The organism is Oceanihabitans sp. 2_MG-2023, from assembly GCF_030547245.1.
Classification (GTDB): Bacteria; Bacteroidota; Bacteroidia; order Flavobacteriales; family Flavobacteriaceae; genus Oceanihabitans.
Genome location: NZ_JAUOQT010000002.1, coordinates 576717 through 634387, shown reverse-complemented (window position 1 = coordinate 634387; position 57671 = coordinate 576717). Strand labels below are relative to the sequence as shown.

The 57671-nt window shown below is 32.0% G+C and carries 42 protein-coding genes (2 of these 42 cut by a window edge); 4 read left to right on the top strand and 38 right to left on the bottom strand.

Going from position 1 to position 57671, the window contains the following annotated elements; genetic code table 11:
• Positions 1–520 carry the start of a M28 family peptidase gene (locus tag Q4512_RS06620; RefSeq protein ID WP_303423183.1) on the bottom strand. It extends 1784 nt beyond the left edge of the window, so only the first 520 of its 2304 coding nucleotides appear in the window; its start codon is at positions 518–520; the stop codon falls past the left edge of the window.
• A gap of 110 nt (positions 521–630) precedes the next feature.
• Here Q4512_RS06620 and Q4512_RS06615 point away from each other — a divergent pair, with 110 nt between their 5' ends.
• A complete protein-coding gene (locus Q4512_RS06615; protein WP_303423181.1) occupies positions 631–1095 on the top strand; it encodes a CBS domain-containing protein in 465 nt (154 codons plus the stop codon).
• Between the two features lie 5 nt (positions 1096–1100).
• On the opposite strand, the gene Q4512_RS06610 is transcribed toward Q4512_RS06615, so the two are convergent.
• The 4 genes from Q4512_RS06610 to Q4512_RS06595 are packed head-to-tail and all read right to left on the bottom strand — an operon-like array spanning position 1101 to position 3052.
• Complete coding sequence (locus Q4512_RS06610) at positions 1101–1451, bottom strand: hypothetical protein (RefSeq protein ID WP_303423179.1); 351 nt, start codon at positions 1449–1451, stop codon at positions 1101–1103.
• Positions 1452–1453: 2 nt separating this feature from the next.
• On the bottom strand, positions 1454–1984 hold the full coding sequence (locus Q4512_RS06605) for a GNAT family N-acetyltransferase (RefSeq protein WP_303423177.1): 531 nt from the start codon (positions 1982–1984) through the stop codon (positions 1454–1456).
• Positions 1985–2479, bottom strand: a complete 495-nt coding sequence (locus Q4512_RS06600) for a DUF6265 family protein (RefSeq protein ID WP_303423175.1) — start codon at positions 2477–2479, stop codon at positions 1985–1987.
• Positions 2480–2491: 12 nt separating this feature from the next.
• Positions 2492–3052 carry an HNH endonuclease gene (locus Q4512_RS06595; protein ID WP_303423173.1) on the bottom strand — a complete coding sequence of 187 codons (561 nt, stop codon included), beginning with the start codon at positions 3050–3052 and terminating at the stop codon, positions 2492–2494.
• Between the two features lie 170 nt (positions 3053–3222).
• Here Q4512_RS06595 and Q4512_RS06590 point away from each other — a divergent pair, with 170 nt between their 5' ends.
• Both Q4512_RS06590 and Q4512_RS06585 read left to right on the top strand, forming a co-directional pair.
• On the top strand, positions 3223–3555 hold the full coding sequence (locus Q4512_RS06590) for a single-stranded DNA-binding protein (protein WP_303423171.1): 333 nt from the start codon (positions 3223–3225) through the stop codon (positions 3553–3555).
• A gap of 121 nt (positions 3556–3676) precedes the next feature.
• Positions 3677–6412, top strand: a complete 2736-nt coding sequence (locus tag Q4512_RS06585) for a T9SS type A sorting domain-containing protein (RefSeq protein WP_303423169.1) — start codon at positions 3677–3679, stop codon at positions 6410–6412.
• 66 nt (positions 6413–6478) lie between these two features.
• Here Q4512_RS06585 and Q4512_RS06580 read toward each other — a convergent pair whose 3' ends face one another.
• From Q4512_RS06580 to Q4512_RS06480, 21 genes are all read right to left on the bottom strand, one after another.
• A complete protein-coding gene (locus Q4512_RS06580) occupies positions 6479–7342 on the bottom strand; it encodes a DMT family transporter (protein ID WP_368389410.1) in 864 nt (287 codons plus the stop codon).
• A gap of 19 nt (positions 7343–7361) precedes the next feature.
• Entirely contained in the window at positions 7362–7889 is a 528-nt protein-coding gene (locus tag Q4512_RS06575; RefSeq protein ID WP_303423166.1) for a LacI family DNA-binding transcriptional regulator, read from the bottom strand.
• A 9-nt stretch (positions 7890–7898) separates the two neighbouring features.
• The gene (locus Q4512_RS06570) at positions 7899–8564 is read right to left on the bottom strand and encodes a bifunctional 4-hydroxy-2-oxoglutarate aldolase/2-dehydro-3-deoxy-phosphogluconate aldolase (protein WP_303423164.1); all 666 of its coding nucleotides are present in this window, start codon (positions 8562–8564) and stop codon (positions 7899–7901) included.
• A gap of 11 nt (positions 8565–8575) precedes the next feature.
• Positions 8576–9598, bottom strand: a complete 1023-nt coding sequence (locus Q4512_RS06565) for a sugar kinase (protein WP_303423162.1) — start codon at positions 9596–9598, stop codon at positions 8576–8578.
• Positions 9599–9914: 316 nt separating this feature from the next.
• Positions 9915–10679: an SDR family NAD(P)-dependent oxidoreductase gene (locus tag Q4512_RS06560; RefSeq protein ID WP_303423160.1), complete on the bottom strand. Its 765-nt coding sequence runs from the start codon at positions 10677–10679 to the stop codon at positions 9915–9917.
• A 37-nt stretch (positions 10680–10716) separates the two neighbouring features.
• Positions 10717–12000, bottom strand: coding sequence for an MFS transporter (locus Q4512_RS06555; protein WP_303423158.1), 1284 nt, complete (start codon positions 11998–12000; stop codon positions 10717–10719).
• A gap of 35 nt (positions 12001–12035) precedes the next feature.
• Positions 12036–12737 carry a FadR/GntR family transcriptional regulator gene (locus Q4512_RS06550; RefSeq protein ID WP_303423156.1) on the bottom strand — a complete coding sequence of 234 codons (702 nt, stop codon included), beginning with the start codon at positions 12735–12737 and terminating at the stop codon, positions 12036–12038.
• A 144-nt stretch (positions 12738–12881) separates the two neighbouring features.
• A complete protein-coding gene (locus tag Q4512_RS06545) occupies positions 12882–13778 on the bottom strand; it encodes a polysaccharide lyase family 7 protein (RefSeq protein ID WP_303423154.1) in 897 nt (298 codons plus the stop codon).
• 17 nt (positions 13779–13795) lie between these two features.
• Positions 13796–14668: a PKD domain-containing protein gene (locus tag Q4512_RS06540; RefSeq protein ID WP_303423152.1), complete on the bottom strand. Its 873-nt coding sequence runs from the start codon at positions 14666–14668 to the stop codon at positions 13796–13798.
• 18 nt (positions 14669–14686) lie between these two features.
• Positions 14687–16135, bottom strand: a complete 1449-nt coding sequence (locus Q4512_RS06535) for a RagB/SusD family nutrient uptake outer membrane protein (protein WP_303423150.1) — start codon at positions 16133–16135, stop codon at positions 14687–14689.
• A gap of 18 nt (positions 16136–16153) precedes the next feature.
• Positions 16154–19261, bottom strand: coding sequence for a TonB-dependent receptor (locus tag Q4512_RS06530; RefSeq protein WP_303423148.1), 3108 nt, complete (start codon positions 19259–19261; stop codon positions 16154–16156).
• Between the two features lie 372 nt (positions 19262–19633).
• Positions 19634–20005, bottom strand: coding sequence for a cupin domain-containing protein (locus tag Q4512_RS06525; RefSeq protein ID WP_303423146.1), 372 nt, complete (start codon positions 20003–20005; stop codon positions 19634–19636).
• A gap of 23 nt (positions 20006–20028) precedes the next feature.
• On the bottom strand, positions 20029–22308 hold the full coding sequence (locus tag Q4512_RS06520) for an alginate lyase family protein (RefSeq protein ID WP_303423144.1): 2280 nt from the start codon (positions 22306–22308) through the stop codon (positions 20029–20031).
• Between the two features lie 2 nt (positions 22309–22310).
• Positions 22311–24653 (bottom strand): polysaccharide lyase 6 family protein, encoded by a 2343-nt coding sequence (locus Q4512_RS06515; RefSeq protein WP_303423142.1) that lies wholly within the window; start codon positions 24651–24653, stop codon positions 22311–22313.
• Positions 24654–24818: 165 nt separating this feature from the next.
• Complete coding sequence (locus Q4512_RS06510; protein ID WP_303423140.1) at positions 24819–25586, bottom strand: SDR family NAD(P)-dependent oxidoreductase; 768 nt, start codon at positions 25584–25586, stop codon at positions 24819–24821.
• Positions 25587–25653: 67 nt separating this feature from the next.
• A complete protein-coding gene (locus Q4512_RS06505) occupies positions 25654–26928 on the bottom strand; it encodes an Nramp family divalent metal transporter (protein WP_303423138.1) in 1275 nt (424 codons plus the stop codon).
• Positions 26929–26960: 32 nt separating this feature from the next.
• The gene (gene gndA, locus Q4512_RS06500; RefSeq protein ID WP_303423136.1) at positions 26961–28844 is read right to left on the bottom strand and encodes an NADP-dependent phosphogluconate dehydrogenase; all 1884 of its coding nucleotides are present in this window, start codon (positions 28842–28844) and stop codon (positions 26961–26963) included.
• A gap of 11 nt (positions 28845–28855) precedes the next feature.
• A complete protein-coding gene (locus Q4512_RS06495; protein ID WP_303423134.1) occupies positions 28856–29881 on the bottom strand; it encodes a polysaccharide lyase family 7 protein in 1026 nt (341 codons plus the stop codon).
• A gap of 12 nt (positions 29882–29893) precedes the next feature.
• Positions 29894–32092, bottom strand: coding sequence for a heparinase II/III family protein (locus Q4512_RS06490; RefSeq protein ID WP_303423131.1), 2199 nt, complete (start codon positions 32090–32092; stop codon positions 29894–29896).
• A 25-nt stretch (positions 32093–32117) separates the two neighbouring features.
• Positions 32118–34424: a chondroitinase-B domain-containing protein gene (locus tag Q4512_RS06485; RefSeq protein WP_303423130.1), complete on the bottom strand. Its 2307-nt coding sequence runs from the start codon at positions 34422–34424 to the stop codon at positions 32118–32120.
• A 90-nt stretch (positions 34425–34514) separates the two neighbouring features.
• Positions 34515–35450, bottom strand: coding sequence for a polysaccharide lyase family 7 protein (locus tag Q4512_RS06480; RefSeq protein WP_303423128.1), 936 nt, complete (start codon positions 35448–35450; stop codon positions 34515–34517).
• Between the two features lie 197 nt (positions 35451–35647).
• Here Q4512_RS06480 and Q4512_RS06475 point away from each other — a divergent pair, with 197 nt between their 5' ends.
• On the top strand, positions 35648–36316 hold the full coding sequence (locus Q4512_RS06475; protein WP_303423126.1) for a TIGR02594 family protein: 669 nt from the start codon (positions 35648–35650) through the stop codon (positions 36314–36316).
• A gap of 3 nt (positions 36317–36319) precedes the next feature.
• Here Q4512_RS06475 and Q4512_RS06470 read toward each other — a convergent pair whose 3' ends face one another.
• From Q4512_RS06470 to Q4512_RS06415, 12 genes are all read right to left on the bottom strand, one after another.
• Complete coding sequence (locus Q4512_RS06470; RefSeq protein WP_303423124.1) at positions 36320–37309, bottom strand: LacI family DNA-binding transcriptional regulator; 990 nt, start codon at positions 37307–37309, stop codon at positions 36320–36322.
• Positions 37310–37385: 76 nt separating this feature from the next.
• Positions 37386–39149, bottom strand: a complete 1764-nt coding sequence (locus Q4512_RS06465) for a T9SS type A sorting domain-containing protein (protein ID WP_303423122.1) — start codon at positions 39147–39149, stop codon at positions 37386–37388.
• A gap of 517 nt (positions 39150–39666) precedes the next feature.
• A complete protein-coding gene (locus Q4512_RS06460) occupies positions 39667–41145 on the bottom strand; it encodes an MFS transporter (RefSeq protein ID WP_303423120.1) in 1479 nt (492 codons plus the stop codon).
• 21 nt (positions 41146–41166) lie between these two features.
• On the bottom strand, positions 41167–42672 hold the full coding sequence (locus Q4512_RS06455) for a glycoside hydrolase family 30 protein (protein ID WP_303423117.1): 1506 nt from the start codon (positions 42670–42672) through the stop codon (positions 41167–41169).
• 11 nt (positions 42673–42683) lie between these two features.
• Complete coding sequence (locus tag Q4512_RS06450; protein ID WP_303423114.1) at positions 42684–43703, bottom strand: glycoside hydrolase family 2 TIM barrel-domain containing protein; 1020 nt, start codon at positions 43701–43703, stop codon at positions 42684–42686.
• Positions 43704–43706: 3 nt separating this feature from the next.
• Positions 43707–44975 (bottom strand): glycosyl hydrolase family 17, encoded by a 1269-nt coding sequence (locus Q4512_RS06445; protein WP_407941803.1) that lies wholly within the window; start codon positions 44973–44975, stop codon positions 43707–43709.
• 12 nt (positions 44976–44987) lie between these two features.
• A complete protein-coding gene (locus tag Q4512_RS06440; RefSeq protein WP_303423110.1) occupies positions 44988–48446 on the bottom strand; it encodes a hypothetical protein in 3459 nt (1152 codons plus the stop codon).
• Positions 48447–48604: 158 nt separating this feature from the next.
• Positions 48605–50218, bottom strand: coding sequence for a glycoside hydrolase family 16 protein (locus Q4512_RS06435; RefSeq protein ID WP_303423106.1), 1614 nt, complete (start codon positions 50216–50218; stop codon positions 48605–48607).
• 10 nt (positions 50219–50228) lie between these two features.
• Positions 50229–52319, bottom strand: coding sequence for a PKD domain-containing protein (locus Q4512_RS06430; protein WP_303423103.1), 2091 nt, complete (start codon positions 52317–52319; stop codon positions 50229–50231).
• 11 nt (positions 52320–52330) lie between these two features.
• On the bottom strand, positions 52331–53776 hold the full coding sequence (locus Q4512_RS06425; RefSeq protein ID WP_303423100.1) for a RagB/SusD family nutrient uptake outer membrane protein: 1446 nt from the start codon (positions 53774–53776) through the stop codon (positions 52331–52333).
• A gap of 12 nt (positions 53777–53788) precedes the next feature.
• Positions 53789–56869 (bottom strand): TonB-dependent receptor, encoded by a 3081-nt coding sequence (locus Q4512_RS06420; RefSeq protein ID WP_303423097.1) that lies wholly within the window; start codon positions 56867–56869, stop codon positions 53789–53791.
• A gap of 242 nt (positions 56870–57111) precedes the next feature.
• A protein-coding gene (locus Q4512_RS06415; RefSeq protein WP_303423094.1) for a triple tyrosine motif-containing protein crosses the window boundary here: on the bottom strand, positions 57112–57671 show its 3' portion. Its footprint extends 2248 nt past the window's final position; only the last 560 of its 2808 coding nucleotides appear in the window; its start codon lies off the right edge, out of view; it ends in the stop codon at positions 57112–57114.

Genomic DNA, 57671 nt, shown 5'->3' with positions numbered 1-57671 from the left:
AAATATCAGCGCCATTTAAACCAAGTTCTTCACCATCAGAAATTAGAATAATAATATCATTTTTTGGTGTTTTATTTTCTGCTAAAAAAGCACGAATCCCTTCTAAAATTGTTACTACTCCAGATCCTGCATCACTAGCTCCAGGAGAGGAATGCGGATTGCTATCATAATGCGAAAGTAGGAGTAAAGCTTTACTATTATCATTTCCTTTTATTCTAGTTACTATATTTTTAGGTTTCGATAGGTTACCCCATTGACTCATAGAATAGTCTTCTTGAATTTGAGTTTCTAAACCTAGCTTTTCTAATTCGTTTACAATATAATTTCTAATTTTTTGATGGTTTTTATTCCCTAGAAAATGTGGTTCTTTAGATATTTCTTTTAGTGGTATTAAAGCACGTTGGGTAGAAAACGATGTCTCGGGAGCATCTATAGTAGAAATATTGTTTGGTAATAAAGCATCGAAACTAAAATATATAGCCAAACATATAATGAGTAAAGCAATAAGTTTTTTAAACATATCTAAAAGGTGTCTTATTTTGTATAAAAATAGGAAATAATAATTAGCCGTTTCTGTTTAGGATAAATCATTTATAATCAGTATATTTAAGTTTACTAAACGCTATTATTATGGGAATAAAAAGTTTTCAAGGAGCTAGGAAACAACAACAAGTTGTAGACCAAACGCAATTAAAGGTAAGTGATTATATGACTAGAAGTTTAATTACTTTTAGACCCGAACAGTCTGTAGAAGAAGTTATAGAAACGCTAATTACAAATAAAATTTCTGGTGGGCCAGTTGTTAATGAAAACAACGAATTGGTAGGTATAATTAGTGAAGGAGATTGTTTAAAGCAAGTAAGTGATAGCAGATATTATAACATGCCAATGGCACAAGATAATGTAGAAAAGCGAATGGCTAAAAATGTAGAAACCATTGATGGAAACATGAATGTGTTTGATGCAGCTAATAAATTTTTAGAGTCTAAAAGGCGTCGTTTCCCTATTGTAGAAGAAGGAAAATTGATTGGTCAAATTAGCCAAAAAGATATACTAAAAGCAGCATTACAATTAAAAGGACAGAGTTGGAAGTAATTATTTTAACTCTCTCGTTTCACTAACGCATAATAATCGCCCTCTAAAGGTAAATAACCTTGATCGTACACAAAGTAATATATGGTTCCTGCTTTTGTGGTGTATATACTTGTAAAGTAATTAAAATCGAAACCTTTTTCTATCAGTTTTGCTCTAGATGTTTTTGTTTTTTGTTCTGGATTGAGCACTTCTAAAATTCTATAATTTTTACGAAGTCTATTATTCGTATTGCGAATTAAATTTTTACTATCCTTATTTACCTTGTTGTTATAAGCATTTCTGCAAGCATCACTACAAAATTTCTTATCTATTCTGCCAACAATTTTATCGCCACATTCTGGGCATTTTTTTTGCATAGTTATTTGTTTTCCAGTTTATACCATCGTAAGTTCATTTGTTCTTGTTCAAAATAAAAATCTTCTATATAGTGTAATCCAATTTTTAAAAGCGCGTTGTGCGAAGCTTGGTTTCCTATTTCTGTAGTAGCATAAATTTCTGGAAGTTTTAAAACTTTAAAGGCATAATCTATAGCCGCTTTTCCAGATTCGGTTGCATAGCCTTTTCCCCAATATTGTTTAATAAGTCTGTAACCAACATCATAATATTTAGTAAAGCCATTCATGTTGTATTCTGTATTTAAACGCAAACCAGACCAGCCAACAAAATCTCCTGAAGCTTTTTCGATAACTGCAAACCTACCAATACCTCTTTCTTTATATTGAGAGAGTACACTTTCTAGTATTTTTTTAGACTCATCTATTGTTTTAACAGGTTTGTTCCCTAAGTATTTGTGTACATCTGGGTCCGAATCTAAAGCAAACATACCATCTAAATCTGTTAGCCTAAGTTCCCTTAAAAGAAGTCTTTTTGTTTCTATATGAAATTGCATTTAGTGTTTTTTGTACTTAAATTTCACTTCTTCGGTTTCGCCTTTTTCTTCAATAACCACATAAATATTTATTTCTTGATCATTTACTTTTTCGAAAGTGAATTGGTCAAAGTATGCGCGATTATTTTCTATTTTAATCAATTTAGCATCTACGGTTACGTCTTTTTCTTCCCAACCTTTAAAATCATTTCCAAAATGTTTGAATTGTAAAACTAGCGTGTTTTCAACTTGTCTTATTCCTCCAAATTCATAAAAAACAACACGATTATCTATAACTAGTTTAAAAGAAAACATCATCGAATCTCCAAGTGGAGGACTCCAAATTTCTTCAGTAATTCCCCCAAAAGCTTCCCCTTTCCAGTGTCCTTCCATCCAAAAAATTTGACTTAAATTTGCTTTTGGAGATTGCATTCCATCTTCAAATTTTAACGTGTTAACTTGCGCATTACAAGTAGTAAATATTAATATAAGTACTAATAGATATAGCTGTTTCATTGTTTTAAGAAGTTAAAATTCTGTCACGTGCCCCCAATTTTCTCCAGATTTAATTCTGTATAACTGCATTTCAGAAATACCAAATTGTTTTGCTATTAAACGCATTCTAGTTTTACGATTAGGGTCGAATAATTTTCGTTTAATCATTTTTACTTTACCTTCAGAAAGTTTAAAATGTTTATGGTTTTCTTTTCGTTTTATTTTGCTTTTAATAACTAATGGATTTTTTAAATTATGAGTTGTCACTTCTTGCCGAGTTGCCCAGGCCAAATTAGAAACCACATTGTTTTTCTTGTTAAAATCCTTATGAATTACAAAAGGTTTGTTTTCTGGGTTTTCAATAAATAATTCAGCCATAATACGATGTACGTATACTAAATTTGTTTTTTTATTCTTTTTAATTGCTGAAAATGCTTCGTAACCATTAATTTCAGAACATTTAAAGTTTAATTTTAATTGTTGGTGTTTTTCACTATAAATCCTTCCAAGTGAAGATATATGGTACTTCTCATTAGTACGCCAAGTATCTTTTGAAATCGTTTGCCAGTGTTCACCAGATAATTTGGTCAACATATTATTTGTTTTTAGGAGTTTTAAATATACGAAATTTTCCGTTTACAAACGACTACAAGCATTTACAAACGATTTTAAATGTGTAACAACCGAATAGCACTTGTATGTTGTTTCATCTTTGCAGTGTTGAATGGAACTAATGAAATTCAATATAATAAAAACCTTATCTTATGAATACGTTAAGAAACAAAGTACAGTTAATTGGAAACTTAGGAAACGATCCAGAAATCATTAATTTAGAATCTGGTAAAATGCTTGCCAAATTTTCAATAGCTACCAATGAAAGCTATAAAAACGCACAAGGCGAAAAAGTAACAGATACGCAATGGCACAATGTTGTGGCTTGGGGAAAAACAGCAGAAATAGTAGAAAAGTTTGTTACTAAAGGAAAAGAAGTGGCAATAGAAGGAAAGCTTACCACTAGATCATGGGAAGACAAAGAAGGAACCAAACGTCACACAACTGAAGTAGTCTGTAATGAGTTATTACTATTAGGGAAGTAATTTTATTAATTTATTTAAAGAAAAGCGACTTTTGTCGCTTTTTTTTATTGTTTAAAGTGAATAATTGTTAATTGATTAAAAAAAACGTAGTATTAAAAACTATTAATTAATCCATAACTTTATGAAAACAATTGCACACCCAAAGTCTTGCTATTTTTGGTTTTTAGCAGTTTTGTTGCTAACGACCAATGTGATGGCTCAAAAACCCACATTAAAGAAAAATTTTGAAATTGATTTGCCCAAACTGGAGCAAGATTATGAATTTAAAGACAATATAAGGGTAGATAAAAACACTGGTTTTCCCATTGCTATTTATGGAATTGCATACGCATTAGAATCTAATAGTCCAGAGAATATGGCGAAGGCCTACTTACTAAACTTTAAGGAAACCTTTGGTCTTAACAAAGAACAAATAGAACAACTAAAACTTCACGCAGTTCGAACTAGTGTTTCTGGAACAACAGTTAGACTTAGGCAATACGCTTATGGATTACCAGTTAATTCTTCTGAAATTACAATAAACATTAACTCTAAAAACGAGGTTACTTATGTAATGAATGCATTTAATTATAATGTGAAACTGAATAGGACTAATCCATCCCTTTCTTTAAGCCAGGCACAAAATATTGCATATAGATATTTGGGAGTTAATGGTGCTTTTCAATATACAAACAATGCACTGTTTATTTATCACGATACCTCTTCTAGGTTAGCGTATAGAATTAATTTTATCTCTAAAGATATAATTGGAGAATGGGATGTTTTTGTAGATGCAAATAGTGGAGAAATTTTTAAAGCACTTGATATTTCATTTTATTGTAATGATGGAAACGGGAATAAAAACTTAGAAAAAGATAATAATGAAACCTGTAAGGAGGAAAGTATAAGCTACCCATTTGCTACAGGTACAGGTAATGTATTTGATCCAGACCCATTATCTTCTGCAATGGTAGCCTATGGTAGTGGCGGAATTACAGATGGTAGCGATGCAAATTCTACTGCATTAACAGCACAAACATTTAATGTATCTCTTTTAGATATTGAATTTTCGGGTGGAAATTATCATTTAAAAGGGCCTTATGCAGAAGTTGTGGATAGCGAGTCACCTTATAATGGGCTATTCTCACAAGCTAGTTCTAGTTTTAATTATCAAAGAGCGGATGATGCGTTTGAAGCGGTAAATGTATATTATCATATAGATGCTTCTATGCGTTATATAAATACTGTATTAAATATTAATTTATTGCCATATCAATATACTACAGGAGTGCGTGTAGATCCACATGGTTTAAGTGGCAGTGATAATTCACACTATTCTAGTGGATCTGGAGAGCTTGCTTTTGGTGAAGGTGGTGTCGATGATGCTGAAGATTCTGATGTGGTACATCATGAGTTGGGTCATGGTCTTCATGACTGGGTAACTAACGGAGGTCTTTCGCAAGTTAATGGACTTAGTGAAGGTAGTGGTGATTATTGGGCGCAATCTTATAATAGAAGTTTAGGGAATTGGAGTGCATCAGATGCTGCATATAATTATGTTTTTAATTGGGATGGACATAATGAATATTGGAATGGAAGAACAACAGATTATGGTGCATCTTACCCAGGAGGGTTAACAGGAGGGATTCATGCCGATGGTCAAATATGGTCTACATGTTTAATGAAAATATATGATATAATTGGTCGTGCAAAAACAGACAAAATATTTTTAGAAGGTCTTGGGATGACTAATGGATCTTCTAGCCAAGATGATGCTGCAAACGCTGCATATCAAGCAGCTATTAATATGGGATATACTGCAAGTGAGTTAACTACAATACATACCGAATTTACAGACTGTGGTTATACTTTACCTGCTTTAGCTGCTCCACCAGTTGCAGACTTTACAGCAGATAATATTAGCATTTGTTTAGACACCAATAATACCGTTAATTTCACAGATACGTCTACAGGAGTACCAACGTCTTTAGCTTGGACTTTTGAAGGTGGAACTCCAGCAACATCGACAGCAGAAAATCCAACAGTGACTTATGCTGCCCCTGGAACATATAATGTGACATTAGTAGCTACAAATTCTTTTGGTTCAGATACGGAAATTAAAACAGGTTATATAACTACCTTATCAGGGTCTGCTTGCCCAATAATTACTTGTGCTACAAAAGCTAGTACAAATGTTCCATTAGACATTCCGATTACAGGAACAATGGGGACTACAACTTCTACAGTAGCTATTTCAGGAGCCGATGTAATAACAGATGTTAATGTTTTAAATTTAATTGGTACACATACATATTTAGGTGATTTAGAGGTAACTTTAACGAGTCCTAGTAATACGGTAGTTTCTTTATTTAGTAGTATTTGTGGTACAGATGAGGATTTTGATATTCATTTTGATGATGCTGCAAGTAGCGGAACACTACCTTGTCCATTAACAGGAGGTGGAACCTATCAGCCAACAGGAACTTTGGCAGATTTTAATGGTGAAGATCCTAATGGTACTTGGACTCTAACTATTGTTGATATTTATAATGGAGATAGTGGTCAATTAGCTTCATGGTCTTTAGAAGTTTGTTCAGAATCTACGTTGTCTGTAACAGATACATTAGATGTAGATAGTTTTGTTATCTATCCTAACCCAAATACTGGAACCTTTAATATTAAGATGAATACTATTTTAGACGAGGATATTAATCTTTCGGTATATGATGTTAGAGGAAGAGTAGTCTATGATAAAAAAATCATGAATACTTCTAGTTTTAATGAAACAATAACATTAGATCATGTACAATCGGGATTGTATTTAGTAAAAATTAAATCTGGAAATAAATCTATTATTAAGAAATTAATTATTGAATAATTTTAAAAAAGATTTTATAGGTTAAAAATAAAAGCGGCTTTGGTCGCTTTTATTTTTATAAATAACTTATTTGAGCTCTTTTTTAGTAGAAAAAACTTTTGACTGCTTTACTAATACATTTAATACCAAACCAGTAATAATTAAAAAGATACCAAAAATACTTAGAAGCGAGTAGGTTTCCTGTAACCAAATAGCTCCAATTAGCATCGTGAAAATAACTTCAATATATTTTAATGGAGCAACTAGATTAATTTCGCCAGTTTGTAATGCTTTGGTCATGTAAAGTTGTCCAAAATACCCATAGACGCCAAGACTTAATAGTAATAACCATTCTAATCCTTTTGGGCTCGTCCAATGATTAATACATAAAACGCCACCAATAATAGCAGAGATAATCATAAAATAATTTACAATTACAATAGGATGATCTTTGGCACCAATTTTTCTTATAAAAATATATACTAATCCTGTAAACACAGCAGAAATAATGGCGTAAACTAATCCGATATTATTGATTTGATTATCAAAGCCTTTTAAAATAACAACACCAATAAAAGCGACACCAAAACATAACCATTGTAAATGTTTTATTTTTTCTTTAAGTAAAAACAAAGCGAAGACAGCAGCAAAAATAGGAGAGATGTATCTAATAGAAACAGCTGTTCCCATAGATAGGTGTTTAATAGACATAAAAAACAATGTCATTGCAATACAGCCAACAATTCCTCTAGAGATAAGTAAAAGTTTTTTGTTTCCTAGAAACGAAATTTTATTTTTAATTAAAAAAGGAATTGTGAAAAACAAGGTTCCAATTGACCTAAAAAAAACAATTTGGTACACATTAAAATAACCGAGTTTTTTTACAAATACATTTAGTAGTGCGAAGGCTAATGCACTAATAGACATATAAAATATAGTTTTTTTGTGCATGAACTAAATTGAATTTACGCTAACTAATTAGATTTTTTAAAGATTTTTTAAAACTCAAAATTACTTCTTCTTTTAGTTTTTTTCTACTTTGAAGATTAGAAATTTCAATATATTCAATAGGTAATTGATTATTAATAAATATGGAAGAATTATTTTGTTTAAAATTAGAAAGCATGATTGCAGCATCTACACTACCATCATTGATGTTTTTTAAACATTCTTCTTCTTTTTCCTTAGATGAAAAAGATTGAAACAATAGCAATCGATAGCCATGTTTAAATGAAAATTTTTGTATTTCAGAGATAATACAACTATAACAAGAGTCTGTTATTTCTGGAACTATTATAGCCAAAGTTTTGGTTCTTTGTTTTCTTAAAGATAAAGCTGTAAAGTTAGGTACATAATTGTTTTCTAAAGCAATATTTTTTATTAACTCTTTAGTTTTAGAACTAATATCGCTTTTGCCATTTAAAGCTTTAGATACTGTAGAAACAGAAAATCCAGATAGATTAGATATACTTTTTAGTGTTATTGTAGATTGATACATTAACAGTCGTTATTTTAACTTTTGAATAATAGTTATTGCAGTTTTGGTAAGCTCTTCAATTTTACTATAATCGTAGTTGCCATCTTTATTTTTAGCAATAAGCTTAGATCCTATTCCTACACAAGTAACACCAGCATTAAACCAAGACTCTAAACTTTCTTGTGTTGGCTCAACACCTCCAGTAGGCATGATACTTGTCCATTTACAAGGGCCTTTTATTGCTTTTACATAGCTTGGGTTATATGCATTACCAGGAAATAATTTAACTATTTCGCAACCTAGTTCTTCAGCTTTAGATATTTCAGTTAACGTTGCACAACCAGGAGACCAAAGTACTTTTCTTCTATTACAAACAATTGCAATATCTTCTCGTAAAACAGGTGTTACAATAAAATTTGCACCTAATTGCATATAAAGAGATGCAGCAGCAGCATCTGTAATAGAACCAACTCCCATTATCATTCCAGGTAGCTCTGCTATTACATATTTATTAAGAGCTGCAAAAACTTCAAAAGCAAAATCACCTCTGCTCGTAAATTCTAGAAGCCTTGCACCACCATCATAGCACGCTTTTATTATTTTTTTGCTTACTTCTATATCTTCATTATAAAACAAAGGAACTAAGCCTGTTTTTTGCATTACTGTTGCAACTTCAATTCTTGAGTATTGTGACATTTTGTGTTTTTTTATCTGGAAACCTTTCCTGAGGCATCACCATTTAATAATTTTTCGATTTCATCTAGTGTAATTAAATTACAATCACCAGAAATAGTGTGTTTTAAGCAGCAAGCGGCAACCGCTATATTTAATGCTTTTTGTTTATTGGTAGCATTGTTTACTAATCCATAAATTAAGCCACCCATAAAAGCGTCTCCACTACCAACTCTATCTACAACAGGAGTAACCTCCTTCACATCTGCGTTGTAAATAGTTTTTCCATCGTATAATATACCTCCAATTCGTTGATGCGATGCACTAACAGAATACCTTAATGTAGTTGCTGTAGTATTTAAATTAGGACATAATTTAAATATTTGATCGTATAAAGAAGGTAAGGATTTTTCGTCTTGGTAGTTAGGATTTACTTTATCTTTTCCTAACATAAAAAATGCGGTATCAATATCTCCTAAAATAACATTACTATACTTTAAAAGTTCTGGCATTACTTGGTTTGGTTCTTTTCCGTATTGCCATAATTTTGACCTATAGTTTAAGTCGGAAGAAATAGTAACCCCCAATTTATGTGCAACTTTAATTGCTTCTAAACATTCGTCTGCAGCAGATTGTGAAATTGCAGGAGTAATACCGCTCCAATGAAACCATGTAGCGTCTTTTAAAACCGATTCCCAATCTATGGAACCTTTTTCTATGGTAGCCATAGAGCTGTTTGCTCTATCATAGACTACATTACTACCACGGGTTCCAGCTCCAGTTTCTAAGTAATAGATACCCAGTCTGTCTCCACCGTAAATAACATTTTTAGATTCTACATTAAATTTGCGCATCTCTTTTAATGCACAAGCTCCCATTTCATTTTTTGGTAGTCTAGTAACAAATTCGGCTGGAATACCATAATTTGCTAAAGATACTGCTACATTAAATTCTCCACCACCATAAGAGGCTGCAAACTTTTTCGCTTGAGAAAATCTTAAATGACGCTCTGTTGAGAGTCTTAACATAATTTCTCCAAATGTGACAATCTTACTCATTATTATTTATTTAATTACAAAACTTCATCTTTTAGAATGATAAATAGTTTTATTCTTAAACATTATCTTAAACGTAGTGTTTAAAAAGGGTTGTGTTTAAAAATAAAACTATTTAGTTTCTGTTAAAAATTTAAATTTATCTAAATGCTAATTCTTCATTAATGTTATTGTTAACTCGTTTTATAAAAGAGGTCTTATAAGAAATTATATATGTTACTAAATCTGTAACTTAACTTCAGATGCTTGACTTTTCTTTTAATGATGTTATACCAATAACTTCTCTTTTAAATTTAGATATTTATTTTTCGTTTTTAAGTTATATACCTAATGCTTGACCACCACCAATTTGAATAGTTTCAGCCGTTATGAAAGAAGCATCTTTACTAGCTAAGAAAGAAACAACCCCAGCTACATCTTCTGGTTGGCCTAATCTACCTAACATAATATTGTTTGCCCAAGAAGCAAATACTTCTGGTTTTGTTGCTTTAATTTGTGCGTGAAAAGGTGTGTCTATAGTACCTGGAGATACTGCATTTGCTCTAATACCATATTCGGCAAGATCTTTAGCTAAGGCTCTAGTGATAGCATGTACTCCAGCTTTAGATGTTCCGTAGATACCAGCTCCTGGTCCTCCAGCTGTCCATCCTGCATTTGAGGTATAGTTAATTATAGAAGGATGTTCTCCTTTTTTAAGAAACGGTATTGCTGCTCTTGATGCAAAAAATACAGAATCTAAGTTTAATGCCATTACAAATCTATAAAAGTCTGTAGTCATTTCTTCAAATCTAGAACGACCTCCTAAACCACCTGCATTATTTACAAGTACGTCAATTCTACCATATTTTTCACCAATTTTAGTGATGTTATCTGTTACTTGATCTTCTTTAGTAACATCAAATCCATAATATTCTGCACTGATTCCTTCATCGGTTAACTCTTTTAATCTTTTAGCTCCCGCTTCATCATCAATACCATTTAATACTACAGTATATCCATCTTGACCTAATCTTTTTGCTACTTCAAATCCTATTCCTCCAGTTGCTCCTGTAACTATGGCTAATTTTCCTTTGTTTTTACTCATTTTTTTTTTTTTTTTCTATGATGTTATGATAAATATTTTAGTTTTTTGTGTTATCTACTAGCCTTACTTTTTTAATAAAAAAGAAAATGGATAGTACTGCAAGTATAACAGATACTGTAATTGCTATAAATGCTGGTGTATAAGATCCTCCTTTGGTAATTGAACCAATAAACCAGTTCATAATAATAGGAGATACTGCAGCTATTGTACCAGCTAATCCTGCTAATGTGCCAACAGAAGGTCCTTTAAACAAGTCACTAGATAAAGTTTGGATATTACCTATAGCAAATTGGAATCCAAAAAGTGCAATTCCTGCTAAGTATATAAATGTCATATAGTTAGAGTCGGTTACAAATAATATAATAGAAACAAATCCTATTATTATTAAAAGACTTCCTAATACTATACTTGCTTTTCTACCAGTATTTACATTGGTACGTTTTATTAATTCTTCAGTAAATAAGCCGCCTAGTATCCCTCCAGCTGCAGCCATTAGATAAGATATCCACATGGTTTTCCCAATTTCTTCTATACTAAGTCCAAATTTAGAATTTAAATATATTGGCATCCAACCAGCAAAGAACCACCAAATTGGTTCTATAAAAAATCTGCATAATAAAACACCCCAAGGTTGTTTGTAACTTAGTATTTTACCAACGCTTAAGCTTTTAGATCCTTTAACTGCAACGTCATTGTTTTCAATTCTATCATTCAGGATTAAGTTTTTTTCATCTTCTGTAATCCAAGGATGATCTTCTGGTTTAGATTTGTTTAAAATATACCAAGGAATTACCCATAATAAACCTAATGCACCTAGTATTAAGTAGGTTGATTTCCATCCAAAATGTGCATATAGAAAAACGATAATAACTGGCGCTATTACATTACCAATGGAAGCACCGGAATTAAAAATACCTTGCGCTAAAGCTCTTTGTTTAACAGGAAACCATTCTCCATTACTTTTTACAGCACCAGGCCATAAACCAGCTTCCCCTAGACCAAGTAAACCACGAACTAAAGATAAGGAAACGACACCTCTTGCAAGTGCATGAAATGCAGCAGCAGCAGACCATACAACAATGGATACAATAAATCCTAAACGAGTTCCTATTTGATCGTATAACCTCCCTGATAAAAATTTACTTGCAGCATAGGTAATCATGAAGATATTAAGCATTAAAGCATAATCGGAATTATCCATGCCAAGGTCTTCACCCATTTGCGGCCAAAGTAATGCAAATGCAGTTCTATCAATATAGTTTATAACAGTGGCAATAAAAATTAATCCTATAATCCACCATCTTAATCCTTTTAGTTTCATGTATATTTTTTAATGTGTTAGTTAGTAATTACAGTTTAATCATTATAACAATATTGGTATAATTCACTAAAATGATCTTTCATTTTTTGTTTGGCTAACTGTGGATTTTTACTTTTAATGGCATTGTAAATTTCTTGGTGTTCTGCAATACCTTGTTTTGCTAAGTCTTTATCACAAACATGATATTTCTCGAAATTTGTAATAATTTCAGGAGTAATAATCAACATGAATGTGTTCATAGTACTATTTCCACTTGCTTTTGCTATTGCTAGATGAAAAAGTAAATCTTCTTGAACAGCATCTTCATTATTTATTACTTTATTTGAGTACGCATCTAGTGCTTCTTTCATTTTTTGCAAATCTTCTTCGGTTCTTCTTAATGCTGCTAGTCGTACCGTTTTTAATTCTAATAAAATTCTAGTTTCAACTAAGGATTTAAATTCTGGCGATTCTAATCTTAGTATATCTTCAATCATCCCATTCATTGCTATTACACCAATATTAGCTACAAATGTTCCACTTTGCGGAATAGATTCTAATAATCCATAAAATTCTAATTTTTGAATTGCTTCTCTTACATTACTTCTAGATACTTCAAATTTTTCTGAAAGAGTTCTTTCTGCTGGTAGTTTATCTCCAGGTTCCAGATTCTTTAAATTTATTAAATCACGAATACTAGCAATGATGTGTTTTTGTATATCAAAATTTTCAGTTTTCGTAAGTATCTCTAATTTCATAAATCAATAATTATATAATGTCTGTTTATATGATAAATGTAATAAATTTCATTTAGAAAGAACTTTATAGTTTAGTTAAACTTAAAGGCCTAATTAAGACCTTCTAAGTTTAACTTAATCACAATAAGACTAATCAAAATATTTTTAATGTGTGACTTCTAATTTATAGTATCTAACTTTTGCATAAGCGCCTTCATCTCTACTTTGAAAATAGTTCCCTGCTTTAAAATAATTTTCAAAGATTCCCCATTTTGCCATATGAATATTTTTATATACTTTATAATCTGTTTTATTTAAAATAATAACCATTTTGCCACTGGATATTTCTACTTCGAGTGTGAATTTTTTAAATCCAACTTCTTGTTCAAAAGTGTAACCATCGTCATTCCCCCAAGCATCTTTATGTAGCATTTCTTCTTGAGTAGCATTTAGGTTTTTTAGTTCTTTGGTTTTTACTCTAATTTTACCTTTATCCCAATAAATTTTTAATATTGGAGGTGCATTATTGTCTTTTTGACCAATTAGATCTCTTTGTTCATTTGTTAATCGACCATGAATTTGCATGATGATTACTTTATGATATTTACCTTCACTATCTTTAGTAACCTTATCCATTGCCAATTCGCCTTTCATATAGGCGCCATCGGCAAAGGTCCAGTTGGTATTATTATCGCCAGGAACCATTTGCTCTCTTAGCTCAGACCTAGAATATTTAGTGTTAGCTGTTGTAGCATTACTAGGATAAGCATAGAAAACTAAAGCTCCTTTAGTGGAGTCGTTATACATATATTTTGTTAAACGCTCGTCTGTTGCATAATTTAAAATTTCAGGTGGTTCAATATTCATCGCTCCACCTTTTGCGTTTAGCTCTGGAGTGGTTACACTCCAGTGACTTAAATCTATCTCAGGAAGTTTGTATTTTTTCTTCTTTTTTTTCCTCTTTTTAACTTCTTTCGTTACAGTATTTTTTTGTGCTTGACAATTGGCACTAACAGAAGAAACTAGAAAAATAAACAAACCAATCTTGAGATATCTAAACATTTATTTAATTTATAGATTTATTGTACATCGATAGTAACATTATCTATCCAAGTGTTATCTGTATTTCCATCATGATCAAAAACAATAGCGATGTCACCATTAGCTCCTGTTTCAAAGGCTAATACATAGTCATCATAATTATCTACACCTAATGCATTTGTTCCTGATCCTTGCGCTAACAAAGTTGCACTTGCAAATTCACTAAAATTGGATAATTGACCATCAACAATACTTGCTCTAATACTATCCCCAGAACCAATAGCTCGGATAGAATATCTAAATCTTAAAACATAACTTGTATTAGGAGATACGGTTATTGCTTGGTATGAAACTCTATTGTCTGCGCTTCCAGCTGTGTATTTAGCAGATCGAGTACCACCATCTCCATTACTTGATGTTTGATGTATAGATGCTCCACTAATTCTCCAACAATCTCTACTGTCTTCACAAAGAGGATCTCCGCTACTTTCAAATTCCCAACCTCCAATTACAGGAACAATAGCTTCTGGTTCTTCTGGTTCTGATACGACAACATCTAAAGTAATAGAATCAGATGCGCCATTAGCGTCACTTGTTGTAAATGTTACAGGGTAAGTTCCTTCAGCATCAAATGTGTATGTTGGATCTTGATCTGTAGAAGTATCACCGTTTCCAAAATTCCAAGAATAGAAAGCGGATTGCGTTGAAAGATCTGTGAAACTTATTAGTCTAAAATTATCTACATCTGCTGAATAAGAAAAATCAGCTGTAGGTAAAATAGTATCTTCCTGAGAATTTGAGTCAGGTAAATCGTCTCTAAAGGCATCTTCACAACTAATAGTAAAACTAGCTGCTACTATACTTAAGAGGAATAATGTTGAATTACGGAAAATATTTACTTTATTTTTCATAGTTTAATTTTTTAAGTATTAATATCCTGGATTTTGAGTTAAAAGACCACCACTAAGATTTATTTCTCTTGCAGGGATTGGTAATAATAAAGCTTTTCTTGGATCATATACATATCCCATTTCATCGGAATGCGCACTAAGTACAGCATCTAAAACACCAAATCTAACTAAATCGAAGTAACGTTGATTTTCGAAAGCAAATTCTACACGTCTTTCACGTAAAAGTTCTTCTTTTGTTACACTTGTAACGATGTTTGGAGCCGTATCTGGAAAAGCTCTATCTCTTACTTCTTTAAAAGAGTTAAGTGCGTTTGAGTTACTTGTTTCAGAACTTTGTCCCATAATAGCCTCTACATGCATTAAAAGCACATCTGCATAACGAATTGCGATATAATCATTACCCGCATTTCTTGCATTAGGACCATAAGGAGTTGGTGAAGCATTAGCATCAAAACCATCTGGTAAGAATTTTGCAACTTCATTAGAACCTAGAACGGTTGTATATGAAATATCTGTTCTTATACCTCCATACATATTAAAATCTGCTATAAGATTATCATTAACAATATTTTGACCATCTTCTCTACCTGCACGAACTCCTGAAGTAAATTCTGAAGAAAAACTCTGACTTTCATTAGCATCACCCGACAGGTATTGAATTGCAAAGATAATCTCGTTATTTAGTTCGTTATAAAAGACATCATAATAGTTAGATTGTAAAGAATATTGTCCACCAATAATCGATTCGCATAATTGTTGCGCAGCAACATAGTTTGTTCCTTGTGTTAAGTAAACTTTTGCTAATAGCGCTTGTGCTGCAGCTTGTGACGCTCTAGATTTGTACGTGTTATCTAAAGTGTTAGCAGCTTCTAATAAATCTTCTATAATCTGTTCGTATATTAAATCAGAATCAATACGTGTAAAAAGAGCTTGGTCTTCTTCAGGTCCTAAAACAGTGGTTACTAATGGTACATCACCAAATAATCTTACTAAGTTAAAATATGCATAAGCTCTTAAGAATTTAACTTCTGCTGTATATTTGGCACGATTACTATCATCTGCAACATCCATAAAGTTTAAGACATTATTTACTCTAAAAATAACTTCATACATAGATTGATAATAATCTTCAGATTCTACATTGTTTGCAGTAACTACATATCTATGAAAATCGGATTTAGATCCTTCTAGTGTTGCATTTCTTGTATTATCTGTACGGTGTTCTGTTAAAAGGTGTTCAAACTGCACTCCTCTGTTAAAATCCCCTATGTTTGTTTCTGTATTTTCATTCACCCCTTGAAGGGCATCATACACTCCTATTACTCCAGCTAATACATCTGCATCTGTTTCAAAAAACGTATCAACTACAACTACAGTATCTGGTAATGGGTTTAAAAACTCTTCTGTATCACAGGAAATAAAAATACTTCCTGCTAGAGCTACTATTAAAAATTTTATGTTTTTCATAATTTGATGTGTTTATAATTAAAAATCAACGTTTAAACCGAAAGATATTGTACTATATATTGGCGTACCAGCTCTTTGAGAACCATATGCTCTAGGATCTGTACCATCTATATGCTCAGGGTTAAAACCATGGTAATCATCTGCTGTAATATAAATTAAATTCTGACCAGTTGCATAAAGTCTAAGTCCTGATAAACCTAATTTTGATGTTAAATCATCTGGGAAATTATACCCAAGGCTTACATTACGTAATGAAAAGTAGTCTGCACTTGCAATTACTTCACTAGTTAAAACTTTTTCTTGAATAAAAGATTCATGAGGTACTACACCATCTGAAACTGCTTGTGCTTCTCCACCAGCTCTAGTTCTATTACCAAACCAGTTATAGAAGTATTGATCTCCAATGTTATTTACTTGTGCACCTAAGCTACCTTGTAACATGAAAGAAAAATCAAAGTCACCATATTTAAATTCATTAGTAAAACTATATACTAAGTCTGGATAAGGATCACCTAAAATAGTTTTATCCTCATCAGTAATAATACCATCACCATTTAAATCTTTTACGATAGTATCATCAGCTTGACCATTAATTCTGTTCCAAGGGTTGTCTACATAATTAGTTCTAAATTCTGTTTCGTTATACGCTTCTTCGTCTACAACATAACCCCAGAAAGAAGAAATTGGCTCTCCAATTCTATTAATCCATTGTGAATTTCTACCATAGGTATCTTCAATTAATGCATTGTTTGAATCCCCAAAACTAAGTAGTTCGTTTTTATTCGTAGAAGCAATTATAGTAGAGTTCCAAGAAAATTTCTCACTACTAATATTTTTAGTTCTTAATTCAAATTCCCAACCTCTGTTTTGTACTTTTCCTAAGTTTACTATACCTCCAGAAAATCCAGTTACATAAGAAACAGGGTTTTCTAATAGTAATTCATCACTAGTTCTTTGGTAATAATCTACCGATCCAGAAATTTTATTGTTGAATAATCCAAAATCTACAGCAGGGTTAAACTCTTCAGAAGCTTCCCATTGTAATAATGCATTAGCAATATTAAGTGGAGATACACCAGGAGAAATACTGCCATCACTAACCGCATTAGAGTTTTGTAATAAAGCTAAGTAAGGCCATGCATTTACCACTTCGTCACCAACATTAAAGTTTTCAGAACCTGTAAGACCATAACTAACTCTAAATTTTAGTTTGCTTACAACATCACTATCACTTAAAAAATCTTCGTTATGAGCATTCCAACCTATAGAAGCTGCAGGGAAATTACCCCATTTAGTATCAATTCCAAAAACAGAACTACCATCACGTCTAAAAGAAGCAGATAATAAATATTTGTCTGCATACGCATAAGTAACTCTACCAAAGTAACCTACTTTTTGTAGTACGGTGTTGATTTCTTCAAATTCAGAAATACTTGTTGCACCTTGTAAATTTTTAAGTCTATCACTAGTATACCCTGTACCAGTTACATCACTAGTGCTACTTTTTCTTTGTTGTATTGTTGCACCTGCTAATATATTAAGTTCATGGTTTTCACCTATTGTAGTAGAATAATTTAATGTGTTATCTGAAATTAATCTAGTACGAAATCTGTTTTGTAAGTTATATAATGCTCTACTATTCCCAGATGCATGATATTTTGTTCCATCCCATCTTTCTCTTTTTCTTTGGTCTAAAGTTAAACCTAAAGAAGTTTTTGCTGTAAGCCCTTCAATAATGTCATAACTTAAATAAGTAGATCCATATAGTTTTGTATTGTATTCATAATGTTCTCTTTCTACGTATTGTGCATAAGGGTTTGAATCTCCTGAAGTACGTGGTCTTTCTGTATTACCATCATTATCTAAATCTAAATTCATTAAATGATTTTCGTAGAAATAATCACCTGCTTGTACATCTGGGTAAGCCGAAGTATTAACAAACTGAAGTGTTTCTTCTGTATGGTAAATTGGCAACCATGGCGATTGACGTGTTGGGTTATGAATTGAAGTAGGTAATCTTCTTTGTTTTGTATAAGAAGGAGTTGCACTAATTCCAAATTTTAGTTTGTCACTTAATTCAGTGTCAATTTTTATTTTCCCAGTCATTAATTTATAATCATCTGTTATAACAACACCTTCATCATGAAGATATCTTAAAGATGTACTAAATTTTGTTTTTTCAGAACCACCTCTAGCTGCAAAAGAGTGACTTGTAACTGTACCTCCATCAAAAAATACATCTTGCCAATCTCTGTCTACACCTGTAGTTGCAACTAATAACTGCGCGTATAATGTTTCACCAGAAAGTGTTCCAGTTGCAGCTTGCTCTTTTTTAGCCCAATCTGCTACACTTTTTCTATAATCATCACTTCCATGAGCTTCTTTAAATCCAGTGTACGTTTGGTAACTAAATTTAGTTTTTCCAGATTTACCACTTTTAGTAGTAATCATAATTACACCATTAGAACCTTCACTACCATAAATAGCTGCAGATGCTGCATCTTTTAATACTTCAAAAGATTCTACATCATTCATGTCTAAATTTCCAAGAAAATCAGAACTTACAACTATACCATCTACTACTACAGCAGGACCAGAGTCTGCGGTTATAGAACCAACACCTCTAATGGTAATTGTAGGTGCTCCACCAGCTTCTGCATTTGTTGCTTGAATATTTACACCAGATACTTGACCTACTAAAGCGTCATCTACTCTTGAAACAGCAATTTGATCCAGTGTTTCATTTTTTACTTTCGATATAGCACCAGTCAAGTGACTTTTCTTTTGTGTACCATAACCAACTACTACTACTTCATCTAAGCTATTAGCATCTGCTGCTAAAGAAATATCGATAGAGCTTTGGTTATTAACAATCACTGTTTGCGATAGGTAACCAATGTAAGAGAATTGAATTACATCTCCGTTTTTTACTTGTAATTGGTAGTTACCATCAAAATCTGTACTAGTTCCTGTACTAGTACCAACAATAATTACATTTACACTTGGTAATGGCATATTGTCATTTGCATCTACCACTAGCCCTTTTACTGTTACGTTTTCTTGGGCAAAGGCAGAAATGCACATGAAGAGTAATGCAAATAATGCCGATTTAGCTTTTAAATTCATAATTGATTTTTAATTTTTAGTTAATTAATTTGTTTTACTAAAAACACAATCATTAGGCAAGTATCAATATGTTTGTTACTTTTGTAATGTTATGTTTTATTACATAATTACTTCCCGTCAAAGAAGTTTTTTAAAAAAGGATAGGTTATTTTACTTGTCCTTTTTTTGTTTTTTAAGCCCAAAATTAAATTGGTTTACCAGATTGGTTTACCAAATATATATAAAATTTTGTTAATTCCAACGTTTTCGTAATTTTTATATGTTAAAATAGGTGATATTTAAGTTAAAATAGCAAACATTGGTATTTTGCTTAAGCGCTTTATTTTGTTTTTTTATAAAACTCTCTTTTATAATGTAATTGTCTTTTTGAGTCTATTTATCTCCAAAATAAGAAACAGAATCACCACTTAAGAAATCTTCTCTTACTGGGCTAAATGTATCAATTAGTTCCCCTTCTTCTAGACAAACTGCGCTATGTAATAAATTTGGTTCAATATAAACGCCATCTCCAGCTTCTACAATTTGCTTTACACCATCAATTTCAAATTCAAATTTTCCAGAAACACAATAGGTAGCTTGTGTATGAAAATGTTGATGCGGTGCGCCTAATGCTCCTTTATCAAATTTGACTCTTACCATCATGATTTGGTTATCGTAACCTAAAAATTTTCTAGATACTCCTCCTCCAAGAACTTCCCAGTCCATGTTTTTTGTGATAACATATTTTTCACTAAATCTTTTCATAATTTTAATTTAAGTTGGTTTATTTATTTGAAATAATAAGAACCAGACCACTCATAATTCTTATTGTTAATTTTTATACTATGTTTTGTCTCTTTTGAAGTGTTTGTATTTACTGTAATAAATATTTTGGTATTATTATTTATAGTTGTTATCGCTATTGCAGTATAATCTGTTGTGTCTAAAATTACTTGTAAAGCTGCAATAGTACTATTTGAATTTAAAGCAGATTCAGAAATTGGACTATAACTACCATGTGTTTCTATTATGGAAACAAAAGTGGTATTTTTTGTATTTTTTCTTCTTAAAATTACTGCAGGGTCTCTTCTTAGATTAAATTCTGGGTCGTTTGCACCAATTCTGGTAAACAATAATGCATCATTGGCATTAGTTACAGTAGTTAAGGTATAGAATTTATTTTTATTTAGCCATGAGAATTTAGAATTATCTGTATTTGCTTTTGCAGTAGCTTCGACAAATAAATGTTGATACCCATTTTTAGTTCCTAGTGGTTTTAATGTTTCGGATGTTTGGAAATCGAAATTTGTTTGTAAAACTTGTCCGAAATAGTAATACGGAAAATCGTATTGGTTCGCTGAAGCTGAAGTTATCTTCATGATATCTAGCATAAATGGTTTTTCGAAATCTTTTTCTTTAATGATAGCCATTGTGCGAAGCATTTCGGTTCCTGGATATGCGTTTGTTTCTTTAGCGCTCACGATTTGTACGTTTTCATTTTCTGAAGAGAAATAATGTAAATCGGAATGATGTAAACTTCCAATATCATATTTTCCTGTAAAATGAGAGGTTTCATTTTGCGTAACAGTATTATGTGCAATAGTTTGTTTTGCCCAAGTTTTATTTTCTTTAAGATAATTTCCTCCACCTTTTTGTTCAATATTTACAAATCGTGCTAGACCATAATCTTGAATCACTTCTTCTCCTTTTTCATATAACGAATAGGATAACTTATCATAGTGCCCATGGCTGGATCCTTGTGCAGCATATTTAAAAACAAGTTCGATATCTTCGTTTCTTAAAATACCAACACCGCCTTGTGTTCCTTCTGGGCCGTCGGATAAGTTAATGGATTTTTTAAGAAACGGTTTTTCTTTGCCATTTTTTATACCCAGTGCTACTGCCAAACCAGAATCATCTAATAGGACTGTATTTTGTTCTTTTGCAATAGATAGTAAACCAGGATCTTGTTTTCCAAAATGATACGAAATATCTACTGCAGTAACTAAAGCACTATTATAATATGACATACCTTTTTGTCCATCGTTAAGTGGAAAAAATTCCCCATCTGCATCCGATAAATTTAAAAGTGCATTTATAGATTTTAGTAGTACTCCTTCTTTATATTCAAAAATCTTCAATTCTGGCTTTACATTATGAAGACCCTCTGCAAAAATTAAAAAAGGATACATAGCATAACGCTGGTAATATGGCCCTTCATTATAATAGCCATCTGGAGAAAAAGGTTCTTCAATATTTGCTAAAAAGCCAGCTTTTCCATCTTTATTTAAAAATCCACCATCATCATCTTTAGCTTTTGTGTCTAAATCGACACCTTTAATTCCGTATAAAGCACGATCTATTAATTCTTGGTCATTCATTACCAAACCAATCATACCAACAGCTGCATTACCCCAAGTACTGTGGTTGTGAACTCTTTGGTAAAATTGCGGGCTATCTATAGAAATATGATCTGCAAATGGCTTAAATAAATTGTTTTCTAATTTGTTGCGTTCTTCTTCGGTTAAATAATTGTAGATGCAATCGTACGCTTGACTTACATAAACCAACCAGTTAGAATCGTTTAAGCATTGCCAGAATAATTTCCCTCTAGCATAAGATCTAGTTTTTGGGTGTAGTGGAAGTGTTTTGTATAGTTTTTCGTATTGCATCAACATGTCTTTAACATATTGCGCATATTTTTCATCGTCTAATATTTGATATAAAACACCAGCTTTTTGTAGTACTACCCAATTGCGTTTATGTCTTACGTGTGTATAACCACCGGAATAATCTTTAGGAATTGGAACTTCTATACCTGCTTTAATTTCTGCATCAATTTCTTCTTTAACTGCTTGAAGTGAATTATCGAAAATTGGAATGGACCCTAATTGTTCTCTAATGTTTTTTACACCCTGAGCGGTAAGAATTAATTTTGGATGCTCTTGTGAAATGGATGTTTCTGATTTAGAATTTGTACCAGCTGTATTTTCTTTTTTACAAGAAAATACAGTGAATACAATTGCGACTAAAGCAAATTTAAATATGAAATTTTTAGATTGTGTCATGTTTAGTTATTAGAAATAGGTCCTATGTTTTTATGGTCAGTTCCTTTTCCTCTTAATGAAGAATCCTTTGATAGTTCAAAGGTTCCTTTTTTAAAAGTTGGAGCTATGTTATATAGGTTTTCTATAGTATGTTTTTGATTTCCGGTAACTTCAATTTTTCCAGATTTGTAATAGTTGTTATTTAATACATTTACAATTGGTTCACCTACTACTAAGTGCATGTTTAAACCAGCTGTATTGTTAAAGTTGTTGTTTTCAATATTGTTAACTTGAACGCCATATAAAGACATAGCAGATTTATATTTATTCTTTTTGCCAAAACCTACATTATTAAATACGTTGTGGTCTACTTCTAAAAATGGACCGAAAGTACTTTCGTCTTTTCCGCCTCTATATAAACGTAAAGCAGCACCTTGTAAATCGGTTACTGTATTGTTTTTCATAATAAAGTATTCTACATTATATGCGCCAATGTCATCCGTTTCTTTATCTAATGCAGCAATGTGACCAGAGATGTTTTTGAATTTAGAATTTTGAATACTAATAGTATCTGCGAAAGTGCCTTTAGAGACTCTTAGTACATCAAACGAATGGTTAACAACCATATCTTTAAATTCGCAATTGTCAATAAATAGTTTGTAATTATCTAGCATGGAATTTTTACTAGTACTAATTACAGAATTTCCTGCGTAGTCTGGAGATTTAGTACCATCAAAAGTGATGTTTTCTAGTGACAAACTTCCGCCATTTTGAATTTCTAAAGCCATCATACGTTCAAATAAAATAACAGGCTTTTCTTTTCCTGATGATTTTATAGTTAATGGGTGATTAATTTTTGCTGCTTTAGTTATTAAATAATTTTTGCTCGATTCTAATACTAAAATATCTCCTGCTTCTGAATTTTTTGTTGCTTCATATAATGTATTAATTCCTGGAGCAACTTTTGTTGTTTTTCCTGAATTAAAAGCAATGTTTGTGTCTTTTTTGGAATACCAAGTTGTACCAGTATTTTCTTTTGTAGCAATTTTTGGACTGATGTTGATTGCCCTTTTAATTTTATCTGACTTCGGGATGAAGTATCCTTGTTTATTTTTTACTAAGGAGATCTCGGCATTTTCAAAACCTTCATTAATAGAAGTTTTGCCGTCTTTGCTAAGAAGATTATTCTTAAATGTAATGCCGCTAATATCGGCATCGATAGTAAAAATGTCACTTTCGTTTTTATTGTAAATAATATTACCTGAAAATTCTGAAGTTCTTGGAGCTTGACTTCTTTCGGCATCATTACCAGCACCAAAAAGAATATGATTGCAATCAATAAATATATTATTGTTTGCTTTTGAATTTATAACAGGAACATAACGATTTGGTGGTGAATTTGGTACGCCATTCATCATTACAAATGCACCTCTAAAACGGTAACCGGTTAAACCAATATGATAATTATTAATAACCGTTTGTGTTTCGTTAATAATACGAACACCTCCTGTACTTGGTTTGTTGTTTCCAATAAACATATTTCCATCAACTAAGGTTTCATTTCCATGACGCATAGTTAATGTACCAGTACACTCAAAAAAAGTATTGTATTTAAAGGTGTTTTGACAAGCTTTGTTTGAAATAATTTCATGTTCGCCATTTGTTCTGTCAAAATAATTAGACGCTACTAAAGTGTTTGAGTTTTCTAGTGCATGATGACTTGTCCCAATACGTAAAGTTTCTCCTCCATTATTTCCGTAAGTTGGTCTTGGGCCAAAATAGTTGTGATCAATTTTATGGTTGTTTGCTCTACTCGATTTGGTGTCTAATCCAACAATCATAGTTACACCAAGGTTCTTTTTACCAACAATATGGTTGTGGTCTATACGGTTATTTTTTCCGTAAATAGTAATCCAATAATCTTGTACTTGACGCTCTGGATTATTGTAGTTGTCTATAACACATTCGGTTAAACGACTATTGTTTGCTATTTCTTCTCTGTTTTTTCTGAAAGAAATTACTGCGTTAGTAGGAGTGAAACCATTTTTAAAAACTAGACCTTCAACAATTAAATGTTCACCAGCTAATTGCAAGTTTGAATTTCCTTCTAAAGTTACTTTTCCTTTTTCTTCAACGTTAAGTGTAATAGGATCTTCTGCTGTCCCTTTTCCTTCAAATACCAATTCTGCATCTTTCCAAACACCGTTAGCTAGTGTGATAATATCTCCTGGATTTGCGTTTTTTACAGCCTTGTTAAATTCGGATAAATCATTTACTAATAAAGCATTATTTTCACTTTCATTACATGAAAATACTAGTAAAAAAAGAAAAATTATAGTAGTAAAATGCTTTAGTTGGTTTGTCATAAACAATTGGTTTACCAGATTGGTTTACCAATATACGTGATTTTTATAATTTTCCAAATAATATATAGACTTTTAACTCAAACCTGTGCTATTTTGATTACAAGATAAAAAATAAGCCATTAAAAAAACACATTAGTATTTTGTTAATGGCTCTGTAATAAACAACTACATGTTGTAAACACCTCCGTTGATGTCAAGTGTAGCTCCAGTAATAAAACCGTCATATTCAGATGCTAGAAATAAAACAGCTCTAGCAACATCTGCAGCATTACCTGCTCGTTGAATTGGGATACCAGCTGTAGTTTCGGCTGCCGATTCTTTTGTAGTATGTGTGTTATGAAAAGAAGTTCCAAGAATAAGACCAGGAGAAACTGCATTAACTCGAATACCTTGATCTCCTAATTCTGTGGAAAGTGCTCTTGTAAATGTTAAGATAGCTCCTTTACTTGTTGCATATACTAGAGATCCTGGGTGTCCACCTTTACGACCTGCTAGTGATGCTAAATTAACAATACTACTGTTTTCGTTTTTTGCTAAATAAGGCGCAGCTGCTCTTGTAACAAACATCATGGAGGTTAGGTTAATGTCCATTACTTTGTGCCAGAATTCTGTTTCTATATCGCCTAGCATTCTACGTGCAACAAGGGAACCTGCATTATTGATTAGTATATCTAAACTTCCAAGTGCATCTACTGTTGTTTTTAACATTGCATTAGCATCTGCCTCTTTGGTTAGATCGCCACTTATAGCTATTGCTTTTTGCCCTTTGCTAGTTGCATATTCTGTCAATTGGTTTGCTGTATCTGCACTAGAAAAATAATGAATTGCCACATTGGCTCCATTATCAATAAAGTGTTTTGTTATAGATTCTCCAATCCCTTGTGCTCCAGCGGTTATTAGAACGTTTTTTCCTGTTAATTTATTCGTATTCATATTGCGTATGTATTGATAGAGTTGATGTTTTTATTGTTGATGTATTTATTTTTTGCGAATTGTTTTATTAAAAATATTCTGTTAGTGCAAGAATCCCGTTGTATGAAATTACTAACGAAAAGAATAAAGCGGCAAATAGCCCAATGTTTACTCCAAGATTGGTTTTGTAATCTTTCATTACTTTCTTATTATTTATCATTAGAATAATTCCTAATACTACTGCAGGTAAAATAAATACATTAAATACTTGGGAAAGAATTTGAACTTCTATAGGATTTGCGCCAAAAGCAGGGCCTATTAAAGCAACTAGGCAAGCTATAAAGGTTATAATTCTAAACTGTTTAGAGTTTGTATCTAATTCGCCAGATTGGTAATCGGCAAGTAATAAAGGAGCAATTAATAGACAAGGGAAAATAGAAGATAAACCAGCACTTAAAGCACCAAAAAAGAAAATAGTAACGGCCCATTTACCAGCAACAGGTTCTAATGTATTTGCCATATCTAAAACTTGTGTTACTTCTTTTCCTTCATAAAATAAAGCTCCAGCAGACACAGCCATAATAGTTGCACTAATTAAAAAGATTAAAACTGCAGCTGTTATAGAATCCTTTTTTTGTTGTTCTAAGTTTTTAATAGTCCATCCTTTTCCTTTTACAAATAAAGGTCTAGATAAAAATGTAGCCGAAGCCATGGTAGTACCAACAAATGCGGCAACTAACATTTTGCCTCCTGGTACATCTGGAATTGTTGGTATTAATCCTTTAACTACATCTATAGGAAGTGGTTGTACAAAACATAGGGATAGTATAAAGGAGAATCCCATTAAGGTTACAAAAATGACTAGTATTTTTTCAAAAAAAGTGTACTTACCAACTAGCATTAATAAGTAAAATGTTATGATGATGATGATAGCGGTTATTAATACAGTTTCATATTTAAAATCACTTAGTCCATCAAAATTAACAGCCAAAATTTCGTAAATGATATTAGAAGATATCCCTAAAATTCCCATTAAAGAATTCCATTGTCCAAATGTGATTCCTATAATAATTAATATAGCTAAAGCTTTACCGTATTTTAAGTGTTTTTTAAATCCGAAGAGTGCAGTTTCACCAGTTATCAATCCGTAATTTCCATAAGCAAACATCAATACACCAGAGAAGATACAACTTAGTAATAGTACCCAGAGTAATTGCATGTTAAACTTGCTTCCTGCTACAATCATAGAAGTTACACTACCTGTACCAATGGTATAACCAATAGCAAAAATTCCAGGACCAAATCCTAATATAATAGCAATAATTTTTTTAAGAAATGATTTATTAGGTGTTGTTGCATCCATAATATGAGATCGTTTTTATTGTTTTATTTGTTTTAATTCCAGTTCGTGTGATGGCTCTTTCCAGATGCATCATCTAATCTTTGATAGGTGTGTGCTCCAAAGTAATCACGTTGTGCTTGTATTATATTTGCAGAGGTATATGCTGTTGTAATTCCGTTTAAAAATTGGATAGCTTCTGCCAGAGCTGGTGTTGCAACATCATTAAGTATGCATTGTGACACTACTTTTTTTGCAGCTGGTTTGTATTTAATAACCGTGTTTATTAATTCTGTATTGGTTAAAATATTTGATGTCTGTTTAAACACTACAACCAATTCTTCCATTAAAGTAGATCTAATTATACAGCCATTAGTCCATATTCTTGCTATTTCACTTAGGTTTAGATCCCAATCCATTTTGTTTGAAGCTTCAGCAATTAATTTAAAACCTTGATAGTGATTAATAATTCTTGCAAACTGGTAAGCCTCTAAAATTTCGTTAGTTGTTAGGTTTAATTGCGAAGTATTTCCTTTTTCAAAAAGTTTGTTTAATTGTAATCTCTCTTCTTTATAAAACGAAATATATCTTGAAAATAGGGCAGAAGCGATTAATGTGCTAGGGACACCAAGTTCGGCTGAAGCTATGGTTGTCCAGTTTCCTGTGCCTTTATTACCAGCTTTATCTAATATTTTATTTACTAACCAATCGTCTCCTTCTTTTTTTTGAAAAATTGCAGTTGTAATTTCTAACAAATAACTATCTGCAGTTGCTTTCCAGTTATTTAAAGTGTTAGCAATAGCATCTGGATTTTGACCTAAAGATTCTAAAATCGTTGCAACTTCTGCTAGTAATTGCATTTCTACATACTCCACGCCATTATGCACCATTTTAATAAATTGCCCGCTTCCTTCTGGTCCAACGTAGGTACAACAAGGTAGGCCGTTTTTGTCTTTTGCAGATATAGTTTCTAAAAAAGGAGCTATTTTTTTGTAGGCTTCTTTATCTCCGCTGGGCATTATGGATGGTCCTTTTAAAGCACCTTCTTCACCTCCAGAAACTCCAGTTCCAATAAAGTGAATTCCTTTAGTTTTTAAATATTCGTTACGTTGTTTCGTTTTTTTATAATTAGAATTTCCACCATCAATAATGATGTCATTTTTTGACAGATGAGGCAGTAAATCTTCAATAACATAATCTATTGTTTTTCCAGCATTAACCATTAACATAATGCGCCTTGGTTGTTGCAATGAATTAACAAAAGCAGCAATATCATCGTAAGCTTCTGCTTGTGCTAATTCGGGATATTCTGCTTTAAAGTTTTTAGCAACATCTACCTCAACATCATTAACATGTCTGTTAAACATAGAAATTTTAAATCCGTTATTGGCTAAATTTCTACATAGGCTTTTTCCCATAACGCCTAAACCAAATAATCCAAATTCTGAGGTTTTCATTAATTCTTGTTTTATTTTTTTAATAATATTTTCTGGTGTTATCTTAATGTCTATTTTCATGGCTTCATCTGGTGTTTCTAAGGTTTCAAATTGTGACTTTAGTAACTCGGCAGGCATGAAATGTCCCTCTCTGTTATTTAATCTTTTTAAAACCTGTTCGAAAGAACCAGATAGATGTACCCATTTTGTTTTCTCTTTAATAGTATGACTTAACGTTTCACGATACTTTTGTTTTAAAGCAGAGCAAACAATAACACAACTGTTTTTTGTGAGTTGCTTTATGGCTAAATTGTTTAATGTTTGTAACCAACCTTGTCTGTCTTCATCATTTAAAGCTTGACCGTTAGACATTTTTTTAATATTACTTTCAGGGTGGAAATCATCACCATCAAAAAAAGGAATGTCTAATTCTCGGGCAAGTAATTTTCCTATTGTGCTTTTTCCACAACCAGAAACTCCCATTACAAATATTACTTTATTCAATGATTTTCGTTTTAATGGTTAGGTGCTGTTCCTTTGCCAACAGTAGCTTTTTTAAACCAAACTTCGGTATAAGCTCCATTTGCATATTGTTTTTCTATATTGCCATCAAATGTTTTAGATCCTGTTTTGCTATTAGCTTGGTTATAAGCGCCTTGTTTAAAGTAATTTATTTCTCCTGCATAGGCAATTTCACGTTCTACATTCACTGTTCTTCTGGATGCATATACGTCTATAATTTGTTGCGGAATATCTTCTTTTGTTGAGAAATCTGATTTTAGCAAGTTTTTGGTGAACGTTATCGTTTTGTGACCTTTACTTGAAAATGTTAGATACATAACACCTTTATAAACATTTACTTCGTAGCTAAATTCTTCACCCAATTCAATACCATCTTTTGGTTCTTCGGGCGCTGTAGATGCATCTTTGCCAACAACGGAAAAGTCGTAACCCCAAACCGCTGTTGAGTAATCCCATCTTCCAGAATTATCCTCGCCAACAGTATTTATTTCATAGTTCCAAAATACAGATCCTTTAGTATGACCTGGGAATTTCTTGTAGTATATTTTTAATGGTTCGTTTTCATGACCTTCGTCACTATGAATTTGTCCGATAACTACAGCATATGAGGAAGGTATATTTGCATTTCCTGTTGTAGAAACATGTTGTACTTTTAGTGTGCCAGTTAGTTTTCCTCCAGTTTCAGGAATCCAATGTGCTTTTTCACCTAGTTCGGTTCTTGTATTGCTTGAAGTTCTTGAGGTAATACCAGAATTAGGTGTTTTGTAAACTACCCAGTTTGTTTCTCCGTCATTTTCAACATAAAAGAAATCGTCTTTTTTATAATTTACTAAATCGTCTTTATATGTGCCATCTCCTAAAAGGATTTTCCATTTTTCCATAAAAGGAATCACATCGCTTGGGTATTTTGTAGCATCTTCCGTTTTTCCAGAAGCATCTGTGTTTGTAGTTGTTTTAGAATTGTTTTTACAAGCAACTATTATTAAAAACGTAACTAATGTAAATATTGCTTTTTTCATTTTCTATTTATTTTAATTATTCTCGAAAGCGCAATTAATAGTTTGAGTAACTCCATTTTTTTCTATAATCGCTTTTCCTTCTTTTTTGTTAAGTAGTTGAAGTATTAAGTCTTCATTTTTAAAATTAACAAGAACATCCACCTCTTTTTCAAAAGTGATTTTGGTGTTTTCAAATTTTAATGTTTTCACCGAAAAGAATATGGAAACATCTTCTTTTGTTAAAGAAATAGCTTCAGGATTGTTTGTTTTCCATTTGGAAGCGTTTAGTTTCCAGCCATTAAATTCTTTTTCTTTTGAAGTTTCGTCTATTCGTTTATCATAGGTTTCAAAAGGAAATAAAACGGTTATAAAGTTAAAGTTTTTCGTGTCTTTTTTTGAAACTACAGCCCATTGTTTTCCTCTTGCTCCATCGGTTAAAACATTGTCTGTTTTGTGCAATTGAAAAATATCTAAACCAGAACCGTTAATAAAAGAAGCGCGTAATAAGTCTGAACCATTTTCTAAACTATAATGACCTTGCCAAACTTGTTTGTATTCGTGATTTGTTTTAGAGGTGAAATTATCTTTTACAATCCAAAAACTATTATCTATAGAAATAACCTGTCTACTATATTGTACACCAATATTTTCAAACCCGTTATGACTTCCTGCGAAAACCTCTAAATTTCCATTAGTTAGAAACGTGATGTTTTTTGTTTCTGGAAGGTTTTTAAATTTACCAAAACCACTTCCTCCTTTGTTACTTGTGTATTGTTTTCCTTGTAATTCATTATCTACTAAAGCAACATTTTTAGTCATAGAGTTTTTAAACAACTCTAAATCTTTAAGGGAATAGCGTACTTGGTAATTTGGTAAAATTACTTGACCATTAGCCATTGCTTGTATGCCTAATATGTCACCATGTTGATGGTCTGGTTTTAGTTCGTCTACATCTGCCGAAATTACTAACATGTTGTCTTTTTTGTTCCAACCTTCACGCATAATATAATAGCCTGTGTCTGGAAAAACGTAGGATAATTCTTTTGGCGGAACAGCTTGTATGTTTTTTAATTTATCTAATTGTGAAGCACTTGCATTCCAATAGAATTTTGTGCTTAATTTATTATTTGCAAAATATCCTATTTCGGGATCTTCAAATAGTAGATATCCTAAAGTCATAGCTCCAGAAATATCATTTTTTTCTGCCCAAGGTGTGTCTGTATCATCAGATAAAACAGGTGCAGATTTATCTGGATAAGCAATTTTTACAAGTGTTGTGAAAAGAGACTCTAATTTGTTTTTCCAAACAGGAAGGATAGGAGTGTTGCTTTTTTTAGCTAATTGATATACATAAAAGTAGGTGCCAATATCACTCATGTGGTAGTGAATTGTGCGTTCAAATTGAAAGCCATCAGGGTTTATTTCTTTATCTAAATGTTCTCCTAAAAGTTTCATGGCATGGTTGTACCAAAGCTCTGTTCCTTCAAAATCTTGCAGTATAATAGAAAGCATTGCTAAAGCACATAAGCCTCGTGTTTGGTGATTACCAGATTTGAATTCTTGGTTGCGTTGGTACAAATGTTGAGCGTGTTGTAAAAATGTAGCAATAGTAACTAATTGTTCTTTGTCTGAGTAACCAGATTCTCCTAAAAACAAATTATGTAATTGTAACCAATTGATAATGCGGTATCCAGAACGAAAGGCTTCATAAACGCCATTTCCATCTTCAATACTTTCATATTTATTATTGGCTAAAGCAGTATTTAAAGATGCCATTTGATTGGTAAAATAATCTAAATACTGTTCGTCTTTGTTTTGATAGAAATAATAATAACCGATATCTATCATTTTATGTTGCCTTGCTAAATGACGTAAAGCATAAGCGTTTACAGGTTCTCCGTTTTGGTAATTAAAAGGCAGTTTCCATTGTGCTTCTGCTGGAAATTTTGCCAAGTGATCTAGTGCTCTTGCTGTATGTTTTGCTTTAGATTCTGGGTATAGCTTTGTGTATTCTTGGAATCGTTTATTGTTATTTTTCCAATTATAGAAATAACGTTCACTAAATTTTGTGCGAAAGTATTTCGCTAGATCTACTTGAGAAGTTGCTCCATTAGATATTAAACTATTTTGGACTGTTTTAGTTAAATAAGAAAATAATTTATCATTATCTATTATTTCATTAGATGGTATTGTTTGTGCATCAACATTTTGAAACCAGACAAGAAAAAACAAAAAAAATAGCGTTAGATTTTTCATATTAATACATGAGTTTCATTACTAAATTTTCTTCGGTTTTTATTTGTCCAGAATCCATTAAGTTGTTTTCTGATGCTACATTATTTTTGGCTCCCCAAAGAATAGATACAAATTGTACTTTATTATTTTTAAATGTGTTCTTCGTAATATTTACATTTACAATACCATTATGATTTAATAGCCTTTTGTTTTTCTCTTTTGCACCACAATTGGTAAATGTGCTATTTGTAACTAAAAGGTTTCCGCCAATGGTAGACTCATCGTATCCGCCTCTATAATAATCTATAACATTTTGTTTTACATTCGTAAATTGACAATTATCGATGGTTAAGTACTCTGTGTTGTAATCACCTCTATCGTTTGTTTCTTCAGATAATTCAATTCCGTTTTCGCAATTAGAAATCGAGGTGTTTTTAAAGGCAATTTCTTCAGAAAAAGATTGTTTATATACTCTTAACGCATAGTTGAAATTACTGATTTCTGAATCTAGAACATCTAACCCAAAGTGATTAGACATGTTCTTTTTTAAACTTGCAAAAGCATAGTTTGTATTGTTTCCTTTTAGTTTAATTCCTTTTAAGGTTAGCTTTCCGTAAGGTTGCAATGAAAAAGCTGGAGTTTCTGCTGCTCCTGAATAAACAATTTCAGCTTTATTTTTAGATTGAATAGTAATTGTTTTGTTTATTACTAAAGAATTTGAAACTTGAAATACTCCTTCTGTTAAATCAATAATATCTCCACTTTCTGCTTCTTTTAGTTTGGTATTTAATTCCGCAGAATTAGCTACTGTATGTGTTTTTGGGTCTTTTGCTTCCACTTCGTTTGAAAACCAATCTGCACCATATTTAGTTTTATCCAAAAGATCTAAACTAATATTTCCTGTATTTAAAATTGCGCCAATTTGATTTGATTTACTTCTGGAGTTTCCTATTAAATCCTCTGTAATTGTTTCAAAATCAAATCCATTATAAATTTCAATATCATCAAAACCAGATGTTGGTACAGCAAGTGCTGTTCCTATATCTGTTAACGTTAGTTCTTTAGAAATTAAACCATGATTGTTTTCAATTTCGACACCATTATTATCGATAATGTTACTTGCAAAGGTTACGCCATCAGCTTTATCATGTTCTATAATTGGATTAGCATTACCAACAGAATTATATATTATATTATTTACAACTTCTGTTCTTAATGCTCTAGCAGATCTAATTTCTGATTTAGGCAAAACATCTGCTTGCGAAAGGTTTTGTCCAACACCAAATTGCCATGGAGAGTCTGAATCAACAAAGGTATTGTATGCAACTACAACATCTGTAACTTGGTTATATCTGTTTAATGGTGACTTTGGAATTCCGTTCATAATTGCAATTGGACTTCTAAAATTCTTACCTTTTATTTTATAAAACAAGTTGTTTGTAATCCAATGTCCTGTGTTAATAATTCTAATTCCTCCAAATTGATCATTCTTACCATCGCCAATAAAATAGTTTCCATCTACTGCAACATAATTTCCGTGACGCGTTACTACAGATCCTTCACTTTTATAAAAAATATTGTTTTTAATAATATTAAAATTGGTTTTACTTGAAATTATTTCAACTTCACCATTACACTCTTCAAATAAATTATTTGCAATTAAAGTATTACTTGGTGACATGGATGTAAAGCTACTTCCTAACTGAATAGTTTCACCTCTTGCCCCACCTTTTCTTGGCCTTGGTCCAAAATGGTTATTTATGATTTTATGATAGTTTCTAATACTTTGATTTCCTTTTAAATCCACTCTCAATGTTGGTCCTCCATTTGTTTTTCCAGCAATATAGCAGTTACTTAACTCGTTATGCTTTCCGTAAAGTTGCACCCAAAGATTATCTTGATCACGTTCTAGATTATTAAAGTCTAGAATCACACAATTTGTAACTTTACAATGGTTTGCTACCTCTTTAGGACTCGTTCTAAATGCTATTACATTTTGAGATGGAGCATGTCCATTTCTAAAAAACAAACCACTTACTTCTAAATAATCTCCACTAATAGCTAGATTAGAAACCCCTTCTATAAAAACTTTTCCAGCTGTTTCGGCCGATAAAGTAATAGGATTTTCTTTTGTTCCTTTTCCTGTAAATTTTATTTCAACATCTTTCCAAATACCATTTGTTAAAACAATGTTGTCTCCTGCTTCACTATTTTTAATGGCAGTATTTAGTTCGTCGATATTGGAGACTCTAGTAGAATTGGTAACTTCTAGATTACTACAGGTCATTAGTAAGAAGCATAAATTGAAACTTAATATTATTTTTTTCATTGCATTGTAATGTGTTAGATGTCTTTAAAATATAAAAGCCTTTTTAAAAATACAAAAGGCTTTTTGATTTGACTACATTCAAATCATTCTTTAGTGAGTAATAGATAAATTATAGTATTTTATATAAGAAAAAGCGTCTGCATGTGTTGAGTTTAAATAATTCCCTGCCTTAAAGTAGTTTTCATAAGGCCATTTGTTTAGACTTACGTCTTGATATACGTGTGCTGCATTGTTATTTAATTGTACTTCTATTTTAGCATCGCTTGCAGTAATTCTAAAATCAAAAGCTTCAAACCCAACATATCCTAAGTTTAATTTAATGTCTGTCCAGGTATTGCTAGAGGTTTCAAGTAAATCATCTCCATCTGTAGATTCGTCTATAAGTGATTTTTTATGCGACCATATATAACCATCTTTCCAATAGATTTTTATAAGTGGAGGGCCATTGTTAGATGAAAAACCATGTATATCCATATCTTCTTGAGAAAGGACACCATGAATTTGCATAACGATTACTTTATGATAGTCATCACTAGATGTAGCATTTGCAGAAACAGCATCTACTTTTAAGCGACCTGTCATTTCACCACCTTCTAATAATGTCCAGTTTTCTCTAGAATTACTTGGGTTTATTAGTTCTCTCAATTCTGTTCTAGAGTACGAGCTATTTGTGGTGGAAACATCTGGAAAAGTATAGAAGACTAAGGAACCATCTGTTATGTCATCATACATATATGGTTGTACAGGTTCTAATGTTTGGTATCCAAGATTTATTAATTGCAAAGGTTGATATTCATCTGGACCACCATTATTATCATTATCTACAGGTAGTGTAACTTTCCAATTAGAGAAATCAATATCTGCATATTCTATAGTTTCTTCTTCTTCTTCTTCTTGATTATCAATAATTTCATCTATTATTTCAGCGTTATCTGATGCATCTTCATTATTCGTACAACTAAAAAAAAGAACCACACATAGAATTGTAGCTAGTTGTAAGGTATAGAATTTGTCTGCTATTCTCATGAAAAATAAATAAATAATAAAAAATTGGTTAACCAGATTGGTTTACCAAAAATATAAATATTTATTTAATTCGCAAGTTTTTATCAAATTAAATTGACATATAGCATTAATTGATATATATTTTTGCTAAATTTATTTCCAGTATTTCTTCCCTAATAGATTTAATAGCATCATATTAATTTTTAATTTTAATAATTATGTTAGGTGATACTTTAAAAATAGCTTTTGGTGAATTAGGCCAAAAAGAAATTAGTGGTTCTGCACACAATGAACGTATTTTAGAATACCAGGAAATGACTGGTTTAGATTTTGGTAATGATGAGGTTGCTTGGTGTAGCATTTTTGCTAATTGGGTTGCTTTGCAGGCTAATTTAGAAATGTCTAATAGTGCAATGGCTAGAAGTTGGTTAAAGGTTGGAAAAAAAACCGATTGGCCGCAGCCTGGAGATATCGTTGTTTTTTGGCGTACAGATATTAATAGTCTTTTTGGACATGTTGGATTTTTTTTAGGATATACTAAAAGTGGAAAATCTATTTATTGTCTTGGAGGAAATCAAAATGATGAGGTAAATATTCAAACCTTTACGTTAGATCGAATTATTGAATTTAGAAGTTTAACAGATGATTTAGAAGAAGACATAGAAATCCCTACTGGTTATTTACGAAAAGGAGATAGTAGTGAAAATGTAAAGCTATTACAGAAAATACTTATTAAACTAAATTACTTAACTGGAAGTGCAGATGGTGTTTTTGGACCTAAAACCGAAACAGCTCTTATTTCATTTCAGAAGGAGAGAAATATTGATGTAGATGGTATTTATGGTAGTCAGTCTAGAGCAACATTTGAAAAAATATTAAATCCATAACAATTAAAAAGATTCTTGTTTTGCAAAAGTTGTTATGATTTTCTCTGTTATAAACTCTTTAGTAATTGTTTTATCTTTTAATCTATTTATCATCAAGTGTATTGCTCTTTTTCCCATTTGTTGTGCATTTTGATTTAAATAGGAAAGTTTTGGTACAGAGAGATTTGAAATTTGCTCATCTGCGAAGCCTATTATAGATAATTCTTTAGGTATTTTATAACCTAAATGATTTGCTACACTTATTACTATAGTACCAGAAATGTTATCTGCAGCTATTATAGCATCTACATGTTTATTGTTTACAAGAAATGTTTTTATTTGTTGTTGTATATCTTTATTAGTGTCAATAAATAGTAAATTAATGTTTTCTTTCATAGCGTTTTCATAGCCTTCTCTTCTTAAGTTTCCAACATTTAGATCGTTAATTGTAGAAATAAACGCAATATTTTTTTTGCCTTGTTTTAATAGTTTTAATGTTAGTTTTTTTGCTTCTTCAAAATCATCAATAATTACCTTGTCGCAATTAAATTCATCAATAACTCTATCAAACATAACAATTGGAATTTTTGCTAATTGCGTTGCTTTAAAATGTGAATAATCTTTGGTTTTTTGAGTTTCTTCAGAAACCGCAATTATAAAACCATCTACACTACCATTGCTTAATAATTGGATGCATTCTTTTTCTTTATCTAATTTTTCATTAGACATACAAGTAATAATATTATATCCTTTTTCTCTGGCTTCTTTTTCAATACCAAATAACACTTTAGCAAAAAATCGGTTCAAAAGGCTTGGTATTATTACACCGAATGTTTTTGTTTGATTTGCTTTTAGGCTTTGCGCTATTTTATTAGGTTGGTAATTATAAAGTTTTGCTACTTCTTTTACACGTTTAATAGTATCTGCACTTATCTCTGGATTATCGTGCAACGCCTTAGAGACTGTAGAAACAGAAACGTTTAATTTTTCGGCTAAATCTTTAAGTGTTATCATAATATAAAGATATAAAAAAAAGTATGCCAACAATTGCAGCATACTCTTTTAAATTAGTTAGATTTCAAATAGGAAATTATTTTCTTACTAGTTTTACTGTTTTAGTGCTAGAACTTGAATTTAATTTAGCAAAATATAAACCACTGTTTAAAGAAGTTGCATCTAGTGCTACTTTCTTTGCATTAGGATTAAGAATTATTACTTGTTTCCCTAAAACGTCATATACTTGAACAGAAGTAATAATTTGATTACTATTAACATTCCAAATGTTCTGCGTAGGATTTGGATATACATTAAATCCTAAATTTTCAATAGAATCCACACTTAATGGCATATTAAAACTTACATCATCAAAGTAATACGTTTTTTCTACACGACGTGCATCTGCACCTGTTGTTCCAAAGTTAAAAAATATAGAGGCTTTGTTGAAAGTGTAAGAAGGGTTTAATGCAGCAGTTCCTGGCGCTTCGTTATTGAAATCAAATTCAATAGTTTCCCATCCTGAAGCAACGGTAGTATTTGTTTCTGTTTCTACAGATCTTGTTGGGTCTGAAGCATCTTCTATTTTTAATCGAATTGGAGTTGCAGCGTCAGGAGACCATACTTTTACATACATTTTTGAAGCTGTAGCAGTAACAGGAATTGCAGTTGCAAAACCAGAAGCAGTTCCAATTGTTGTACCAGCCCATAATTCTGCTCCAGCAGTTTTTATAACTTGAATAACAGTATTATTTGGGTTTGTTGGATCTGCCATTATGGAAGAAGCATTACCTCCAAAATCTGTCATTGTGTAATTTACAGTAGTAGCTTCAAAATCTACAGGAAGATCAATTTGTGATAATCCACCTGTAACATCTATTTGTTCAATATCATCAAAAAGAAATGTAGAACTAGCTGTGCCATCTCCTAAATTACCAAAATCAAACATGAAGACTAAAGTGTTAAAGTTTGCTGGTTGACCAGTAAAATCCCATGTTAATGTTTCCCAAGCACCAGAAACTGTTGTGTAAGTATCTATTTCTGTTTCACCAATACCTTCTAATTTAAATTTAACGGTTGTTCCAATTGGAGCTGTTGTGAACACTTTCATAGAAATACCACCAAGGGTTGAAAAATCAAGATTGTTGGATAAAATTACTTTGCTTCCTCCCCAAATTTGGCCACCATTTCTAACTATTTGGGCTACTGTTGCACTTGTGTTTGAAGATACAGATTGCGGGTTGCTTATTACGGTTGCAGTTCCTCCATCAAAGTCAATAAAATCGCTTGTTACTGGCTCGGTTTCAAAGTCCATAGGAAGTGATAGAGTAGGTGTAGTTATACCATTATCGTATAAAGTAATATCATCTAAGTAATATGTGAAGTCAGGAGTACCATCTCCCATGGTTCCTAAGTCAAAAATCACAACAATTTTATCATACGTATTAGCTGCGTTAATTGTTGAAAAATCAAAAACTAAAGTTTCCCAAGCATTTACCATGGTCATGGTAACTTCTTGTTCGTAATTAATATTACCATCAGCAGCGTTTTCTACTTTCATTAAGACTTTAGTTCCAGGTTTAATGGAGTAGGCTTTCATTGAAAATGTGTTATTTGCTGTAAAATCCATTGCAGAATTAAGTACTAATGAGCTTCCTCCCCAAACTTGGCCAGCACTTTTAACCATTTGACCAACATTTGCAGAATTGTTATCTGTATTGTTTTGTGGATTTGATATTGTAGTTACAACACCACCATCAAAATCTCCCCAAGTATTTGTTGTTTCAAAATCTATTGGTAGTGTTTGTGAAAAGCCCAAAGAGTAGATTAATAGGGTTAGTAGTAATGTAATTTTTTTCATAATATAAAGAGTTTAATTAATTTTAATTACCAAGTCTAATTTTGCTTATTTGTTAATTTTTTAGCAAAAATTATTTGATATTTATAAATATATGGCATCTTTTTTATGTTTTTGGTATTTATAGCACTACAAGAAACATACAGTATTGAATTGGTTGATAAGCCTAGTGAAATCAGTGTTTTTAGCAGGTTTTATAATTAAATAATTATTAGCATAATTAATTTGTTGTGTTGATGTTGTGGTACTTATAACGCTTGTAGAGCTTTAAGTTTTTTTAAGTTTAGCTTTAGAGTAGTTTTGCTAACTTTTTTGTGTTTTTTGAGGTGTTATTTATTAGGGTTTTAAAATTAAGAGGAGGTTTTAATAGTGTTTTTTTTGGGAATGAATAACTGTTTGAAAATAGTTATTATATGAATAATGATTAATTAGGGAAGCAATTAAATTAAAATAATGGGAGAAATAGATGAAAGTAATAAACCTAGAGATACATTAACACAATAATTTTACTGTGGTTAAGCTATGAAGCAACTTCAAGATTTTTTTTGTTTTTCTCTATATTTATTTTTTTTGTTTTTTTCTTTTTGTCTAGTTCTGCACGAATTTCACCAGCACGTTCTTCAGTAATATCATAATCACTCATTACATATATTGCGATTAAAGTTCCAAGAATTGGTAAGCCAGAGAAGAATAATCTTAATCCAATTAGCGCCTCTTCGGTTTGTGTAGGAGCTCCAGATTGAAATCCTATAATTGAAAAAATAAGTCCAGTTAAACCACCAGCTATTCCAAAACCAAATTTTACCATCCACCAATAAATAGCTCCAAAAACACCTTCACGTCTTTTACCTGTGTTTAACTCATCTAAATCGATAACATCTGCTGTCATAGACATCATGATTGTAAATAAACCTCCAATACCAAAAGAGAAAAAGGGAAGCGCAAATAAAAACATGTACGGTTTACCTGGAATAAATAAAAACCATAACATAACATAACCAATAACAGATATGGATTGGGATACAATAAATGCTTTCTTTTTACCCATTTTTTTTGACATTTTAGTAACTAATGGAATTACTAAAAAGGAAGTCACTAATGCGCCAACGCTTCCAAAAAGAGTAGGCCACCACCAAGCTCCATCTGGACCTGTAACTCCATCAAACAAATAATAAACAATAATAAAATAAGTAAAAGCTGCTACAGTATTAAATGCATTAAAAATTAAGAACGTAGCGACACATAACTTTCTAAAAGGTTTCATACTAAGCGCTTGAACAAAATTAACAACAAAAATGGTGTGTAAATTTTTTAAAACGCTGTTAAAAGTTATACTTTCGTAATCCTCATGTGTAGTAGATTTTCCTTTAATAAATATAGCAGGAATCATTGCAAAAATAGTGCAAACTACAGCAACCCAAATGGCTAATTCTCGTACTGCTACTTCGCTAGAAGGAAACCAATCTTTATCATCCATTAAAACCCAAAACCAGGGAGCAATTACCCAAGCCCATTGTCCAATAAATTGAGCTATTCCCATAATATTTGTTCGTTCATGAAAGTCTTCACTCATTTCGTAACCCATTGCTACATAAGGCACGCTAAAAATAGTTAAGCCTAAATAAAACACTAAAGACGAAGAAAGAAAGTAGTAAAAATTATAATCAAGACTATTTTCTTTATATAATTGCCACATAATTATAAATGAAATACACATAATTATGGCTCCTATAAAAACATACTGTCTTCTTCTTCCCCATTTTGATTTTGTATTATCGGAGATAAAACCCATAATAGGATCTGTAATAGCATCAAAAAGTCGTGGTACTAATGAAACAACTCCCCACATCCAACCAGGAAACCCCAAACTCTGTACAAGAACCACAATGAAAATACTAATAATAGCAGGAAACATTTGATTGGCAAGCATGCCAAAACCAAATGCAACTTTTTGTAACATAGGTACTCTGTTTTTTAAAACTATTTTTTGGTTTGACATCTTGTTATTGGTTGTTATATGTTATTTACCAGAATTTGGTATAACTATAGTTTGAATAGCTTGTGCATTTATTTTTATTGTAATGTTTTTCTCATGTAAAGAAAGGTTGAAGTTTTTGGTTTCTTTCCCTTCGTTAAAAGCTACAATTGCTATAGAACCTTCTGGATTTTTTGCGGCTGTAACTAGTAATGAAGGATCGGAATTTTCAACTCCTAAAACAACAGCTCCTGGTCTAATATATTTGCTAAAATGAGACATAGTATAATACAATGGAGTAAAATAAACCTCATCAGCTTCAGGGTCTACAATTACTGGAGCAACACACCAGTTTTCGAACCAATTAGGGCCACCTTGTTTATCTAAAACCATGTTCCAATCTACCCAGCCATCTACCCAATTATTTAGGCAACCAATAATATCTCTAGCATATCGATTTACTGGAGCATATTTTGGGTGTAAGTATTTCTTTTCTGGTTCTCTCCAGTCGTATCCCCAATCTGTAGCTTCTTTGCTCCAATACCAAACATCATCTTGCCATTTAGGTATTTCAGAATCTATACAACCTTCGGTTTCTATTAAATATTTTTTTGGTGCTTTGTTGTGTGCATATTGTAGTTCTTCTGGAAAAACTTCATACGTACTTTCGTACCAATGTATTGCTAAACCATCATAATATTTAGAGGATGCTTCGTCATTATACATGACATCTACCCATTCTTTTACTCCTTGTCTATTTTGGTCATATCCTAGAATTTTCACGTTTTCAAAGCCGTCTTTTTCTAGTTTTGGACCTAAATGGTTTTGTACAAAATTGGTTTCTTCTTCTGGTGAAAAATGCATGCTTTCCCAGTTGTTTCCATTTCCATGCGGTTCGTTAACAGGAGTAAGTCCCCAAATATCTATTCCTTCTTTTTTATATGCATTTAAGTATTTAGAAAAGTATAAGGCAAAGGCGTCATTATATTTTGGAAGCAATTTTCCGCCAACATATTTTTTGTTGTCTTTCATCCATGGTGGAGATGTCCATGGTGATGCAATAATATTAAAGCCATCTTTTGATATATTCATGGCATCTTTAATCATAGGAATTAAATCCTCTCTATCTTCTTCGATTGTGAAGTTTTTTAATTCCATATCATCAACTACAGGAGCATAGGTATAGTTGTTTAATGAAAAATCACAGGAAGCAATATGTGTTCTTGTTAAAGTATAATTTGCACCTTCTTCAGAAAAATAAGCATTCAGAATTTTTGTTCTGTTTTCTTTGCTTAATTTGTTTATTAGGTATGCTGAAGATTCTGTAAAAGAGCCACCAAAACCAGTTATGGTTTGAAGTTTTTGTTCTGGTATAATGGTAACTGTTGCTGTACTATCTTCTATTTGCGATGGGAATTCTGTAATTTGTGTTAATTTGTTTCCGTTTACAGAAGTTTCAAAAACAGCTACTTCTAAGCTTTCTTTTTTTTGAGTACAGCTCATTAATGTAATAATTAATAAGATAGATAAACTGTAGTTAGGTGTTTTCATAATCTATATTTTTAATGTTCTTGCTTGTTTAAACTCGCATATTTTTCTTTTACTATTGCAAATACTTCTTTTTTCTTTCTGTTTATATCTACAATTCCCCAAAACTCTTCATTTGGTGCACCATCATAAGGAATCCCTGTACTGTTAGGAGCCCAACCACCAATATCTTGAGTGTCATTATTTCCAGCTTTCCACCAGCCATCCGTAAAAGAAAACAGGGTCACACCTGAGCAAATTTGTTGGTTGTTAAAGGTTTTTTCTAATATATTTTTTGTGGCTTCGGCCTGTGCTTTTTGATTTACCCCTTCGTTAAAACCATTTTTAGTGATTTTCATATAACTGTCTGATCCAGTTTCTGATAAATACATTGGTTTGTTGCTAACCGCTCGCCATTCGTTAAAAATTGGTTCCGGATTGTCCCATCGATATACATTCATTCCCCAAACATCTATATTAGGGCACATTGATAGTGCTAATGTATCTGGTAAATCTCCATGTGCAGTAGATACAGGGTGCGTTGTGTCATTTTCATGAATTAAAGTAGCTGCAACATTCATTGCTTTGTACCAGTTTTTGATGTCGTCTTGAAACCATTGTGGGTGATAGTTATATTCGTTACCAAGTTCCCAAAGTAGAATTGCTTTGTGGTTTTTGTATTTATTTATGTAGTTGATAAAAGTGCCAGAATAAATATCATTTTTACCATCTTGTTTATAACCAAAACCGATAATTACTTTTAATCCAGCTTCATGAATCTCATCTAAAACTTTTATATTATCAATTGGTTCATACACTCTAATCGTGTTTATTCCTGCTTCTACCATTAATGCTAAATCTTGGGTTAGCGTTTTAAAACTTCTATTATTACCACTACCTTTTGGTACTGGATGATAACAAATACCTTTTATTAAATAAGGGTTGTTGTTTACCAGTATTTTTTGATTAGATACAGTTACAATATCATTATTTATTTTGCTTTTACAGGAAACAAAAACAAGTAGAAAAAGGGTTATGTATAGTATTTTTTTCATTTCTTATTTAGAGTAGTTTGTGTTTGGTACGAATACATCTTTCATTAAGGAATCTAATTTCCCATTATAGCTTTTCGTAATTGGGTTTCCATTTCTAGATACATTTTTAAATACTCCTTTATCTACTAGGTTCCAAAGAGGATATTTTGCTTTTCCGTTAATGGTTAATAAACCGAAATGATTTTCTGAGCCTTTTTCGTTTTCAGCATCTTTCCATTGTTCATCAAAAGCTTCAAAATAGAAACAAGAAATATTTTCTTTGTTAGTCCATTCTCGCAAATGGCTGTAGTATAATCCTTGTTTGTACTCGTCTGTTGCACGAGATCCATTTTCGCCATAAAAACCATTAGATGTTGTTGCCCAACCGGTTTCGCCAATATGAATTGGTTTGTTAGCACCAATACTTTTCATATAATTAGAAACGGTATCGTATTGTTTTTTAGCAAAATTTAATGCACGAAGCATTGCTGCATCTACTTTTTCTTTATCTGTTAAAGTGTTTTCGTTTTCTGGAATTTCCCAGAAATCGGAATTGTAATGCGAATTATGAAAAGGGTAGGTATGCATAGAAATATAATCTACTGTATGTATTAATTTTTCTAAATCTTTGGTGTGATAAACGCTATCTCCTCCTCCCCAAGAGGTATAATCATCCGAACTAGTTATCCATAAATCAGCAGGTAAACCCTTCGATTTTTTTAAATCTTGTAAATGAGTTACCCATTTTAATATAACGCTTGGTTGCACATAATAGCTAGCTGCCCATTTAACCATTGCTTCGTTACCAACCGCGATAATTTTTACAATTTCAGGGTATTTGTTGGCCAATGTAACTGCTGTATTAATTTCTACTGTATTTCTCTCGCTTTCAAGATTATGATCTGGCTCTATGTTTTGCTTATTAAAAGCGTTTTTACAATCTATCCAAGCGCCTAACATAACATACATGTTAAAGTTTGGATCTTCTTCTTTTAATTGTTGAATTGCCTCTAACAAGTTGGATGCTTGTTCAAGATGTACATTATAAGTTCTAAGAATTTTAATTCCCATAGCAGACAATATTTTCATATCCTCTTTTAGCTCTTCTAGTGTAGGTTGCACTTCTCTCGATTTTTCTCTATAACCACCATAAGAAATTGCTAGAAAATCGGGATTGCCTAAAATTTCTTTAGCAGAAATCACTTTATTTACTTTCGTTTCACTTTTTTTATTACATGAAAACAAAACAATTACAGTGAGAATACTGAAAATGAGAACTGTTATTTTTTTCATGTTATTCATAAATTATCTTTTAATCGAAACTGTTATTGTATTGATTTTTCCGTTTCTTTCAAACAAAGATTTACTTGTTTCAATATCTAATTGTAACTCGTTAAAGCTTTTTCTTTCATTATTAGATAAAGTGACTTCAACACTATTTTTATTTTCCAATCTATAGATTATAGGTACTTGACAATAGGTGAAACACAAAGCGTTTTTGTTAATTGTAATAACTTTTTCTTCTTTATTGATATTTGTGTATTTGAAAGTTTTGTTATCTGTAAGAAACTCTTCTTGTCGTAACAATCTTGGGTTGAATTGAAGCATTCCGTTTTTAACAAAAACACCTAATTCACCAAATCTACATAACACATCTTCTTTTACTTGTCCCGTCATTCCTGGTTGTTGTGCCCCTTTTCCACCTGGTGTATGTGAATATGGATCTGTTGGAAATGCACCATATAATTTTGGAGATTTATTAACACCAATACCTTCGTTAATTTCGTAATAATGATCTAATATGCCACCAATAACTTTCTCAGAATCTTTATTGTTTATTGCTAATAAAGCATTTTCTTGAACAGCAAGAAGTAGTTTAGAAACCATGTGCCAATAAATAGAACCTAAGCCTTCGTAACCAAAGAATGTTCCTGATCTTCCTGTGAATGCTTTATGGTTAAAAAGGTCTTCAAAGGTTGCCATTAAAAGACTTTTTTCGTCTTTAATTAGTGTGCCGTATTTTTCTTCAGACAAGTTGGATAGTGCTTCTTTTAAACTGTTTGCATTATTAAAGTTTCCGTTAAAATGATAGTTTCCTAAAACATCTTTTTGAATTATTTGTGCGTTACCATCTGCAAGTAATTGTTGTAAAAGTTTTGAGTTTTTAACAGCTTTTTCAGGAATATTGTTTTTGTCTGTAAAGCGAGGTAATACCTTGTTAGGATACAATATATAGCTGTATTGGTCCGGTCTAAATAAGGCGCTGGCTTTTAGTGCGTTTAGCGTTTCTAGAGCAGATTTTGGAGTTAGATATCCAGAACTTAAAACTGCAACTTGACCTTCTAACATTTCTGGTAAATAGGAAATAGAAATTGAGTTGTCACTAGTTACAGTCATTAAATTATAAGCATGATATAAATTATCTGCTCTTTTGTTTGCATTAATAGAGTGCTCTAAATAACTGTTAGAAATTTTAATAAATGCTAATAAATCTGCTTTGGTAATTGTTTCTCTATTGCTAGTAAATGCATTGTTGTAAATAGTTTCTCTAAAATTGCTTCCAGCAGAACCAAGTCCGTCTAAAACTGTTTTTCTATCTATATCTGAAATTTTTCCAGAAAGAATATGTTTGTTTGTATTAAAAGTAGCTACTACTTTATTAAAAAACTGTGATAATTCTTCAGAAATTTCAAATTCTTCCGTTTCTAAATTTGTTGTAACAACTTCAAAAAAGTCTAAAAAACGTTTTAAATAATACAGTGTAACCATAGAAACACCATTACCAACTAAAGCATTATTTGCATCGTTCCATTCTGGTCTTTGTGTATTTAACCATATTCCTCCTTCAGGAATAAAATTAGAAAGTTTAGCTAAAACCGTTGCTAATAACTTTTCTACCATATTTACTTTAAGGATAAAGAAGTTTTCGTCTCTTAATAAAGCACCATCTACACCTAATTCTGTTCTTTTTTGACGAATATTAGCATCTAATTCTTCATCAAAATCTATGGTATCTTTTGGATTTGCAAGCAGCTCTTTGTAGCTTTTAATTTTATAAGGCACATTTGCGTAAACAAAAATGTCTTGGTTAAAATAAGCTGCTAATTTATTTGGGTAATGCTTTTCAATAAACTCCAAAAACTTAAGTAAGTAAATAATTTGATGATCTCCCCAATATCCTATATAAGACCAAGGATCGTCTGGTTCAATAGTTTCCCAGTCAAAACCACCTTTGGTAACACGATATGGATTGTAACCATCGAACGTAGATGCGTTTAAAAACTTATGAATCATGTTTTCAATAAACTCAGGGTAGGAATGCGCAAGTGCTTCCCAGTTTTGAAAGATATCTCTCCAGTTACCTTCGTAGTCTAAAATTTTAGATCCATCAATTTCATTTCTTGTATTGATAGAAAATTTGTTCCAAGGTCTACTTGGATCTCCATGTCTTCTACTAAATTTTAATGGTAAATATTCAAAACAAAGGCGTTTAAAATTTTTGTCTACCTCTTTTTCGGCAATCTCTTTTATAGTATTTAGTTGAAAAACTTCAGGTAGTTTGGATAGTAGTTCCTTTTTTTTCTGGAATACTTTTTTATTAGCATTTGCAATATATTTTACAAAATCTTCTTTTTCAATAGTATAATTATTATCAAAAATACCACCTCTCATAATATTGAAAAGCGTGTTTGCAAAATGTCTTGTGTTTCTAAGTGAGCTGTCACTTAGTTGTAAAGCGTCTGCACTTCCTGCTAAAGCAATTAACTGTTTGGTTCCAGCTTCAATATCTTCTTGAATTAATGAAGCAATATTAGTATTGTTTATTTTTTCTGAAATAGCACAAATGTCACTCATAGATTGGTTAACATCTGCAATAAGCATCCAGTTTTTTTCTTTATTAGCTTTTAATTGAATTGTAGAAGAAACAAAATAAGCCCCTTTTTCGGCTTTAATATCAACTTCTTGTTTCAGTTCTTTTCCTTGTCTAAAAGGATCCAATTGTAATGAAGAAAGTAAGTATTTAGGATTATCAATTCCTAAAGACCAAACAATATTAGATTTTAATGCTTCACTAGGTTCTGCTTTATCAACAATAATTGCACTTAAAGCGAAAATACCTAAGCCAGTATCGGCTTCTAATTCACTCTTTTTGTATGCATCAACTAAATTGCTGCTTGCGTTTTGTAAATCGGAACTAACACCATAAGGCATTAAATTTTGTAAACCATCTAAAACATCAATGGTTACCTCTGTATTATTGTTGTTGCTTATGGTGGATTTTTTAATGAAACCGTATTTATCACTTGAGTTCCATTGGTATCTAAAAGTAAGGTTTAGATCTTCGTTTACTTCTTCAAAAATGACCTTATTACCAAATGCATTTTTATACAGATTCCTTTTAGTAGTGTAAACTCCTTGATATTTATTAGAAAAAGGTTCCCATAAAAAAGTTTTGTCTTCTTTGTTTACTAAAAGAATGGTTTTACTTCCAGTAATTTCAGCAAGTTCTGTTAATTTATCATCTGTGTAATATGGAAATAGCGCATATTCTGCGTTTTTTCTACCAGCAGACAAACCGCCATTACTTGAAATAAACATCCAGTGATTAGAATTGCTAACAATACTCATAAAAAACGGGCGCATTTTATGATTGTTAGAAATTTTATAGTAAACCTCGTTTTCGAAAAGTACTTGTTCTCCTTTAACTTGGTTGTCTTCAAATGAAGCTTTATTGCTTCCTATATATATAGGGTTTTTACTCATTTTAATATTTATAACTATGGTGTCTATAGTATGTTTTAAATAGGTTATTGGTTTAATTTATTCTGGAATCAAAAAATTTACTAAAAAGGTCGAGTAGTGTGCTCGACCTTTAATTTTAAAATTACTAATTCAAAATAATTATAAACTACTTTTATGTCTTATTGATATACTCTTACATAATCAATTTCCATGGTATCTTCTGTAAATGCAGGGTCAATATCTCCACCAAGAGTTCCTCCCATTGCTATATTAAGTATAAAGAAGAAGTCTGCATTAAATGGTAAATTAGAACTATTAGTTAATGTCATAAATGGAACATCATCTACCGAAATTTTAACCGATTGTTCACTCCAATCTAGAGAATATACATGAAATTCTGTTGCAGCATTTGCTATAGCTGTGGTTTCTCCAAAACTAGCGTTAGTTCCGCTTCCGCTATCTAACCAATGGCAAGTGCCTAAGGAAATATTTTTATCCCAACCTGTTTGTTCCATAATGTCTATTTCACCACAAGTAGGCCAACCTACTGTGCTAAAATTAGAACCTAACATCCAAATTGCTGGCCAAGTACCTTGGGAAGCTGGTAATTTTGCTCTAATTTCCATTTTACCATAGGTGAAACTTTGTAATCCTTCGGATTTTAATCTTGCGGAAGTATAACCACTACCATTTGCTTTAGCGGTTATTATAAGTGAGCCATTATCTACTATTACATTTTCGGCGTTGTCTGTATATGTTTGTAATTCTTGATTTCCCCATCCTCCAGCACCAAGGTCGTAGGTCCAGTTTGCAGGGTTAGGAGTACCATTCGTATCAAATTCATCAGACCAAACTAATTCTAGTTCTGTTCCAGTTTCCTCTTCTTCAGAAGTTATAATAAACCACCAGTCAAAACCATTATTACCATCGGTAGTTCTAAGAAGTAGTTCATTTGCCACTGAACGATCATAAATTTCATAACTATGAGAACCTCCTGTGTAGTAACCAATAAATCCTAATCCACTTAAATTAATAGTTTCGTTACCACCTGGAGCTGTTAAAGTCCAGTTTTCGGAATAGTCACTATACGGATAGTTTTCTATATCATCTCCATTTGGAGTTTCGTTGTGTGGTCCTAATTCTTCAACTAAACCAACACGTCCAAAAATAGTACCAGTAACATCTTCTGTTGGATCGTCATTTACGCTATTTGTGACATGGGTAAATGTTCCATCAGAATGGAAAACATAACGATCATCATACATTCCTGTTGCTGCTTTTTCACTTGGGCCAGCGGCATACCATTCGGTAGGAGCTCCACCAACTGGTCCCAAACCAAAATGACCAGCTTTTTCCGATTTAACTCTCCAAGTTTTTGATTCATTTCCATGAAGTATTGCTAATAAATCTGCAGGAGCAGAGTAGGTTGCTAATACTTCTACTTCAATAGTTGCAGAAGTAGAATTACCTCCTGGGCCTATTGCAATAACTGTAACTGTGTAGGTGTTGATACCTAAATTAGAAAAAGCATATGCAAGTTCACCGTTAGCAGCTATTTCCTGATCTCCATTATATGAATATCTATAGGTAATAGCATTATCTGCAGTAGCTGTAAAATTCACATTACCAGATCCATCACCAAATGGGTTTGCTGTATCCTGACCTATTATTTCAGCCGAAACTTGAAGGTTGGTTGGTGCAGTTAAGTCTCCAAATTGGTAGTTTTCTTCTTCACAGCTTACTAAAAACACAAGGGAGAAGAAAAGAGTTATAATATATTTTATATTTTTCATCTTTTTTTATTTATTGTTTAATCAATTTATAATACCAATACTCTGTACCTCCATTAAATCCAGAAATAGTAATATCTAATGTGTTACCATCTGTTGACAATACATAATCATAGGTAATAGTATCATTATCAGGCATTCCATTTTCACCTGTATTATGCACCTTAGGCAATCCTAGATATGCACCTAAGCCATTTACAGTTACAGTACTTGCTGTGCTTGTATACGATGCTGTATTTGTACCATTATGAGGTGCAATTGGAGCTCCACATCCATCAGCAGCTACTCCTTGCCATGTTTCTAGCCATGTTTCTGTACCTAATACATTTTGAAATGATCCATCTGCATTGAAAATATATGCATCATCAAAATAACAAGCTCTTGCTGCAAGATCAGCATCTGGAATCGACCACCATACCGTTCCAGCTCCATCTCCAACTTCAAGAGCACCTTCTTCAGAAGCTACTTTCCATGTACCAATTAAAGGGGAAACTGGAGCAGAATCTTTAATTAATTTATAGTACCAATACTCTGTACCTCCATTAAACCCTGAAATTGTTATTTCTAAAGTATTACCATCTGGTGCTATTACATAATCATAAGTAATAGTATCATTTACTGGCATACCATCTTCACCTGTATTATGCACTTTAGGTATTCCTAAATAAGCACCAACACCTGAAATGGTTAAAGAATTACCATTATCGATATATGTTGCTGGACTTGATCCGTTATGAGGTGCGATTGGTGCTCCACATCCATCAGCGGCTACTCCTTGCCATGTTTCTAACCATGTTTCTGTACCTAGTACATTTTGGAAGGATCCATCTGCATTAAAAATATATTCATCATCAAAATAACAAGCTCTGGTTGCTACATCAGCAGCTGGAATTGCCCACCATATAGTTCCAGCACCATCTCCAACTTCAAGGGCACCTTCTTCTGGTGCTATTTTCCATGTGCCTACTATTGGAGAAGGACCAGTAGATTCTTTCCAGAAGTAAATATTATCAATAAATACAGTTCCAGCAGCCCAAGGTGTGCCAACAAATTTTAATTGAAAAATTTCATTTACACTTAATCCTTGATCTGTATAGTCGGAAATTGGAATATCTATACTTGTCCAATCGTTTGGATTTAAATTATTTGTTACTGGAGCTTCCGAAGACCCAGCCGGATTATTAATTAATGATGTTTCTATTTGTGTTGTAACATCTGCAGTCCATACATCTATGTGTAGAAACTCCATTGCAGATACATCTACACTAGTTCCGTCTTCTAGAGCTACCCCTTGGTAACTAAGGTTAATGTATTGAAGCATTTGATCACCAGCTAAATCAAACATAGCCCAAGAACTACCTTGTCCGCCTTGTCCCCAATCTGGGAAGAAATTTGTGTTTTCTAAATCTGTATATGCTGCACTAAATACAGATATAACATCTTGAGCAGCTCTTGCAGGAGGTGTTGGCGCTGAAGCTAAAGGTTGAAGAATCGCAGTAACTTCAAAATCTTCAATTATAAATTGTGTGGTTTCAATAGCAGCTCCCATCGCCACAACAGTTATATTATAAGTTCCTGCGTCTGCATAGATATGAGAAATTATTTCCCCTATGTTTCCAGTTAGTATTTCACTTCCATCTCCAAAATCAACATCGTAACTTACTGCATCATCAGCAGTAGCTAAAACATTCACCTGTTTAGATATGGCAACATCATTTTCTGCGGTTGCAACTAAATTTGAAGGAGCATTAAAAGATACAGCCAATTCTTTTGTGATTTCTGTTTCTAATCCTGTAACTCCAACTGCAACAATTCTTACGGTGTAAGTACCTTCTTCGTATGTGTGCATCGCATTTTCTCCTTGCATGATATTTGCTGGTTCTTCTGTTGCATCACCATAAAAAATATTAAAATTAATTGCATTTTCTGCTGTAGGTGTTATCGTAACCAATCCTGTATTGTCTTGTGTTACATTAAATAATGCCATAACGTTAGTTGGAGCGACAGCAGTATTCACAAAGTCTGTATTATCATCATCATTTACACAACTAATAATTAGTAGTGTAATAATGCACATACTGAATATGTATTTTATTGTTTTCATATAGTTATTTTTTAATATCCTTCGTTTTGAGTTATACCTGAAATATCTCTTTCTAGTTGAGGAATAGGGAATACTTCGTGTTTATTTGTTGTAAAACCATTTATGGTTGATGCAGCTTCACCAGTTCTTACTAAATCGAAGAAGCGGTGCCCTTCCATTGCTAATTCTAGTTTTCTTTCGTTCCAAATTGCTTGAACTAATGTGTTACCTGAAGAGGTTATATCATGATCTAAATCACCAAAAGCTCTTCTTCTAACTTCATTTAAGTATTGTTGTGCTAAACCATCACTAATATTTCCTCTAGCATTTGCTTCTGCAGCCATTAATAAAACATCTGCATAACGAATAGCTCTATAATTATTCAAATAATTAAGTTCTGTTTGGGCGCCACTTTCACCAGCTCTTGGTATGTATTTATGGTTAAAATATCCCGTTTGTTCATAACCAGCTAAGCTACTTGCATCGCCAGAATATGTTAGTATAGTAGCCTCTCTTCTTGTGTCTTCACTATCATAAGCATCATATAAGTCTTGTGTTGGAACATTAAAAGCCCAGCCTCTAGCATAGCCAGCAATGTCTGCTCTTGGACCATTGTGTATTATTCCAAAATTACCTTCTGTCCCTTGCGGTACATAATCCCAATCATACCACTCTGACGTATTTGTGTATTGTACTTCAAAAACAGATTCTATACCATTTTCTCCAGATTTTAAAAACTGGCTTTCAAAGTCATCTACTAAAGTAAAAGCACCAATTACATTATTTAAAGTTGTTGCGGCTTCAGGAAATTTTTCTTGATACAAATATGCTTTACCTAATAATGCTTGTGCGGCATATTTTGTTACTCTTCCTGATTGCGATTGTGTAGTTGGTAACACAGCAATTGCATCTCTTAGGTCTGTTTCTATTTGTGTATAAACATCTGCTTTTGGACTTCTAGGTATGTTTCCTGAATCTGAAGCATCTAATCTTCTATCCACAAATACTGGTACATCTCCAAAAAATTTAACCAATTCAAAATAATAATAAGCTCTTAAAAAATAAACTTCACCATATAAAGCTTCTTTACCATCAAAATCTAATTTGGTTTTGTTTTCTTCTAAATAATTAGCACGATTTACGCCTTCATAACACCATTTCCATAAATTGGTTAAGTTGTCATTATTAGGGTTGTGTGTCATGTCGTCAATTTGTTGTAACCCAATTACATCTGTTGCGCTTTCGCCACCACATAAAGAGTTGTCTGATGCGATATCCCCAATAAGTGTATTTAAATACATCCATTGTAAAGGGTCATAGGTTCCTATAACTGCAGCTTGATAATCTGCTTCTTGTTGAAAATAAACACTATCTTCTATTTCGTGTGTATCTGTTGGTTCTACATCTAAATAATCGGAACAGCCTAATGCTAAAAAGATTAGCATAAAAGGTAAAACGGAGTTTTTAAGTATTTTCATAATTCTTTTTTTTTAAAAGTTTACATTTAATCCAACAGACCAAATTCTTGGGATAGGATAGGTTCCTCTGTCAACACCTGTATCACTAACACTACCAGAAGATATTTCTGGGTCGTAACCTGAATATTTGGTAAATGTATATACGTTTTTAACTTGTGCGTATAAACGTAGTTTGCTTATGCCTGGAACATTTGGTATGGTATAACCAAGCTGTAAGTTTTTAATTTTGAAAAAGCTGCCATCTTCAATATATCTATCTGAAGCTCTTGTGTTGTTGTTGGTGTCTTCAAAAGTAACTCTAGGTTCTGAATCACTAGTTCCTGGACCTGTCCATCTGTCTAAAGTAGAAGCAAAACGGTTTGTGTAGGTGGAGTTTCTTTCATAAGCTCTATAAATATCATTTCCAATAGAAGCATAAGTTCCAATATTAAAATCTATATTTTTATAGTTAATAGAGGCATTCCAACCAAAAGTAAAATCAGGGAAAGGATTTCCTATATTTGTTCTATCTTCATCATTAATTACTCCATCACCATTTATATCTGCAAATCTAATATCTCCTGGTTGTGCACCAGTTTGCGTTGCATGTGTATCAATCTCTTCTTGAGTTTGAAAAATGCCATCGGTTTGATAACCATAAAAATACCAAGGTGTTTCCCCTTCTTCAAAACGACTTATAATGGTATAAGGAATTCCGTATCCAGCTCCTAGAACAAAATCGGCACCTCCATTATCTACTTTGGTAACTTCTGTATTTACGGTGGTAAAGTTAATGTTTGTACTAAAGCTAAAGTCATCTGAAAATTCATTATTATAACCTAATGAAATATCTACACCGTTTGTTTTTGAAGCACCTACATTTCCAGATGGAGCAGCAATATCACCAAGATATAAGCTAGGTGAAGGTCTAAAGATTAAATCTACTACATCCTTTTGGTAATAGTCTGCAGACATGGATATTTTGTTTGTAAACATTCTAATATCAAAACCAGCATTTAATTGTTTTTGTGTTTCCCATGATAAGTCTGGGTTTGGTATAGAACCTAATGTTGAACCACTTACAATATTACCATCGAAGGTGTATTGTGGAAATGTATTAATGGAAGAAAATTGTGCATCTGCATTATCTCCTAGATTATCACTTCCGGTTGCGCCATAACTACCTCTAATTTTTAGGAAATCAATAATTTCAGAATTGAAAAAGTCTTCGTTTGAAGCTACCCAACCTAAAGATGCAGCATAGAATAAACCGTATCTATTGTTATCACCAAATGTTGAAGAACCATCATACCTTCCTAAAATAGAAACTAGGTATTTATTGTTAAAATCATAATTTAATCTTCCAAAGTAGGACATGTTTTTATTAAGATATTGCCATGAACCAGAGGTTTGTGAGGCGTTATCTCCAGTTGCAGCACTTACATCTGCATAACTCCATGAATTAAAAGGTATGTCTTGTGCATTAGCTGTTATGTTTTCTCCAGAATTTCTACTAAGAGATAATCCCAATACTGTTTCAAAATTATGATTTTCGTTTATAAGATTAAAGTCATAATTTCCAAACAATTCATAGGTGTAAGAAAAGTAATTTGTGTTAGACTCTGATACTCTATTGTGTGTAGATGTTTCCTCTCCTGTTTCTGCATCTGTGGTTATTATTGGAGATAAATCTGGATTTGCAGTTGTACCATTATGACCAACACCATAATACACTAAAGGAGTAAAGTTTTTAGTATAAACGTCTACATAATTATAGCCAAAGCGTGAAGTTAATTTTACATTATCTAATATTTTGTATTGTAATTCTAATTTACCAGTGATTTTATTCGTATTCCCTTCGTTATAAGTGTTGTCTAATTGCGTTAACGGGTTAATTATTTCTTGTGTGATAGTTTCACTAATACCAAAACTTCCATCGGAATTATATGGATTTACCATTGGATCGAAATTTAAAGCATTAGATAAAACACTTCCTATATTATTTTCAGACAAAGATTTGTCTTTAATATTTGCATAATTTGTGTTTACTATTAGTTTAAACTTATCGGATAAATCTGCGTTTATTCTACCAGAAAGCGATGTTCTATCAAAATACGATTTATCATTGCCGCCAACAACACCATCTTGTCCTAAAAATCCTCCAGAGAAAAAGTAACTTATTTTTTCTGATCCTCCAGAAACCGAAATGTTATGCGATTGTATAGCTGCAGTTTCGATTACTTCATCTTGCCAATTTGTACCTTTACCTATAGTAGAGAGGTCTGGAAATATAATATCTCCTCCAGAAGCTACACTTGCTTCGTTTAGTATGGCAGCATATTCACTAGCATTTAAAACATCAACCTGTCTTATTACTTCTTGAACACCATAAGAGGAGTCAAAATTAACAGTAACTTTTTGGTTTTTCTTACCAGATTTTGTCGTAACTACAATAACACCATTTCCTCCTTTTACACCATATATTGCAGTTAATGCTGCATCTTTTAAAACATTAATAGATTCCACATCTGATGGGTTTAAGGTATTTAAATCGTCTATACCTTGTATTACGCCATCTACAACTACTAAAGGAGAGCTACCTTGCGCAGACACAACACCTCTGATAGATATTGCTGGTGATTTACCAGGGGAACCATTAGAGACTACATTGATACCAGTTGCAGAACTTTGAAGGGCTTCTTCAACCCTTACTGGTTTTAGAGTTTCAATACTTTCTGAATCTACTTTAGATACAGAACCTGAAACCTTACTAAGTTTTTGAGAACCGTAACCAATTACAACAACTTCGTCTAGGCTTGCTACATCTGTTTCTAATTGAATATTTAGAGTAGTTGATTTATTTATTACAACTTCATAAGTAACAAAGCCAACATAACTAAATTGTAGCGTAGCTCCATTAGGTACTTCATTAATAGTAAAAAGGCCATCAAAATCGGAAACGACTCCATTGTTGGTGTTTTTAACTATTATGTTAGCACCAGGAATAGGCATGCCATTATCTTTCTCTATAATGGTTCCAGAAATAGTATGGTTCTGTGCACTTGCTGTTGTAAAAAAAAGTAGTGCTAAAAATGTGTAGAGTGTGAGTCTCATAAATATTAGTTTGATTTCTTGATGTTAAAACTATCTATAATAAATGTGAAATTTTCAAAACACACCGCAACAAAAAATATACATAACAAAAAAACAACCATTTTTTTGTTGAATTAGCATTGCGTGGTCTTTAAAATAAGGAAAAGCATAATATTTTGTTAATAATGTAAATGCTATAAAAAAAAGAATGAATTTAACAATGTTGTGGTAATGTATGGTTAAAAAACCCTCATGTTTGGTAGTTATAGATCTAAAATGTAGCTTGTTAAGCTTGCTTCGTGTGGTAATTCTATTTTTTTACGCAAACGATACCGTTTTACTTCGACGCTTCTTGGGGAGATGTTTAATAAAGGAGCTATTTCTTTTGAAGATAAGTTTAGTCTTAAATAAGCACATAAACGTAAATCATTTGGAGTTAATGAAGGATGAATAGCTTTAATCTTTTTCAAGAAATCTTTATCTGCATTATTAAAAGCTTCTTGAAATAATTTCCAATCATTTGTGTTGTTTAGGTTATTGTCAATAATTTTTATTACTGATTTTAAATTTTTGTTTTCATCTGCATTTTTAAGTTCGTTTTTAATATTGTTTAAAAATTCATTCTTCTTAATTAAGCTCATTGTTGAGATAGCTAGTTCTCTGTTTTTACTATTTACATCTTGTTGTAGTTTTTCGTTTTTAAAACTCATGAGCTGTTGCTCATTTTCTAATTTTTTAAGATCTAATTCTCGTTGTGTATTTTGAAGTAATTTTTCTCTTTGTTTTCTGTAATACCTTTTATATATAGTATGCATCATAAACG

Coding starts and splice junctions, on each gene's coding strand:
- Q4512_RS06510 (WP_303423140.1), bottom strand. CDS start 25,586: ATGAATACGAATAAATTAACAGGAAAAAACGTTCTAATAACCGCTGGA.
- Q4512_RS06560 (WP_303423160.1), bottom strand. CDS start 10,679: ATGAGTAAAAACAAAGGAAAATTAGCCATAGTTACAGGAGCAACTGGA.
- Q4512_RS06515 (WP_303423142.1), bottom strand. CDS start 24,653: ATGACAAACCAACTAAAGCATTTTACTACTATAATTTTTCTTTTTTTA.
- Q4512_RS06535 (WP_303423150.1), bottom strand. CDS start 16,135: ATGAAAAACATAAAATTTTTAATAGTAGCTCTAGCAGGAAGTATTTTT.
- Q4512_RS06575 (WP_303423166.1), bottom strand. CDS start 7,889: ATGTATCAATCTACAATAACACTAAAAAGTATATCTAATCTATCTGGA.
- Q4512_RS06520 (WP_303423144.1), bottom strand. CDS start 22,308: ATGACACAATCTAAAAATTTCATATTTAAATTTGCTTTAGTCGCAATT.
- Q4512_RS06615 (WP_303423181.1), top strand. CDS start 631: ATGGGAATAAAAAGTTTTCAAGGAGCTAGGAAACAACAACAAGTTGTA.
- Q4512_RS06480 (WP_303423128.1), bottom strand. CDS start 35,450: ATGAGAATAGCAGACAAATTCTATACCTTACAACTAGCTACAATTCTA.
- Q4512_RS06440 (WP_303423110.1), bottom strand. CDS start 48,446: ATGAGTAAAAACCCTATATATATAGGAAGCAATAAAGCTTCATTTGAA.
- Q4512_RS06460 (WP_303423120.1), bottom strand. CDS start 41,145: ATGTCAAACCAAAAAATAGTTTTAAAAAACAGAGTACCTATGTTACAA.
- Q4512_RS06570 (WP_303423164.1), bottom strand. CDS start 8,564: ATGTCACAATACTCAAGAATTGAAGTTGCAACAGTAATGCAAAAAACA.
- Q4512_RS06430 (WP_303423103.1), bottom strand. CDS start 52,319: ATGAAAACAATAAAATACATATTCAGTATGTGCATTATTACACTACTA.
- Q4512_RS06545 (WP_303423154.1), bottom strand. CDS start 13,778: ATGTTTAGATATCTCAAGATTGGTTTGTTTATTTTTCTAGTTTCTTCT.
- Q4512_RS06530 (WP_303423148.1), bottom strand. CDS start 19,261: ATGAATTTAAAAGCTAAATCGGCATTATTTGCATTACTCTTCATGTGC.
- Q4512_RS06465 (WP_303423122.1), bottom strand. CDS start 39,149: ATGAAAAAAATTACATTACTACTAACCCTATTAATCTACTCTTTGGGC.
- Q4512_RS06565 (WP_303423162.1), bottom strand. CDS start 9,598: ATGAGTAAGATTGTCACATTTGGAGAAATTATGTTAAGACTCTCAACA.
- Q4512_RS06470 (WP_303423124.1), bottom strand. CDS start 37,309: ATGATAACACTTAAAGATTTAGCCGAAAAATTAAACGTTTCTGTTTCT.
- Q4512_RS06525 (WP_303423146.1), bottom strand. CDS start 20,005: ATGAAAAGATTTAGTGAAAAATATGTTATCACAAAAAACATGGACTGG.
- Q4512_RS06610 (WP_303423179.1), bottom strand. CDS start 1,451: ATGCAAAAAAAATGCCCAGAATGTGGCGATAAAATTGTTGGCAGAATA.
- Q4512_RS06595 (WP_303423173.1), bottom strand. CDS start 3,052: ATGTTGACCAAATTATCTGGTGAACACTGGCAAACGATTTCAAAAGAT.
- Q4512_RS06475 (WP_303423126.1), top strand. CDS start 35,648: ATGTTAGGTGATACTTTAAAAATAGCTTTTGGTGAATTAGGCCAAAAA.
- Q4512_RS06450 (WP_303423114.1), bottom strand. CDS start 43,703: ATGAAAAAAATACTATACATAACCCTTTTTCTACTTGTTTTTGTTTCC.
- Q4512_RS06585 (WP_303423169.1), top strand. CDS start 3,677: ATGAAAACAATTGCACACCCAAAGTCTTGCTATTTTTGGTTTTTAGCA.
- Q4512_RS06605 (WP_303423177.1), bottom strand. CDS start 1,984: ATGCAATTTCATATAGAAACAAAAAGACTTCTTTTAAGGGAACTTAGG.
- Q4512_RS06540 (WP_303423152.1), bottom strand. CDS start 14,668: ATGAAAAATAAAGTAAATATTTTCCGTAATTCAACATTATTCCTCTTA.
- Q4512_RS06580 (WP_368389410.1), bottom strand. CDS start 7,342: ATGCACAAAAAAACTATATTTTATATGTCTATTAGTGCATTAGCCTTC.
- Q4512_RS06505 (WP_303423138.1), bottom strand. CDS start 26,928: ATGGATGCAACAACACCTAATAAATCATTTCTTAAAAAAATTATTGCT.
- Q4512_RS06555 (WP_303423158.1), bottom strand. CDS start 12,000: ATGAAACTAAAAGGATTAAGATGGTGGATTATAGGATTAATTTTTATT.
- Q4512_RS06600 (WP_303423175.1), bottom strand. CDS start 2,479: ATGAAACAGCTATATCTATTAGTACTTATATTAATATTTACTACTTGT.
- Q4512_RS06485 (WP_303423130.1), bottom strand. CDS start 34,424: ATGAAAAAAATAATATTAAGTTTCAATTTATGCTTCTTACTAATGACC.
- Q4512_RS06590 (WP_303423171.1), top strand. CDS start 3,223: ATGAATACGTTAAGAAACAAAGTACAGTTAATTGGAAACTTAGGAAAC.
- Q4512_RS06455 (WP_303423117.1), bottom strand. CDS start 42,672: ATGAAAACACCTAACTACAGTTTATCTATCTTATTAATTATTACATTA.
- Q4512_RS06445 (WP_407941803.1), bottom strand. CDS start 44,975: ATGAAAAAAATAACAGTTCTCATTTTCAGTATTCTCACTGTAATTGTT.
- Q4512_RS06550 (WP_303423156.1), bottom strand. CDS start 12,737: ATGAAATTAGAGATACTTACGAAAACTGAAAATTTTGATATACAAAAA.
- Q4512_RS06420 (WP_303423097.1), bottom strand. CDS start 56,869: ATGAGACTCACACTCTACACATTTTTAGCACTACTTTTTTTTACAACA.
- Q4512_RS06425 (WP_303423100.1), bottom strand. CDS start 53,776: ATGAAAATACTTAAAAACTCCGTTTTACCTTTTATGCTAATCTTTTTA.
- Q4512_RS06495 (WP_303423134.1), bottom strand. CDS start 29,881: ATGAAAAAAGCAATATTTACATTAGTTACGTTTTTAATAATAGTTGCT.
- Q4512_RS06435 (WP_303423106.1), bottom strand. CDS start 50,218: ATGAAAAATATAAAATATATTATAACTCTTTTCTTCTCCCTTGTGTTT.